This is a genomic window from Plantibacter sp. CFBP 13570 (genome assembly GCF_014841395.1).
GTDB classification, from domain to species: domain Bacteria; phylum Actinomycetota; class Actinomycetes; order Actinomycetales; family Microbacteriaceae; genus Plantibacter; species Plantibacter auratus.
In genome coordinates this window covers 55,323-101,829 of record NZ_JACYTW010000008.1, presented here as the reverse complement: position 1 = coordinate 101,829, position 46,507 = coordinate 55,323, and the positions used below count along the sequence as shown (strand labels likewise).

The window sequence follows — 46,507 nt, the reverse complement described above, 5'->3', positions numbered from 1 at the left end:
CCGCACTCGGCGCGAGCGTGCGCCTCCCGGCCCGGGCGCACCCCACCCGCGCGAGCGCCCCCCTCCGGAGACCCGCGCTCACGTCACAGCACCGCGCTGGCACCCACCACCACACACCGGGCCGGAGCGACCGGTGACGCGGACGGCCCCGGGAGCGGTGTGCTCCCGGGGCCGTCGGACCTTCAGTCGGTCAGGCCGCGCGGCGACGCGCACGCATCGCGACGAGGACACCACCGAGGAGGACTAGCAGGACCCCCGCGCCGATCGTGCCGAACGGCAGCTCGGTACCCGTCGTCGCGAGCGAGCCGCCCGACGCCGCGCCGTCGACGCTTGTCCCGTCGGCCGCGACGATCCGCACCTCGGTCCAGCCGATGAGCGAGCCGTCCGCCGCGTAAACCGCGACCCGGTGGTCGCCCAGCGTCGCGTCGGCCGGGATCGTCGCCAGCAGGTCACCGGCGGCGTTCGTCGTGCCGGCGGCGATCCGCGCCGGCGTCGAGTACAGCCACACCTCGACGGCCGTCGCGGCGAAGCGGTCCTCGAGGCCGACCGTCACGGTCTCGCCCCGCCGCACGGTGTCCGCCAGCGTGATCGCACCGCGGTTGGCATCGGTCAGGCTCGTCCCGGGAAGCGGCGTGACTCCGCCGGTCGGGGGCGTCACGGGCGGCGTGGTCGTGCCGGGCAGCGAGCCGAGACGCAGGGCCTCGGAAGCGTAGCCGTCGGCGAACCAGTACACCGGACGCTTGCCGTCGACCGACAGCGAGGCCGGCGCGGTCGCGAAGCCTTCGTTGTTGAGGTTGGGCAGGCCGGCCGGACGCTCGACCTGAGCAATCCCCGGCTGTTCGGTCCCGTTCAACGTGATCTGAGCACCGGTACCCGCGCAGCCGTCGTCGCACACGGCCCACAGCACGCCGAGCGTCGTGTCGTAGTCGAGCGCCATGACCGCCGGGAGGCCCGGGTCGATCGTCGAGATCAGCGTGGCCGAGCCGTCGGCGTTCAGTGCGAACGCGTACACGTCGCCGGTGTCCTCGACGCCGACGAAGAACAGTCCGTCGCCGTGGCCCGCGTAGTTCGCCGGGTCGTACGTCGCCTTCGTGTTGTCGTCGAAGAGCTTGCCGGTGAGGTCGCCGTCGGCCACCCACTCGACGGCCTCGACACCGAGGTTCGCACCGACCGTCGGCAGCAGGGCCGTGAGGTCCCACTCCTCAGAGGCGACGACGTCGGGGCCGGGCGCGTTCGGGTCGACCTTGAGCACGGCGTTGAGCGTGGTGCCCTTCACGCTGTTGTCGCGCTCGACACCGACATAGACGGAACCAGCGCCGTCGACCGTGATGCCCTCGGTATCAGGACCCGCAGCAGACGGGTTCGACGCGTCCTTCTGGAAGCGGGCGCGCTTGCCCTTCTCCCAACCGTCGACGAACGAGACCGAACCGTCTGCGGCGATCGCGAGCTTCCAGAACGAGCCGGTGCCGTTGTCGACGGCCCAGAGGAACGCGCCGTCAGCGGTGACCTGGGTGTCGAGGCCGGAGCTGTCCTCGAGGAACATCGGCGTGGTGTCGAGCACCGTCACGTCGGGCGAACCGGGCCACGGGCCGACCGGGATCTCACCGGCGCAGACGTTGGCCGCACCCTTGGTGGCCTCGGCCGTCGCTGCGAAGGCGCCGGTCGCATCGGGGCAGCGTCCCCAGGTGTTCGCCGGGTGGCCCTCGCCCCAGGTGGTCGAGTCGAGCAGTGCGTCACCCTCGAAGAGACGGACCGTGTCGCCGCCGCCGAGACCGAAGCCGAGGGCTGCGCGCTCGATGACGAGGTAGCCGCCGGCCGCGATGCTCGTGCCGGTGGGGATGGCGTAGGCGTGAGTGTCGTCGTCGTCCTTCACGACGATGCCGGAGACGTCGAGCGCGGCGGTCGTCGGGTTGACGAGCTCGATCCAGTCGTCAGGCGAACCGCCGTCGGACTCGACCTCGTTGATGCGCACCGGGTTGCCGCAGGCGTTGCGCAGTCCCTTGGTGGAGACGGCGGTGTCGACGAACTCGCCCGTGCCGTCGGGGCAGCGCGCGAAGACGCCATCCGCGTGGGCCGCGTAGGTGTACTCGGCGACCGTCGCGCCGGCGGCGTTCCGCACCGTGGTGGTGTCGCCGTTGCCGAGCCCGAACGCGAAGTTCACGTTCTGGTCGAAGACGAAGTAGGCGCCGGGCTGGAGGATCGTGCCCGCGGGCAGCGGGGTCGTGTCGGCGGCGTGGCCCACCGGGTCGCTGTCCATGAGCGTCCAGCCGGAGATGTCCAGCGCGGTCGCCTCGAGGTTGACGATCTCGACCCAGTCGGTCGCGTCGTTGTTCGACTCGACCTCGTTGATCGCGACGTTCGGGAGGACACAGTCGTTCGCGGCCCCCTTGGTGATGCGTGCAAGCGTGAAGTCGCCTTCACCGTCGGGGCAGCGGGCGAGCGTCGCGGCGATGAAGTCACCATCGATGGCCGCGTGGCCACTCCACGTTCCCGAGCGGTCGATGAGCGTGCCGGTCGCGTCTAACAGGCGGATCTCGTCGGCGCTGCCGATGCCGATCGGGTCGCGGAACGCGCCCTGCGTCTCGGTGCCGCCGACGAGCCCGATCGTCGCTTCGTCGACCACGAGGAACTCGCCGGGAGCGATCGACGTGCCGGGCAGGAACTGCCAGCGGTGGTCGTCGGAGTTGTCGCGGATCTCGTAGCGCGAGATGTCGAGCGCCGTCGTGCCGGGGTTGAAGAACTCGACCCAGTCGGATGGCTGGGAGTCGATCTCGTTGATGCGGATCTCACCGTCGGTCTCGGGGACCTCGGGTGCGGTGAAGACGTTCGCGGCGCCCTTCGTCGACTCGGTGGTCTCGGCCCAGCCGGCGCGGTCGGCGGTGACGCCGTAGGTGACCGGCGCGTGGGCGGTCCACGAGTACTCGTCGGCGAGCGCCGCGGTCGGGTCGAACAGGCGGACCGAGTCCTCCTTGCCGAGGCCGAACCCGAGCTGGTCCTCGTCGACGACGAGGAACGCACCGGGCTCGACGACGGTGCCGGCCGGGAACGCGTAGTTGCTGTCGTCCTTGTTGTCCTTCACGACCCAGCCGTCGAGCGTGACCGCGGTCGACGCGGTGTTGGTGAACTCGATCCAGTCGCCGGGGACGCCCCCGGAGGACTCGATCTCGTTGATCTGGAGCCCCGGCGCTGGGGCGGCGACGGCGGCGACGGGCGTCGCGATGAGGGCGGTTGCACCGATGGCGCACGCGGCGGTCATCGTCAACACACGGGTGAGGCGGGGCATGGGTCTCCAGGGCACGAAGGGACGGGGATCTGCACCCATCCCATCGGCGTGGGGTTGCCGGGCGGAGGAGCGGCGGTGACCGAGAGATGAACGGCGGGTGGCTTCCCAGGCGGGACGTGCCACGATCCAGCAGATCGAACGCAGCGACCAGGACTACGCTCACCCCATGACCGACGATGCGACCACCGACACCGCTCCGCGCGCAGACCTCACCGGCTGGGTGCGGACCCCGTTCACCGGCGGCGGCGTCACGCACGACCGCTTCGAGAAGGGGTCCGGGCCGGGCGTCGTCCTCATCCCCGAGCTGCCCGGACTCACGCCCGAGGTCCTCGGGCTGGCGGAGCACCTCGTCGCGGAGGGCTTCACGGTCGCGATCCCCTCCCCGTTCGGGACGCCTGGGCACGAGGGGACCCTCGGCTACACGCTCGCGAGCGTGAGCAAGGTCTGCGTCTCCGCCGAGTTCAAGGCGTTCGCGACCGGTGCCCACCGGCCGATCGCCGACCACGTCCGGGCACTGGCCGCCGACCTCGCGGCCCGCACGCCGGGTCCTGGCGTCGGCGTCATCGGCATGTGCTTCACCGGCGGATTCGCGCTCGCGGCTGCCGTCGACGAGCACGTCCTCGCGTCCGTCATGAGCCAGCCGTCCACGCCGTTCCCCGTCAGCCGGGCCCGCCGCATCGACCCCGGGATGTCCGCCGCCGAGTTCGACACCGTCGCGGCCCGTGCGGCTCAGGGCTCGGTCTGCGCACTCGGTCTCCGCTTCAGCGAGGATCGGGCCGTCCCGCGGGAGCGCTTCGCGACCATCGCGGCCAAGCTCGGCGACGCGTTCGAAGTCATCGAACTCGACTCCTCCCCCGGCAACGCCGCCGGCTTTTCGAAGACCGCCCACTCGGTCCTCACCGGCGAGGTCCGCGAACGCGACGGCCACCCGGCGTTCGAGGCCCGCAAGCGCGTGGTCGCCTTCCTCCGCGAACGACTCGCGACACCGATCACGTCGGCCTGACCTTCCCCGACGACGGTCGCGCTGCGATCATCGACTCCATGACCTCGACACGACACGATCGCGCGACACCGAACCTGCCGTCTCGCAGCTTCGACGCGACGGAGACGTTCTACTCGGCGTTCGGGTTCGAGCGCACGTTCCGAGACGAGGGCTGGTTGATCCTCGTCCGCGGTGGTCTACAGCTCGAGTTCTTCCCCGCACCCGACCTCGACCCGGCATCGAGTAACTTCATGTGCTGCCTGCGTGTGGCCGACGTCGACGAACTCTACGACGCCATCCAACGTTCAGGAGTCCCCGAGGCGACCGTCGGCGCGCCTCGCCTGCACCTGGTCCGGATGCAGGATTGGGGACTCCGGGCCGGATTCCTCATCGACCCGGACGGCACGCAACTCACCCTCATCGAGCAACGCGACTGATCCGCGACGGCGCGGCATCCGCGGGTCGCTGCTCGGGACCGCCTAGAAGAAGGTGATCCCGTGCGGCGCGCGCGGCGTCTGGAGCATCGATCGAAGCAGGAGCGGCGCAGCAGGGTCGGCCGCCTGCAGCACACCGGCTGCGGCGAGCGACACCGGGGAGACCGCGCCGAGCAGGAGCGAACCGAGGTCGGCGACGTCGAGCGCGAGGTCGGCGCCGGCAGCGTCGGTCTCGTCGCTCAGCTTCGTAGCCGTGCCGTGACCACCGGTCACCTCGAGGCGGAACGTGCCCGCCGCGTAGCCGAGCGCGTCGGTCACGGCGATCGTCAACGAGCCGTCGACCGCGAACGGACGCGACGCGAGGACGGCCGGGAGGTCGAGGACGCGCAGCCACACGTGGTCCTCTTCGTGCTCGATGTCGTAGGCGCGATTGTCGCCGAGGGCCGAGACGATCGGGTCGTCGAGGCGGGCGCGGTTGTACTTCACGACGTCGTTGAGGTCGATGGAGAGCAGGAACTCCCACAGCGACAGGTAAGCCGCGTCCGTTGCGTAGACGAGGTCGATGATCTCGATACCGGTCTGACCGCCGGGCTGCTCGACCATGCGCCACGTGACGTAGCCGTCGACCTCCTCGCCGTCGGCGGGACGGTGCACGGCGGCACGGGTGTCCTTCGCCGGTTCACCGTCGCGACCCAGCGTGCCGAGGACCAGCGGCCAGGATCCGGTGTTGCGGACCATGGACCCGATCGAACGCTCGTCGAAGCGGTCGAACACCTGACGTGCGACGCCGTCGACCAGGTACTCGGGCGTGACGACGGACACGATGCCGCTCGTCGGCGCGAGGAACGGCAGTGCCTTCGCGCGCTTCACGACGACGTTGCGCTCACGGATCGCGGAGCCGAATCCGAACCGACGGTAGATCGTGCCCTCGCTGGCGGTGAGGGCCGCGATCGCATAGCCGTCGGCGACGCCGCGCTCGAGAGCCTGCGTCATCATGCGGCGCAGGATCCCGCGGCGACGTTCGGTCGGGCGGACCGTGACGTCGGAGATCGCCTGCGTGTTGATGCTGGTGCCGTCGCCCCAGCTGAGCGCCTTCGGGAACCAGGAGAAGGTGCCCGCGGGCCAGGTCTCGTCGACCGAACCCGGCTGCGGGTTGCGGACGTAGGCGCCGAGTAGCACCGCTTCATCGGCGATCAACTCGTTCACCTTGCGCTTGCGCGCCTCCGGCTTGGGGGTGGACTCGTGGAAGCCGAATCCGATGGCGTCGAGCGCCGCCAGGCTCTCCGGGGTCGGTTCGCCGTCGGCCCCGTTCGCGAACGGGAACTCACGGAGCTCGTACCGGGTGTCGAAATCTTTGCTGTTGGCCACGACTCCAGCCTAACGACCCGGCCTGACACGCCCCCTCACAAGCACCTTTGGCCCGCCGTCGAAGAGAAGCCGCAAGGCACTGCTTGGAGCGCTTATGCATCGCGAGAAAAGGTACGCGAGTCGCGGCGTCCTGGACGCGACGCAAGATCGACAAGACGACTACGACAAGAGACCGGGCGTCAAGACTCATTTCGCACTCATCACCTGCCCAGCTCGAGCCTTTGACGCGGGCACTTGTACCCCGCAAGGGGACTGATGCCCCTCGAAGGCGGGACGACAAGCTAGGGGTTGCAGGTACCGAGACGGGACTTGCTCATTCGCATTTAATTCGGGGGAAATATGAGACTGACTATGTACTTGTTGCGGGACGGTAGCATGCTAGACGCTTCGGCTCTCCGACTTTCGTCTGCGCCACGAGAACTAACCATGAACGCGGTCGACGGTGTGAAGGCGCTGTCGTTCCTCGTCGAAGGCGAGCCCAAAGAGCCCTCGTGGATCAGCAACGTCGAAGTCATCGCAAGGGTCCGTGAGCATGTTTCCGACTCAACGAGCTACGGCGCCGTACTACTCATGGAGCGGAAGGAGAGGGTTTTCGCCCTGACGTTCGGGACAGGGTTCCATGCAGTCGACCCGAAAGCGATTGAGCCGGGATTCGGTTTGCGCGTAGTAGCAAACTTGATCGCGTCCTCGCGAATTCGAGGAGCCCAAACGCGCGGCGTTGCGAGCAACACCCGGGATCAGCGCACGCTGCTGCCCGCGGACGGCAACTTCGCTGATCTAGATATCCAGGTTGACGAGGACTGGCTTCGTCAACTCTCTGGGAAGCCCGAGCAGGTTTCTGTCGCTACAAACCTCGCAGGCTCTGACTCCTTGCGTTTGACCATCGCAGACTTCTCACTGCGCAACATCGCAGCGAAACTAGACGAGGTGCTGGCCGCATATGCGAAAGAGGACTTCCGAGCTAAGTTTCCGTTCCTCGACCAGCTTGCGCCCCTCCCCTCGACGGATCCTCGAATCGAGAAACTTGACGAACTGGTGCAATCAAGGTTCCGTGATCGAGATGATTCACTGACATTTGCAGCGCCAGATCCCTTCGATCGCAACGAAGATCTCTTCGACCACTACGAGATCACACTCGGCTACCAGGGCAGATACGTACTCGGCGATCTAGACTCGGCCTCGGTCTTCGGTGCCCTTCTAGACCTACCCCCAGACAAGGATCCCCTCAACGATGTGCGGGTGGAAGCGCTCAGCGAAGATGGTGGGCACACGGACAAGGTGAGGCCATTGAAGTCGTATGTTCTTGCTGAACAAGACTTTGAAGACGAGAGCTTCCTGCTGACCGCTGGCCAATGGTTCCTGGTGCGCCATGACTTTGTCGCCCTTGTCAACGAACAAGTGGCACGAATCCCCGACCTGTCTGAAGACCTCGATCTTCCCACCTGGGACGTGGCAGCGCTCCGAAGTCGGCTCCAAGGCACGAAGGAGACTGCCGAGGGACTGTACAACAGGGATCTCGCGGCAAACCGCGGCTACGCACTGCTGGACAAAGAGCTCGCCTACCTTGGACCCCACGAGAAGCTCGAGGTGAGCGACCTGGTCACACCGTCGGGCGAACTACTCTGCGTGAAGGCCGCATCGAAGTCCGCAGCTCTGTCTCACCTCGTCGCGCAAGCAGTGAATAGTGCGGCAACCTGGGGCAGCAAGGCGCACCAGACGGTGCTGCAGACAGCTTGGAAAGAGACAACGGGCGACGCGAGTGCGGAGCTGAAACGGGACGACGCGATCTTCGTTCTCGCCATCGCTACACCGAAGCCTGGACCGCTCCATGAGTCACTTTTCTTCTTCACAAAAGTCCTTCTGGCAAACGCGCTCAGGTCAATCACCAGCGCGCAGATCAGAGTTGCGCTCGCTCGCATTCCGATGGATGTTCCCCCGGCCGAGAAGAAGCCTCGGAAGAAGCGCGGCTCAGCTGGGCCCTCCTTCAAATAGCGACCTCACGGCAGGGTGATCGACACCTCGACCGTGTACTCGTCGGCGGTCTGGCCGAGCACCCGCTGCCGCAGCTCCGTGGTCGGCATCGTGATGCCGCGCTCCGCGATCGCGTCGAACAGGGCGACCACCGCGGGGTGGGTCGATCCCTCGGGGAGCTCGACGCCCGGTTCGGATCGCCAGACCGCGGCGAGCTCGGTCCGCTCGGGCAGCACGTCGACCGTGGTCTCGTCACCACCCCACGTCGGTTCGAGCTGCGACGAGGTCGGCCAGCAGCAGACGATCTCGACCGCCCCCTGCTCGCCCGGACGGAGCGCGGTCCAGAACGTGCCCGTCGGGCCGACCCCGGCCTCCTGCAGGGCGACGTAGAGCTGCGAGAACTGCTCGTTCGCGTCCTCGTCCGTCACGGCGTCCTCGTCGCCGCGCGGCACGGTGAGCACCCGGCCGACGTAGGGCTGGGGCGGGAGCGCGCGTTCGACGATCTCGACCGGTGCCGCGAGCGACGCGACGACCGAGCGGGCCTGCGCGAACGCGTGGTCCTCCTGCTCCCGCTGCTCCAGGACCAGGCGGTGGTGCACGTCGATCGCGGTCGACGGGTCGGCGCCGGCGACGGAGACGCCCACCGCGGCGAGGGGCACGCCGGCATCGCGGAGGGCCTTCACGATCACGCCCGAGCGCACCTGCTCCTCGCCGTAGCGGCGGTAGCCGGAGTCGGGATCGACGTCGGCCGGAACCAGGACGCCCTTCTCGTCGTAGTGGCGGAGCGCCTTCACGCTCAACCCGGTCATGCCTGCGAACTCTCCGATGTGCAACATGTTCCAAGCATCACGCCTCCCCCTACGGGAGAGTCAAACCGCTGACATCGGCGTCCAAACCGCACCCCGAAGGTTCCTTAGTGAAGGATAAGCGCCTAAACTTCACTAACGGCTGTCATAACTGCAACTTCGGCCGGGAACAGGAGGGGACGATGACGACCGCTGTCACGTATGAACAGCGGCCCTGGCGGTCGCGTATCGCTCCCGACGCGTTGCCGAAGCGCGAGCGGCTGCTCCTCGCACAGCCATACGACGCCGCGGTCCCGACGCCGATCGCGGACCTCGACATCCGCTTGTCGGATGGTCTCGTGGAGCTGCTGGGCGAAGCGCAGGAGCGGATCATCCGTTTCGACAGCGAGGTCGGTCACGTCACCGCGCCCTTCTCGTCGATCCTGCTGCGGAGCGAATCGGCGTCGAGCTCGCAGATCGAGAACCTGACGAGCAGCGCGAAGGCGATCGCCGAGGCCGAGTTGGACGAGCGTGATACCGGGAACGCACCACTCATCGTCGCCAATGTCCGAGCTCTCGAGGCAGCACTCGCGGCATCGGACGAGCTCTCCAACACGACGATCATCGCCATGCAGGAGCAGCTCCTCGGCACATCGGCACCGGAGATCACCGGCCGATATCGCGACGAGCAGGTCTGGATCGGGGGCGGCAACTTCGGTCCGCATGAAGCAGACTTCGTTCCGCCGCACCATGACCGTGTCGCAGCGGCGATGGACGACTTCATCGCCTACTCCCTCCGACCGGCACCCCTCCCGCTCGCTGCGATCGCCGTCGCTCACGCGCAATTCGAGACCATCCACCCGTTCCCTGACGGCAACGGGCGCACCGGTCGAGCGCTGGTGCAGGCCGCCCTCCGGCGAGTCGGACTGACCAGCGGGGTCACTGTGCCCATCTCAGCCGGCATCCTGCAACAGCGCGACGACTACTTCGCTGCACTCACCAGCTATCGGCAGGGCGACGTCGAGCCGATCGTCCACGTCTTCGCCGACGGTGCGTTCCTCGCGATCGCCAACGGACGGACATTGGTGGAGGAGATCGAGACCATCCGAGCCGCATGGCAGCAGGCCTTGCGCGACATCCGCGCCGATTCGGCCGCGCACCTCATCACTGCGCTGGCACTGGAGCATCCGGTGATGAACAGTCGACTCGTGCGCGAACATCTCGACGCCTCAGATCGCACGGTCTTCAACACCCTCGACACCCTCGTCGACCGTGGCATCCTCACGGTCGGCTCGTCGCGACAGCGGAACCGTCTCTGGACTGCGCCTCCCGTTCTGGCAGCGCTCGACGGGTTCGCTGCGCGCAGCATGCGGCGCGGCTGATGGCGCTCCCCCACGACACGGAGCACCTGCGGTTCCGGCGCATGACGCCGGCGGACCTCGACGAGATGGCGAAGCTCCTCGGCGACCCTGCGGTCATGCAGTTCTACCCGTCACCGAAGACCCGCGAGCAGGCCGCGGCGTGGATCGCCTGGAACGAGGACAACTACGCTCAGTACGGCCTCGGCCTGTGGATCCTCTAGACCCACGACGGCGACTTCGTCGGTGACTGTGGCTTGACGTGGCAACGGGTCAACGGCGAGCTGAAGCTCGAGGTCGGGTACCACGTGAGCCCCGCCTGGCAGGGTCGAGGGTTCGCGACCGAGGCCGCCTCCGCCAGTCGGGACTTCGCCCGGGAGCACACGGACTCGTCAGAGCTCGTCGCGATCGTCCACCCCGACAACCGGGCGTCGTCGCGCGTGGCGGAGAAGATCGGCATGCGACGGGTGGACGACGACCTCGGAGCAAACGGGTCGGTGCGGCACGTGCTGAGCATGCGACTTCGATCGACGGCCGGCCTCAGCGACGCCGATCACCTCACTGAGTAGCCGCCGCACCTACCCCCGCGCCGCCACGAACGCCGCGACGCAGTCCTCGATGTCCTGCTCACTGTGGGCGGCACTGATCTGCACGCGGATGCGGGCCTCGCCGCGGGGCACCACCGGGAAGCTGAACGGGATCACGTAGATGCCTTGCTCGAGCATCCGCGCCGCGACCTGGACCGCCTGCTGCTCGTCGTCGAACATCACCGGGATGATCGGGTGCGAGCCTTCCAGCAGACGGAAGCCCTCCTGGGTCATGCGGGCACGGAACAGGTCCGCCTTGCGGAACAGTCCCTCGCGCAGCTCGTCACCCTCCGCCGCAAGCTCGACTGCCCGACGCGCCCCGGCGACGAGCGACGGCGCCAGGCTGTTCGAGAACAGGTACGGCCGGCCCGACTGCCGCAGCACATCGACGATCTCCTGCTTCGCGCTCACATACCCGCCCGACGCACCGCCGAGCGCCTTGCCGAGGGTGCCGGTGAGGATGTCGACGCGGTCCTGCACGCCGAACAGCTCGGGCGTCCCGCGACCACCCGGGCCGACGAAGCCGACGGCGTGCGAGTCGTCGACGAGGACCAGCGCGCCGTAGCGGTCGGCGAGGTCGCAGATCTCGTCCAAGGGTGCGTAGAAGCCGTCCATCGAGAACACGCCGTCGGTGACGATCACGGTGCGACGTGCGTCGGCCGCGTTCATGAGCTGCTGCTCGAGGTCGGCCATGTTGCGGTTGCGATAGCGCAGGCGGCGGGCCTTGCTCAGACGGATGCCGTCGATGATCGACGCATGGTTGAGCGCATCGGAGATGATCGCGTCGTGCTCACCGAACAGCGCACCGAAGACCGCCCCGTTCGCGTCGAAGCAGGAGGAGAACAGGATGGTGTCCTCCGTGCCGAGGAAGGCGCTCAGCTCCTGCTCGAGGTCGCGGTGGATCTGCTGCGTGCCGCAGATGAAGCGGACACTCGCGAGCCCGTAGCCCCACTCGTCAAGCGCCAGCTTCGCCGCATCGACGATCGACGGCTCGTTGGCGAGGCCGAGGTAGTTGTTGGCGCAGAAGTTCCGCACCTCGCGGCCGTTGATCGTCACGTGACTGCCCTGGCGGGACGTGATCGCGAACTCGCGCTTGGTGAGGTCGTCCGCCTCGATGCGGTCGAGCTGGTCGCGCAGCTGCGTCTTGATGGTGCCGTACATGTCGTCTCCTCGGGGTCGAGTGGGCGGTTGAGCTGAGTGTGGCGGTCGCTCAGGCGGCGGTCGCGGCGTGGGCGGCGTGGGCGGCGACCGGTGCCTGTTCGTCGATGACGCCGGTGATGACGACGTCGCGGGTGTCGGTCCAGTCGATGAGCACCTTGCCCGCCGCTCCCCCGCGCGCGGTGTCGAACGCGTCCTGCCAGGAGGCGAGCGGGAAGCGGGCGGCCACGAGCGATTCGAGGGCGTTGCGGAGCTCGGGGCTGTGATCGACCATGGCGCTCGCGTGGTGCCAGGTGTCGAACATCTCGCGGCCGTAGATGCCCTTGATGGTGATCATGCGGGTGATGACCTTGGTCCAGTCGATCTCGATGTTGGTCGACGGGAGACCGAGCAGCGCGACCTTGCCGCCGGTGTTGAGGTTCTCGATGAGCTCACTCGCCGCGGCGGCCTGTCCGGACATCTCGAGGCCGATGTCGAAACCCTCGAGCATGCCGAGCTCGGCCTGGGCGTCGGCGACCCGCTCCTTCGAGACGTCGACCACGCGGTCCGCCCCGACGGCGAGGGCCTTCTCGAGGCGGTCGGCGACGACATCGGTCGCGACGATGTTGCGCGCACCGGCCACTCGGCAGACGGCGATGGCCATGAGGCCGATGGGTCCGCAGCCGGTGATGAGGACGTCTTCGCCGAGGATCGGGAAGCTGAGCGCGGTGTGGACGGCGTTGCCGAGGGGGTCGAACAGGGCGCCGAGGTCGGGGGTGACCTGGTCGCCGTGGACCCAGACGTTGGTGGCCGGCAGGACGACGTACTCGGCGAAGGCACCGTCGAGGTTGACGCCGAGGCCGCGCGTGTGGCGGCAGAGGTGGCGGCGGCCGGAACGGCAGTTGCGGCACGTGCCGCAGACGAGGTGCCCCTCGCCGGAGACCGCTGCTCCGACGGGGATCCCCTCGACGCGGCTGCCGACCTCGACGACCTCGCCGGAGAACTCGTGGCCGGGGACGAGCGGGGCGTCGACAGCGCCGGCCGCCCACGGGTCCCACGACTCGATGTGGAGGTCGGTGCCACAGATGCCGGTGCGGTGGACGCGGATGAGGACGTCGTCGGAACCCATGGCCGGCATCGCGCGCTCGACGAGTTCGAAACCGGCGGTGTCGGGTCGTTTCCAGAGGGCGAGCAACGGCGTTCCTTCCTGCGGGAGCGGCGGCGGCCGGTGGTACCGACTGTCGCGGACGGGCGTCCTTGCGCTGTCCTGGTGACCAACGTAGTCAGATCGATCCGTCATGAATATTGAGGGTTTCCACGTGACCAGTTAGCTTGAGCTGATGAATCTCTCTCAGATGCGGATCATGCGCGAACTGGCCGAACGCGGCACGATCGCGGCGGTTGCGCGGCACCTGCATGTGACGGCGCCGGCGATCTCGCAGCAGCTGGCCGCGTTGCACCGCGAGCTCGGCGTCGCGCTGACGTATCGGGTGGGTCGCGAGATCCGGCTGACCGAGGCGGGTATGGCATTGGCCGAGATGGCGGGGACGGTGCACACGCTGATCGACCGTGCAGCCGAGACGGTGCGCGAGTACGGCGGCGACACGAGTGCGCGGGTGCGGGTGGCGGCGTTCCAGAGTGCCGGGCAGGCGTTGCTGCCGGGGTTGCTGGAGGACGCTGAGGGTGGCCCGTCGCTGGTGTTCGGCGAGCACGATGTCGCGCAGCCGGAGTTCGCCGAGCTCGTCGATCAGTACGACCTCGTCATCGCGCACCGGATGGACCACGACGAGCCCTGGCCGTCGGAGCAGCTGTCGGTGATGACGCTGTTGAGCGAGCCGTTCGATGTGGCGATGTCGGTGGACCACCCACTCGCTGGGCGATCGTCGGTGTCGGCGGCCGAGCTCGCGGACGAGTCGTGGATCGCAGCACACGCGGGCTTCGCGCCGGATGTCGCGCTCGGGGTGGTCGAGGCGACGGCGGGGGAGCGGTTCCATCGCGCGCATCGGGTGAACGACTACCACCTGGCCGCGTCGCTCATCGTGGGCGGGGAGCTGCTGGCGTTGTTCCCCCGGTACACGGCGCCGCGGGCCGACCCGCGGTTGGTGCTCGTGCCGCTCGAGGACGTGCGGATCGCCCGCAACATCGACGTGCTCGCGCGTCCGCACGCGCTCGCGCGGGTCGCGGTGGCGGGGACGCTGGAGCGACTGCAGGACGGAGCTGATGCGCTGCAGCGGGAGCGTCCGTCGGCGCCGGCCGGTCCCGGGCTGCATCACGTCGAGGTGTGGCTCGCGGACGTGGAAGCGGAGCGTGCGAGCTGGGCCTGGCTGCTGTCTGGTGTCGGGTTCTCCCAGGAGAGCGAATGGCCGGGCGGCGAGTCTTGGGAGGCCGGCGACACCTACGTCACGCTCACGGAGTCGCCGAACCTCAGCGCGGAGTCGCACGATCGGCGACGACCGGGCGTGAACCATCTCGCGTTCCGCGGAGGCACGCGGGAGGCTGTCGACGCGATCATGGCGGCGGGCCCCGAGCACGATTGGCGGCCGCTGTACCAGGATCGCTATCCGCACGCCGGTGGCGAGCAGCACTACGCGGGCTGGCTCGAGAACGAGGCGGGGTTCAAGGTCGAGGTGGTCGCGGGTCCCGCAGTCGACGCTCTGCACAGCCTCAACGCCGCCGTCCCACCATCAGCGCCTGAATGCTAGGCTTCACTCACCACATCCCCCACGCCTCTCGTTGAAGCGCACTTGGGGGATTTTTTTGTTCACTCGGGAGGACCATGGTTGCCTCGACCACCTCGACCCCGCGGCACCCTTCGCTATGAGAAGGAGGCGCTCAGCCTTGACGCGCTCGTGAGTCGACTCGAAGAGCGCGGTCTGACGATCGCTGACCGAGACCGAACTCGTCGGTACCTCAGACACATCGGCTATTTCCGGCTATCTCCATACACGATTCCATTCCGGAGTCCAGGGACAGACCATCTGTTCCGCGACGGAACCTCGTTCGACGACGTGCTCGACCTCTATGTGTTCGACCGGGCTCTTCGCTTGCTCGTGATGGATGCGTTGGAGCGTGTCGAAGTCGCCGTGCGGGCTGCGGTCACCGACCACATGTCGACGGCATACGGAGATGCCCATTGGTACATGAATGCCGAGCACTTCCGCGACGTCCGAATGCACGCCGGGCTGCTGCAGATCGTTCGAAAGTCATGCGACGAACGGCTACGAGGCGCGCCCGATGCGGGCGAAGACGCGTTGGTCCACCGGTCCGCTCTGGAGCACTATCTGACCACGTACGACGAACCGGAACTTCCGCCATCCTGGCTGATGCTTGAAGCACTGACAATCGGCCAGCTGGACAGTCTTGTCGGCAACTTGAAGCGTCGCTCGGACAGAAGCGCCATCGCTGCGAGCATTGGACTCAATGAACGAGTGTTGACATCGTGGCTGCGAAGCTACGTCCGCGTACGGAACATCTGTGCGCACCATGGACGCCTCTGGAACGTCGGTCTGGGCGTGTACCCGGCAATTCCAACATCACAGACAGTGTCCTGGCTGGAGGCTCCCGGCGCTCTTCCTCGTCGGTCCGAGAAGCGTCTCTATCCCGTGCTCATCTCGCTGCAGTCCGTTCTGAACACCATCTCGCCTCACAGCGGATGGTCGCGTCGTTTGCACAACCTCCTCGTCACCAGGCCGCTGATGAACCTCACAGGGATGGGGGTACCCGCGAGTTGGGCCGATGATGGATTCTGGGCCAGACATCTCGAGTGACAACGCCAAGGTGAGAGGTGAGAGCGTCCCCCAGGCCGGCTCGACAACACGACGGGGCCCAGGCTTTGTCGGGCGCGGTCGACCGCCGCTGATCCGAGTCTCAGCGGGTCGCGGGCCGTCTCCGTCTGAGCAGCGCCGCCCGCGTCTCGACGCTGATCATTGCGATGATGACCAGGCCGACGCAGCCGAGCCCGGCGATGGTGTTGCCGCTGAGCAGGAAGATTCCGCCGAGCCCGAGGCAGACGAGCAGGAGATTATTGAAGCTCCCGGCCCGGGCGGTGACCGATAGGTCACGCTCAAGACCAGCCGACTCGTCGAGCCGACCCTTCGCGAGGAGACGTTCCCGGAGCACCTTGGACCCCAGGCCCGACGACATGACGATCACCGCGTAGGCAGCGCTCACCATCGGCAGCGGGATCTCCGGCCAGAGAGCCGCCTGGACGAGCCATACGAGCGCGAGCGCACCTGTCACGGCCGCCGAGAAGGTGTACCAAGGCTTCCTCAACAAGATCTCCCCCTCATCCCTCCGACGCTACGTGCGGCAGGAAGTGACGTCAATGCACTGGTGACATAAGCCACACGCGTTGTCCGTGAGACCAGCTACTTCGCCGCTGAGCGCACTCCTCAGGACGGTTCGACGCAGGGTCAGCTCGCGAGGACGCCAACGCCAGCGGGTCGGCCGCACCGTCACCGCTTGCCGAGATAGATCTCACTGGCACAGAGCGCAGCGACCTCTGGAAAGGTGAGGCCCGATTCGGAGGAAGCGAGCTCTGGCACGCACAACATGACCTCCATCGGCTCGATACCGAGCTTGTCGGTGACAGCGAGGACAGAACTCCAGGCTCTGGAGAAGTTGTCGGTCGTGACCGGCGTACCGGTCGCGACCAGTGCCGCGGCAGTCGCCTGCTGCACTCGTTCGTAGGAGTACGAGCCGCCAACCACCTCGCGTGCTTGTTCTATCGGATCATCCGCAGTCTGCAGCGAAGGAGCGTCAGCTGGCGGCGACTGCACCGACGATTGCCTGTCCGACTGGACGGCTGCTGGACGCGATCCGCCGACGACAACGCTGACGACGACGATCGCGCCGATCGCCGCGATGATCGAGCACGCGATCAGCAACTGTCCCGCCGTCGTTCGTGTGAACTTCAGCGGCGCGGGTGAGTCTCCCCCGGGATCGGCTGCGGGTGACGGTTCAGCCATGCGAAGGTCACTCTCCATCGGGTCAAGTCGGAGTGGTCGATGCTGGCCGGGAGATGCCGGGCTCGTCGATCCACCTTCCGCCACCCTCCCACAACTCGGGCGCGTGACCCATTCTGGGACTGATGACCCCCGCCCCTCCCCCGCCAGACTGTGCTTGGCCCGGTTCGCGGGTCCGTCACCTGCTGTCGATGATCCGATGCTGCTGCGGGTCGCGTTGACCCGATGCAAGGACCGTCCCCATGAGCTCGACCACCCCGCCCTCTGCCACGCCCGCCGGCTGGTACCCCGACTACGCGGACCCGACGCAGCAGCGCTACTGGGACGGTGCCGCATGGACCACCCACACTGCGCCCGCTACAGTCATGCCTCCGCAGGAGGCGGCGACCGCTCCGCTCGTCAGCCAGCCGCTCCAGCTGCAGAAGTCCGCGCCGCCCGCGTTCGCCGCAGTGCCGGTTCCGTCGCCGTACGCCACACAGCCAGGCACCACATCGGGCATGAGCGGCAAAGCGAAGGGTTGGATCATCGCCGGCGCTGTCGTCGGTTCACTCCTACTCGTCGGTGGTGTCTCGAATGCGATCAACGGCGGACGAACCGAGCCGGTTGCCATCGCTCAGACCGCAACCCAGACGCCTTCGGCAACGCCGACACCAGTTCCGACCGCGACGGTCGAGCCCATTGCCGAACCCGCTGCGCCCGCCGTGGTCGATGTCGCCGCGTTCCAGGCGGGCGCGAGCAAGCACACCGCCGACATCGACAAGGACCTCGACGACATGGTCACCACGCTGGCCGAAGGTGGCACCTGGCGGTTGATCTCGAACACGGCTGAGATCAGCTTCAACCTCGGTCAGCTGGAATCGCTGGACGCGCCGGCGTCGATCGCCGCCGAGTGGGCGCCCGCCCTCGTCGGACTGCAGACCAACCTCGACACGCTGACGACCGCGGTATCGGGCGGCGACCCAGCCACTATCCAGGGCGCGATGGACGGCGTCCGCGCGTCGGCCGCCGTGCTTCGCGACATCGGTACTCGGGCGGCCTGATCATGTGCCTCGCCTTACGAGGACGATTGCACGGCGAAGCAACGGTCGACAGGACCGACTCCCGGTGTCCAGCGAACGGCTGCCCTGTACATCCAGAAAGAGGACGAATATGAACATCGATAACGAAGACGCGCTCAAGAAGAAGATGGGGATCGACTCCTGGAGGAACCTGTCGAAGGACAAGTTCATGATGTTCGTCTCGGAGCTTCCAAACATGAGCAAAGAAGTCGCCCTCAAGGTCGTCGAGCAGTTTCCCGACTTCAAATCGCTCGTGATGGAGTCCCTGACGGAGGTGCAGAGCCAAGCAACCAGCGGGCTCAAGGCCAATTGGAAGAGCCAGAAGAAGGTCCACAAGGCCTTTGCCGATTACCGGAAGACCCTCAATCGCGAACTCGATCGCGAAGGACTGACATCAGACGATCGGTTGGCCATCCTCGCCCTGCTCACGGAAGCGATTGATCGCGAAGCGGCGAAGGATTCGGAGCACAAGATGTTCGTGTTCAAGATTGTTGGCGCTGTCGGCACGGTCGCGATGTTCAGCCTGGCAGCGGCCGTCGCGGTACTCGGCGTGAAAACGGAGATCGGCGGCGATAACACCTAGAGCTCGCCGGGTCCGTCTGCTCCTTCCGGACTCACGATCGGGCCCGAGCAGCACTGCCCACCGATCAGTCCCCGGCGTCGTTCGGAGGCTGGACGACGAACGTAGACACGTCTCAAAGAGGCTGGGCCGTGATGGTGTGTTCCCCACTTCGGACCAGACGCCCCGAGGCCAATCCGAACTCGAGGGCCTCGTCCAGGCGCGACCCGATCGCAGCGGTGACTCGCTTGCCGCCGAAGATGGCGAGGGTCTCGCGGCGGAGTTCGTCGGGCGAGAGGCCGGCGGACTCCTCCGCGGCGATCGCCATCGCGTTCGCGATCTCCACCAGGGAGATGTGCTCGATCGCTCGGGCCACATCCGCCGAGGACTGACGGGCACCGCGCCACGTGAGAGGGTCGATCGAGGTCGGCCAGGCGAACGGCTCGTCTGAGCGACCCAGCAACTCGGCCGGGACCTTGTCGAGGATCGACTTCGCCCGCGAACCCACCACCCGGTCGAGACCGAACGCACCCGCGACCAGCTTCGCCAGACGCGTCACGTGGATCGGCCCCTCGGCCTCCACCGCCGCACGGATCGCGCCCTGCACCGCGACGACCGACTGACGACCCGGCAACCGGTCGAGCACTTCGATCCCGCCCAGCGTGGGGGCGTCCCAGGGCTGGTAGTCCGAGAGCTCCGAGTGCCGCGCGGACGTGTCCGCCACCGGCACCGCCTCGACGGGCTGCGCCGAACCGACCTTGCGGTCACGGAACTCCGACAGGGTCTCCAGCGAAGCCAGCCGCTCCGACCACTCGCGCACGCGGGCGCTGCGAACGGGTGCGGGCGCATCCGAGGCATCGGGAGCGACATCGGCATCATCGGCAACCGACGCATCAGCCGGATCCGACTCCGCAACACCCGACACCTCCGCCACCGCACTCCCCGCAGCAGCCCGCTCAGCCGCAGCCTCGACCGCCGCGACCAACCGGTCCAGCACCTCCTCACGGTGGTGCAACCACTCCGGCAGCCACACGCGCTCGACGCCCGGCCACCGCATCAGGCCACTCAGCACCTCGACCGGAAGTCCGTCACGGTCCGCGACCGTCCGACGCTCACGCCACGACGCCCCGTCGAGCAGCACCGCGACCAGCGGCCGGTCGGGCTCCGCCTCGGTCGCGATGCTGATGTCGACGCGGAAGTCCGACAAGCCCACATCCGTCCGCACGGCGTTCCCGGCGTAGCGCAGCTCGTCGGCGATCTCGTCGCGGTGGCGGTCGATGATCGCCTGCCGACGACCGTCCTCGCCCGCGGCCTCGCTCCCCCGCTGTGCCAGCTCCAGATACGCCTTCAGGTGCTTGATGCCGATCGACGAGGTCTGCTCCGCCCGCAGCTCCGACGGGTCGAAGCTCGCGAACAACACCACCTGTCGCCGCGCCCGCGTCACCGCCACGTTCAACCGCCGCTCGCCACCCGCCCGCGTGAGCGGCCCGAAGTTCAGCGGGATCACGCCCTTCTCGTTCGCACTGAACGCGATCGAGAACAGGATCGTGTCGCGCTCGTCGCCCTGCACGTTCTCCAAGTTCTTGACGAAGAGTCCGTCCTGCTCGTCGAGCGCCAGCGCGATCCGCGGGTCGGCACTGTCGCGCAGCAGATCCTCGATCAGCGTCCGCTGCTGCGCGTTGAAGGTGATGACCCCGAGCGACGGCGTCTCGTCCGGCGAGGCCTCGAAGCGACGCGAGATCTCCTCGACGATCGCCTGCGCCTCCACCGGGTTCGTCCGCATCGACTTGCCACGACCGCCCCGCTCGAATTGCCCGTCGAGCCGCACGAAAGCCAGCCCGTGACCCGCGACCCCACCGTCGCCCGCACCCGCGAACGGCGCCGGGAACGACGACAACTGGCTGTCGTAGTAGTGGTGGTTCGAGAACGCGATGAGCGACTCGTCCTGGCTGCGGTAGTGCCACGACAGCCACTTGCTCGGCACCCGCGCCTGCACGCACTCGGAGAGGATCGACTCCTCGTCCTGCAGCACCTCGCTCGTGAAGTCGGCGTCGTCGTCGATCGTCGCACCAGCCTCGGCGAACGTCGTCGGCGGCATCTGCTTGCTGTCGCCCACGACCACGACCGAGCGCGAACGCCCCATCGCCCCGATCGCGTCGGCGACCCGGATCTGCGACGCCTCGTCGAACACGACGATGTCGAACAGCTCGGCGGCGGCCGGGAAGAACCGCGCGACCGACTCCGGGCTCGCGAGCGTGCACGGCATGATCTGCGTGATGAGCTCGCCGAAGTTCTCGAGCAGCGCACGGACGCTCATCCCGCCGCGCTGGCGGTCGATCTGGCGACGCAGACCACCGACCTGACCGCTCTCCGACTGCGAACTGAACGTCCTTAGCCCGAGCACGGACGCCGGGATCGCCCGAGGCAGTTCCTCGCGCACGGCCTTCACGCTCGTGGTGAAGCGGGTGACGCTGCGGTTGTGGGCGGTGGCATCGAAGGCGTCGAGCGTGGTGGTGCGCTCGCGCTCGTCGATCGACGCCTGTGCGAGGCCCTTCTCGAAGGCGAGCGTCGCGTCCTCGGTCTCGATGCGACCGGCGAGGATCGCAGCGCGGACGTCGTCGAGTCCGTGGGTGCGGAGCGGTTCGACGACCCGCACGAGGTCGAGCCAGCGTTCGAGGACGACGGGCTCGGCGGCGTCGAGACGGCGGGCGTCGCGCGTCGACCACCAGGCCTGCAGGAAGCCCTCGCCACCCGACCACGCCGACAGGCGCTCGGTGCTGACGGACGCGGTGCGCAGGACGTCGCTCCAGGTGCTCGCGAGCGTCGTCAGCGCCTGGGCCGCCTGCTGCGACGGCTGGGTCGTGGCGTAGTGGTCGCGGACGGCGGTGATGAACGCGTCGTCGGGAGTGCCCGGCAGGCGGAAGCCCTCCGACAGCCAGCGGTACCAGCCGAGGAGTTCGCGCACGGGCTGGGTCGGCTCGACGAGCGGGTTCCAGCGGTCGCCGACGAGCGGCAGTGCGGTGGACCGGAGCGTGCCGCGCAGCTGGACGAGGCGGTCCTGCGCCGCCTTCGCCTCGGTGAGCTGCGGCACGAGCTGCTTGACCTTGAACGACGCTGCGTCGACGGCGAGCACATCGCTCAGCTGGGCGAGCGCGTCCCGGAGCCGCTTCTTCCGACCGAAGAAGCTCGACGCAGCAGCCTGCTCGGCGGCGTGGAGCGGGCCGGCGATGTCGCGGTCGAGGATGGCCGGCGTGAACGTCGAGCGCCACTCGGCCTGGGCGTCGCGGAGCTGTTCGGCGCCGGCGAGGGCGTCGTCGAGCCGAGTGAAGTCCTCGGGCCTGGTCCCCGCCATGAGCGCGCCGATCGGCAGACGCGGTGCGGCGACGGCGGTCGACCAGAGGCCGAGGAGGTCGGGGCGCGTTGCGAGACGCAGGGCGTCCATCGGGAGGCCGGCGTCGAGCGTCACGGCCAGAGCTGCGTCCAGTGCGCGTGCGGCCTGCTGCACGGTCGCGGCGTCCAGCCCGGGAGCCGAGGGGCCGTCGAGGAATGCCCACGGGTGGGTCGTGCTCGGGCGTGCGAGGTCGGAGCGCTCGGGGAGGTCGCGGAACACCTGCCGCAGTTCCTCGAACGCCTCGGGCGTGCCGGCGGCGACGAGCTGCTCGGGGATCGCCATCGGGACGAGGTCGTGGTCCATCGCGAGCAGGCGACTCCGCGCGGAGTAGAGGGAGAAGCCGGCGGCGTTGACCTCGTGGAGGCGGTCGGCGTATCGGGTGAGGGTGCGGAGGCCGGACTCGGACAGCTCGCGGTTGGTGCTCAGCGCGTCGATGTCGGCCTTGGTGCGGAGGTCGAGGCCGGTCTTGATCTGCGCGCGGACGACGTTGGGCCTGGCGCCCTTGTCGTGGAGGTCGAGCGAGAACGCGCCGAGTCCGACGTCTTCGAGCCGCTGCTTGACGACGTTGAGCGCCGCACGCTTCTCGGCGACGAACAGGACCCTCTTGCCCTCGGCGAGCGAGCGGGCGAGGAGGTTGGTGATGGTCTGCGACTTGCCGGTGCCGGGAGGGCCTTCGAGCACGAAGGTGCGGCCGGCGACCGCTTCGGCGACGGCGTCGAGCTGCGAGGAGTCGGCGGAGACCGGGCAGTCGAGGCCGAGGCGGTCGAGGTCGGTGTCGGTCTGCGCGGGCGTGGGGTCGGCGTAGGCCTCGAGCGGCGAGTTGATGAGGTGGTCGACGAGGCTGTTGGAGGCGAGCGTCTCCCAGTTCTCGTCGAGGTCCTTCCACAGCCGGTACTTCGCGAACTGGAGGATCGACAGCGACGCCGTCTCCTCCACGCGGAACGGGAGGCCGGCGTCGAGGATCGCCTGACGCACGGCGGTGAACGCGGCCGGGAGGTCGATGCCGGAGCCGTCCTCGACGGGGTTCGCGAGTCCGGGGATCTCCAGGCCGAGGCTCAGGCGCAGCTTCTCGAGCAGGCAGTAGTTGGGTGTGGAGGAGCCCGACTCGTCAAGGGTGAGGCGGTAGGAGGAGCCACGGCTCGTGGTCGTGAGCGTGACGGGCACGAGCACGAGGGGTGAGCGGAGGTCGCGGTCGCCGAAGCGCCAGCTCAGCATGCCGAACGCGAGGTAGAGGTTGTTGGCGCCCGTCTCCTCGACGATCGTCTTGGCCTTGTAGGCGAGGGCGCGGAGCTTCGTCGGGTACGCGGCCTCGGTGACGTCGATGAAGGCGCTCTTCTTGTCCTCGAGGAAGGTGATGCGGTCGCTCTCGTCGAGGTCGCGGCCGAAGCGGATGCCGCGCTGCTGGTCGATCGTCGCGACGCTGTCGGAGGCGACGAGGGTGAGCGGGGTGCCGTGGTTGATGCTGTCCTCGAGGCGGCCGAGCGCGGGGCCGGGGACGGCGAGCTCGAAGCCGGAGCGATCGGTGTAGTTGATGAGCTTGTTGCGGAGGCTGAGGTCGAGAAGGGCGTTCTTCCACGTGGAGACGCGCTTGGGGACGTCGGGGCCGTGGCCAGCGGCGGTCGATTCGGCGGTGGCCGGGGCATCCTGCGTGAGGGCGCGGGCTTCGGGTGCCTGGTAGAGGGTGACGACGGGTTCGCCCTCGGCGTTGATGCGGCGGCTGGGCAGCGGGTAGATCTTGCGGAGGCGGGCCTGGACGACGTCGGTGACGCCGATGAAGTCGTCGAGCGAGCCGGCGAGGTGGTCGGTGTGGGGCCGGCGGGAGGCCTCGGCGAAGGTGGCGGAGGTGCCGGTGAGCATGGTGGTCTCGACGACGCCGATGCGGCCGAGTTCGAGGGAGTTGACGGCTTCGGAGACGTCGGTGCTGGCGACGACGTCGAGGGTGGTCTGGACGCGCCAGTAGCCGAGGAAGATGTGGTCCTTGAGGAGCCAGAGGAGGGGGTGGATGCCGATGGCTTCGAGGACGGATGCGAGCAGGATGGTGGTGTCGAGGCAGGTGCCGAGGTGGCTGGTGAGGACTTCCTCGGGGGTGCGGACCTTCTGGCCGCTCTGGCCCCAGCTGGCGGGCGGTTCGGCGTAGCGGATGTCGCGGGCGCGGGCGGCGTCCCAGACGGCGGCGACGATGGCGTCGATGCGGGCGGGGTCGTCGAGTTGGTAGGTGGCGAGGGAGCTGTTGCCGGTCTGCCGCTCGAGGAGGTCGGAGACTTCGAGCATGAGCTCGCTGACGACGAGGGCGTTGGGCTGTACGTGGGCGGCGAGGAGCTCGAGACCGAGCTGCACGGGGGCGGCTATCCACTGGTTGGACGCGAGCACGGTGACGGGACTCTCGACGGTGCCGAGCTGCGTGCCGGCGGCGTCGCGCACGGTGACGCGGATGACGCCGGGACGCTGCTCTTCGACGAGGAGCATGCGGCGTGGGTCGAGGAGGACCTCGGGGCTGCGGAGCAGGGTGGTGCGGTCTTCGCCGAGGTCGGCGAGGAGCACCTTGGTGTCGGCGAGGGCGCCGTCGGCGGTGACGACGTCAATCTCGACGGACGCCGCCCGGCGTTCCCCGCCATGGTTCTCGAGGACGATCTCGTCGATCACCGCGATGCTGCAGTGCGCCATCGCGTAGCTGAGCGTCGGCGTCGCGCTGACGCGGATGGAGACGGAGGCGGGGGCCGCGCCCTCGGCGCCTTCGGCGGGCAAGGAGCCTGCGGCGCTCTGCTCACTGGCTCCGTCGGTCCCTGAGCCTGTCGAAGGGCCCATCTCCCCACCGTCAGCCATCCCGCCCAACGCATCCACCTCGGTCCCTGAGCCTGTCGAAGGGCCCATCTCGCCACCGCTCCCCGCCTCGCCCAACGCAACCCCCTCGGTCCCTGAGCTTGTCGAAGGGCTCAACACCCGCCCCTTCAACTCCCTCACAACCACAGCCTGCTCCGCAGCCCCAACGCTCTCCAACAGCAACTGCATCGAATCCAACGCCCGGTACGCCGACTGCTCCGTGAACCCCGCGTTGTCAGCCCAGGCGTTCCGAACCTCCCGAAGCTCACTCGCGTACCCTCGAGCACTCCGAGACAGCACACGGTCGAACGGGTATCCCAGCTCCCCGATCCGTTCGGTCATCGCCCGAAGCATCAGCGATACGTCGGTCGCCGAGTACCGCCCGTGCCCGCCCCCGGCTGCGCGGTCCTTCTCCTCGAGGATGCGCCTCCACTCGATCCCAGTGACCACCTCGGCGAACGCGCCTTCCACGACTGGCCGCAGCCCCAGCCCAAGCTGCTCGAGTCCCTGGCCGACGGCGGAGTTGAGTTCAGAAGCGTCCACGTGTGAGGCCTTTCATCGGGGTGGTGCGTTTGAGTCGAGCGCAGAGCTCATGCATCAAAGACCGCGACAGAACTTCGCCGGTCGTGTCTATCGCGACAGCGTGGCGTCGACGATGCGACACCAAGAAGTCTGCCGGGCGCGCCTGTACGAACTCTAACGACAGCTTGCGACACCAAGGTCAGAGGGGAACTTCCGTGGACGAGGGCGACTACGACGACTCAACTCGCCGAGAAAGTGCTGGTGCCCACAACGTCTCAATGGTCGCACCCCCTCAGTTCGACGTCAGTGCAACACAGAGATGAGGCCAGGGGCTGGGGGATCTATCCACAGGGCCGACACGATACCCGCTGACGGGGCGGGCTGAGGACGCGGAGTTCAGGCGCAGGGTACGCCCTAGGCGGACGTCCACTATTCGACGACGTTCCCGGTCCTTGGCACGAAGATTCGACCAGATAAGTTGCATCGGCCGTCCCGATAACCAGATGCGCAAGGTAGAGCTCGGCGAACACGATAGTTGCTTCTCGAGCCCTGCGCGTGAGCGACCTTGAACCGGCGTCATCGTTGGCAACTGGACACCCCGTTCCATATCTTGCCCCTCCCCAGAGCGATCATGTCAAGCAGGCAACTAGTTCGTCGTCTCGTGGAATGCCAATCTAGATGGCGGCCGAACTCCCGAGTCTCCGACCAAATGCACAGCGAATGCAGAAAGACGCCTCGACCTGAATTGCGCATTAGCGAGAATTCTTGCAAGGTTGGGCTAAGAACCGTGGTGGTGCGCACAGCGTTTCCATTAAATATCACGTTTCAATTACACTTATTTCATATATCTACACTAGGGCGGCAGGACATTGGAACATCAGGACCAAATAGACTGGGCGAGCAAGGCGTGAGGGCAGGTGACGCGCTGGGCGAAGCGATGACCGTTCGTGACCAAGTGGCTTGGAACGCAATACATCTATATGCTCAATCCGCGACCGCGGACTCCCGCTTTTTCTTCGCACCGCATCATCTCGAAGTGCTTCTCAAAACGGAGTTGGTCGGCAATACAGACCTAGCCGGGCTGCCGGTTCGGACCAGGGCGAAGGTCGCGAAGACCCTCGTCTGTGAGGCGCTCGGTTACGAAGCCCCACCAGCCTTCGTGAAGGTGAGAGGAGGCCCACGCCTTCCCCACCCAGCAATTGACGTCTACGCGCAGCAGGCAAGTAACCTGCAAATCTGGAACGACGAAGTCGATGCCGAGCGGCGGTACGTCATTCTGATTCTCGACGACTTCGAGATTCGCGACGTCAAGGTCATCGCCGGAGCAGACCTTGCGCAGTTTGACAAAACGGGCAAGCTAACCACGAAGTTCCAGGCCGCGCGAATCGGCGCGTCAGCTGGATCAAAACTCGTGTCAGCCATCGACACTAGCAACTTCATCAGTCGATTGAAGCCGGGCGACCACTCGTCCGTCGGCTCACCTGTCGCTCAGCCCAAGCCCGGTGAAGTCCTCCGGATTGCGGACGTGTACGAGCGACTCAAACCTATGGTTGGGCGGACATACGACGATCCGGGTGTCGTTCAGGAACGCAACCGTGGCACCGTCATCCACCGCGAGGCCTGCGAGCGCCTTGGGGCAAGCAGGTTCGCCGACAACGGGCAGTTTCCCGACATTCTCTCTCAGCTGGTCGAAGTGAAGCTGCAGCTCGCGCGCACTGTCGACTTGGGTCTAGAACTCCCGGACTCAGACACACCGCTCGCCTCCGCCAACGGACTACTCGACGTCCGCGACGTCCGCTACGCGATCTTCTACGCTACCCGAACGGGCGCTATCTTCACCGTAGATAGCCTTGTCTTATCGACGGGTGCGGACTTCTTCAAAGAGTATCGCCAGTTTGGGGGACTCACCTCGAATAAAAAGCTTCAGCTGAAACTCCCAACCGCCTGGTTCGGACTTAGAAGAGAGTAGCAGCGCGCTCCTCAGCACCCGGTGCCACAACCGCACGCGCAGATGCAACGAACGCGGCCTCCACTTCGATCTCGAGCCTTTCTGCGGACGCTTCGTCGAATTGCCCGGATGCGGCGAGAGCACGGGCGTGAAGAATAACCTTTTTCGCCTCCGGGGTCGTAGGCACAGGCAGCGGCAGGCGATTCACATACTGAGTAATCCAGCGACGCTTGCCCGAATATAGCTTATTGCCGCAAACCTCGTCGTAGAAGCGTACGCCGACGCCTGAATTGGCGACCGCAAGCATAAGAAAGGCGATGTCCTCATCTCCAATATCACTCAGGGAGATCCAGTAACAATTGCCATTCACTACAGATCCGGTCGTATCGAGCGCAAATCTGGGCTGCTCGCTAATATCGGGGAAGACAATCTTTGGGATGGCCCATAGAGACGGGCGCTGCGGGACCCAGATCTCCCACCACTCGCGGCCTCCTTCGATGACATATCTCCGCCCACGTAGCTGCTCCTCGTGGCGCAGTAGATACTGCTTCGCACCCGGCCACACATCAATGTCTAAGGTCCGGCGCTTTTCCGAGCTTAGGTCGTAGGGGTAGAGCACCTTCATCTCAAGCTCGGGTGCGATGCTCCACGGCGTCACGTTGCTCTGCGTAATAAGCGGCAGTAGCAGTTCATCCTCGACCTCAGGCGCGGCGCGATCCCAATCATCACTTAGGAACACCTTGTCTGCGGTCGTTTTAATGCCCACGCGGATCTTGGCAACATCTCCGAAAGTCTTCCAGGTTCCCGCTTTCACGTCGTCGAGCCACTTGTCGGACGCAGTTTCGGAGAGGCGCCATGGCGTCCTCACATCGCTAGTTGCGGTGAACGTTCCAACCTTGACTTGGTAATGCTTGCCCCCGTGCAACGCTGTGCTGGACGCCGGGTCACTAAGAGCATCGAAGAGCGGCTGTGACTCCGCCTTGCTGCCACTAGCTAACTGGTATGCGCTGACGAATCTAACCGGCTCACCCGTTGGCTCATTTCGGCTCGCGATTACTATCGCTGGGAGTACGGCCGCTCTGAACAGTTTAGTATCGCCCAAGTCGTACAGAGCGCTCACATGAAGACCGTCGTGGACAAGCGCACGCCGCACGTTCTCTCCGGCCAGAGTGGTGAGCACACGGTTGGAACAAAGCAAGCCAAGCACTCCGCCCGGTCTAAGCAACCTCGAAGCCGTAGTTACGAACGCATGTGTCAGGTCCACGCGTCCCGATAACCCGAATTCTGCCGCGAGGAGCTGCGCGGAAGCTTGACCGAGATGTTGCGTCCGCACATACGGAGGATTTGTAATGATTAGGTCAATAGACTGCGCCTGCATGGTTCTCTGCGCGATAAGGAAGTCTTCGTGAATTATCTCGGCTTGCAACCCCGCCAATGCCAGGCGCTCCCGCGCAACACTGATTGCTTCCTCGTCTATGTCATATCCAATAAGTCTTATGGACTTAAATCTTCCGCCAGAGCTACCCACCTCAGCAGCAGCAGCGAGTAGCAGCTCGCCATCGCCACAGGCGGGGTCCACAACGACTATCTCCCCCTCGCGGTCTGCGAGATACTTCATTGATTGCGAGGCAAGAAACTCGGCAAGCTCCGTCGGCGTGTAGTGCTGACCATGACGTTTGGTGTCTGAAATCACGGTGGGCTTGGTCAAGATCTTTGGTTCCTTGCGTTCGTTTTCGTGGCCGTGCGGACGTTCAATCGAAGTCTGTAGCTTGAACTCTACGGCTCCTCGCCGGCTGTCACACATCGAGCAACCCCAGGAGCGAGTCAAGGCTGTCTCAAGCGTGGGCATTGCTATCTGAAGATCACGGCGAGCCGGTTGGCGTACGGCTGCGGTCCTTCGCGAAGCCGGCACATGCGTTCGAGAGGCGCTCATCCTGCCGGATCTGGATCGTTCAGGCAGGCTCGCCACCGGATCGCGCTCTGAACCGGGCCGAACTATCGTAGGCAGGGTTCAGCCTTGCGCAGTGGCCTCGGACCCCCGGAATATCGGCTGGTCTAGGCGGGATACGGAAGAACAAGCAGAACTAGGGCTCAGACTCTGTCGCCCCGCTCCACATCCAACAACGCATCCACCGACCCCACCTCGGCAACGAGCGCATCCCACCCACGCTCCCCCGCGACCGCGGCCTCGCCGTCCGTGAGTAGCCGCAGCGTCCGCACATGTCCGACCACTTGGCCGGCCTCGTTCCGGATCTCGTCGAACGACGCTCCCCAGCGCGATGGCGTCACCAGCAGCGCGGAGATCGCCGTCCCGTTGAGGAACGGCGTCCCGTTACGCCACGGCGCGAGCACCGGTGGCACCCGGCGGTTGGTCGCGATCTCGTTGATCACGATGCGCAGCGCGACCATCGCGGCACCTTGCTGACCATCGACGACCTCCACTGCGAGCTCGATCCGCTCGCCGGAGTCGGTCACGAGCCGTGACACCCCTGAGGTGAGGATGGTCACCGGCCCATCCTCGGGTCGCTTCTCGATCACCATCACGGACCCGCCGATGCGGTCCTTGAACACGACCGGGTCCAAGCCGAGGGCGTCGAAGATGTGGAGCGGGAAGGCGTTTTCGCCTGGGACGAGAGGGACATCGCTGCTCATGCGGCGAGCCTAGCCAAACGGATGCTCGGCAAGCCAGAGGGCAGGCACCGAAGCCGACGGGTCGAACACGAGCCGACGCGCCCTAAGGCATCACCGGCAGCGCCCCCGAGGCGTGCTTGCTCAACGTCTTGACCGACTCCTCGAAAGCCGCGCGGTTCTCAGGCGGCAGGACGGACAGCATCAGGCGCTCGATGTTCCGAGCATGCAGACCCGCAGCCTCGACGACCGCCCGCTCGCCCTCCGCCGTCAGCTCGATGAGCTGCACCCGGCCATCCTCGGCAGAGGCCCGGCGACTCACCAGCCCCTGCTCGACCGCGCGATGCACGAGCCGCGTCGCCCCGCCGGACGTCACGACCTTCGCCTGTGCGATATCCCGCACCGACAGCCCGCTGGCACCGGCCCGACCGACGATCAGCAACAGCTCGAACAGCGAGTGGCTGAGGCCGGTCTGCTCCTCGAGCTCCTTGCCCAGCAGATACTCGAGCCCGTTCGCGGCACCCAACAGACGACCGAACACCAGGATGCGCGCATCACTCGCAGCATCCTTCGCCGAAGCGAACTCGTTCTCAGTCGTCACGTCTCCACAGTAGACGCCGGGGCCAGGCCGCCGATCGGTCGGGAGATCTTCATCCGGGGATCGGGAATAGCTGACGAGTCAGCTTTTGTTGTACCGTCATGTACGCCGCACCGCGGCATCGACTCGGGCGCACCGAGCCTCGTCCAACCGAAGGATCCACCACCATGACGCTCAACTTCGACGTCTTCGACCTCGACTTCCCCGCAGGTTCGAAGAACAAGTCCGCCGTCCTCGTGACCGGCGAGACCGAGGCGCTCCTCGTCGACGCCGGTTTCACCCGTGCCGACGGCCACCGCCTCGTCGCGGCCATCCTCGACTCCGGCAAGACGCTCACCACGGTGTTCGTCAGCCACGCCGACCCCGACTTCACCTTCGGCCTCGAGGTCATCGCGGACGCTTTCCCCGACGCAGCACTCGTCGCCACCCCCATCGTCATCGAGCACATCAACGCGTCGTTCGGCGGCAAGCTGACCGCCTGGGCCTCCCTCGGCCCGAACCTGCCGACCCGGCTCGTCCCCCTCACCCCGCTCAGCGGCGACGCACTCGTCGTCGACGGCCAACGCCTCGAGCTCAAGGGCGCCTCAGCCGCCCTCCCGGACCGCCAGTACCTCTGGAATGCGGAGCACCGCGCCATCCTCGGTGGTGTCCTTCTCTTCCAGCAGGAGCACGTGTGGACCGCCGACACGGCGACGCCGGAACTCCGCGCGGCCTGGATCGAGCTCCTCGACGAGATGCAGGCCCTCGACCCGCAGCTCGTGATCGCCGGCCACCGCCTCCCCGACACCGCGAACGACGCGACCGCCATCGACTACACGCGCTCGTACCTGCAGGCGTTCGAGACGATCGTCGCGACGTCCGCCGATGGTGCGGCTGCGACGCAGGCCCTCGTCGAGCAGTACCCGTCCTCGGGCATGCTGATCGCCGCCCAGATCGGGCCGAAGGTCGCGAAGGGTGAGATGACATGGGGCTGAACGAGACCACCACGACCGAGCCGTCCTCGGCACCACGGGACGTCGTGCGGAGGCAGTACCTCGCCTCCGCCGCCGGCGACCTCGACGCACTACGCGCGACCCTCGCCCCGGATGTCGAGTGGACAGAGATGGCCGGCTTCCCGCTCGCCGGCACGTACCGGAAACCAGAGGGCGTCACGAGCAACGTGATGGAACGTCTCGGCGCGGACTGGGCCGACTGGACCGCGCACGACGACACCTACGTGGTCGACGGCGATAACGTCGTGGTGCTCGCGCGGTACACGGCGACGCACCGCGGCACGGGCAAGGAGCTGAACGCCCGGGTGGCCCACCACTTCGTCGTCCGCGGTGGGCTCATCGTGCGCTTCGAGCAGTTCGTCGACACGTCCCTCGTCCGCGACGCGAGCCGGTAGCGACGAGCGCTGGCAAGTGAAGGGGCGGGGCTGACATGCTCTGCCCCTTCGCTATTGGCTTGGGCCACGAACCGAAGACGACAGTGATCCAGAGCGTCGACCTCGGTACGGTGGAACCAACGCAGCAGAGAGGCACCACGCGCATGTCCACTTCGAACCAGCCGCCCGCCCAGAACCAGCCCTACCCGCTGCCGGTGCCCGGCCCGGCTCCGGTGAAGACCGGCAAGCGCGGCAACGGCCTCGGCATCGCCGCCCTCATCGTCGGCGGGTTCGCGCTCATCGGGGCGTTCATCCCGATCCTGAACTATGTCGCCGGGTTCGTCGGACTCGTCGGCCTTGTGCTCGGCATCATCGCGCTGTGCCTGAAGAACCGGAAGAAGGGCTTCGCTGTCACCGGCACGATCGTCTCGGCCATCGCGATCGTCCTGAGCATCATCCTCGCGATCACCTACACGGCAGGGTTCGCCGGGCTCATCGGCGACGCCGTGAAGACCGCCGAAGCGAAGTCCTCCGAGGCCGCCAACAAGGAGATCTCCGTCGTCTACGAGGTCAACGGCACCGCGACCGACGCGTCCATCGTCTACTCCACGTACTCGGCCGGCAGCAGCAGCACCGAGCAGTCCTCCGGTCAGGCGCTCCCCTTCATCAAAGAGCTGACCGTCAAGGCCGGCCAGCAGTACGACTTCGCCTCCTACTCCCTCCAGGCGCAGAACGGCGCGGAGGACACCGGGTCCGTGAGCTGCAAGATCACCGTCGACGGCGACGTGGTCGCCGAGCAGACGTCGACGGGCGCGTACGCGACGGTGTCGTGCTCCGCGTCGGGTGCCGGCGGGGTGACGGAGAACAAGTAGGAAGAGGTGTCTGCGATGACGAAATGCGCGGCATGCACTCGGAGAGCGTACGACTCATAATCGTGAGGTCTGCGGCGCACTTTGGTGGGATCGCGGGCTCCCCACACGCCTCGGCTCGAGACACTTTCTTGAGCTCATCATCGATCGGTCTCAACGTACCCCGGGCCAGAACTTCGCATCACCCCTCACCTGGCTAGCATCAGTTCAGTAGCGAGTGATGAACTTTCGCTCTCGTTTGTCCCAGTCTGAGTCGGTCCAAAAGAAGAGGGCCCCAGCTACGGAGGCGGTGTGCGATCGCGTCACGGGATAGGCGCTCAGCACGTGGTCTGCGGACAGATGGCATCGAACACCGGGATAGCGCTTCCGTCGGTGGAACGCATCGGCGACGGCTTCGCATCTTGATGATTCTGTCATTCAGCCATCCTCGCGCCACCGGCCGACACTTCCATCACGGCTCCGACTCAACCGCAACTGCGTGCCCGTCTCGTACAGTCGAGAACCCAGGCTTCTCGCGGCCTCAGGCAGTCGACCGCACTCCCAACAGCGACACAGACGATCCGATGCCAGACCAGGGGATACCCCCTCCACGAAGTTGGTCGCGTGCCCTACATTGGGAGCGATGTCCCCCACAGTGCGGACATCCGACTGAACGCACAGGGGGCCTCACGGCGTGAACCTGACTTCGCCGCCTGCCCGCTGCACCTTCCGCCGGTGCATGCCCTCTCCGAAAGCACCACGATGTCACTTGTCCCACAGCAGCCCGGGCACATTCCCGCCGGCTGGTACCCGAACCCGCAGCGACCCGGTCAGCAGCAGTACTGGGACGGCACCGCCTGGACCTCGGCCGTTGCACCGCTCGCTCCGACCGGGCCAATGCCGATGCTTCCCGCACCACAGCAGTACGGAGCGCCCCCTGCTCCAGCCGCGTATGCGCCCATGCCCTACGCACACCAGCCCTACCCGGCACAGGTCCCGTATGCCCGTCCGCTCAAGGAGAGCGGAACCGGCTACCTGCTGGCGATTCTCCTCGGCGGCTTCGGTGCGCACCAGTTCTATCTGGGCAACGTCGGCGCCGGCATCGGCTTCATCGCGCTCTGGTGGGGCGGCTGGGCACTGAGCGTCTTCGGCATCGGCTTCGTCGCGATCCTCGCCGCCTTCGTGTGGTGGATCATCGACCTCTGCACCATGCAGTCCCAGGTCGACACCGCCAACCGACGCCTCATCGCGTACCCCTACTGACCCGCCGGGCATCCGGGTCGCGCACGCAGCACTGACCAGGCACTCTCCCACTCCCTTCCCCGCACCACCGACCGACGCCAGCACGCCGGCCGACCACACCGCAGAAAGGCACCACCACCATGTCCTACCCCGAGCAGCCTCCGTCGCCGCAGGAGCCCTACGGTCAGCAGCCGTACGGCCAGGCACCCCAGGGCCAGCAGCCCTACGGCCAGGCCTCCTACGGCGAGCCCGGTTTCGGCCAGCCGACGCCGCCGCCCGCGAAGACCGGCAACGGTCTCGGACTCGCCGCCCTCATCATCGGTGTCGTCGCGCTCATCGGCGCGTTCATCCCGTTCGTGAATTTCGTCTCCGGCTTCCTCGCCTTCGTCGGCCTGGTGCTCGGCATCATCGCCCTCTTCCTCAAGAACAAGTCGAAGGGCTTCGCCATCGCGGGCACGGTCCTGTCGCTCATCGCGATGATCCTCAGCATCATCCTCGCGATCACCTACACCGCCGGGTTCGCCGGCGCCGTGAGCGAAGGCATCAAGACCGCGCAGGCCGAGTCGTCCGCTGAAGCCGACCGCGACGTCACCGTCGTCTACGAGGTCACCGGCACGTCCGCCGCATCGTCGATCACGTACATGACGTTCACCGACGGCAACAGCGGCACCGAGCAGGCCAACGACCAGGCGCTCCCCTTCACCAAGGAGTTCACCATCAAGGCCGGTGGCACCTTCGACTACAGCTCCTTCTACGTCATGGCGATGAACGGTGCCGACGACGCGGGTGACATCTCCTGCAAGATCACCGTCGACGGCAAGGTGCTCGCCGAGAACACGTCGACCGGCGCGTACGCCTCGGCGTCGTGCTCCGCCTCGAGCATGGACCTCAACGAGTAGGTTCCTCTGAGCACCGAGCTCGGGCTGCTCTTGCCGAGAGCGACCAGAAGGGCGCTTGCAATCTTGGAAACTAACGCTTGAAGCGTTAGAATCCAAGTATGCATTCCCGAGAGTCGCTCCGCACACTCGCGGAGGTGACCGAGTCCCAGTGGGGCATGGTCACCTCCGCGCAGGCCGGCGCGCGCGGCATCAGCCACATGAACCTCACCAGGCTGACCGAGTCAGGAAGCCTGGTCCGACTGGCGCAGGGCGTGTACCGGGATGCTGGCGCTCCAAGCGTCGAACACGAGGAGCTCCGCGCAGCCTGGCTCGCGATCGAACCCAAGAAGCTCGCGTACGAGCGACTCGAGGACGTGCCGAACACCGCAGTCGTGTCCGGCGAGTCGGCCAGCAGACTCCATGCCATCGGCGATCTGCGCGCCTCCAGAAGCGAGTTCACGACGCCCACGCGCAAGCAGACGCAACGCCCGGACGTGCGGTACCGCACCCGGTCGCTTCCTGGGCAGGATGTGACGGTCCGCGACGGCCTCCCCGTCACGACACGAGAACGGACGATCGCGGACCTGGTCGAGGACCGACAGGATCTCAGCCTCGTCGCTGGCGTTCTCCGCGATGCCGCGCAGCAGTCTCGCCTAGACCTCGACCGCCTGAGCGGGCTCCTCGGCCCGCTCGCCGAACGGAACGGCCACCGCAAGGGTGATGGGGATGCGCTCCTCGAAGAGCTGCTGCAGATCGCAGGCATCGACGCCGCATCGGTTGCGAAACACCTGGCGGCCATCCCCGACCTCGGGGCACTCATCACGGCGAACTACCTCAGCCAGCTGCCCGAGTTCGATTTCAAACGGATGTTCCCGGATATCGATGGCATCAACGCAATTTTCGGGAAAGCAGTGCGATCACAGGCCGAACAGATGAGCGATCTCGTCGCAGCGATGTCCACGCGCGCCATGGCCGACATGCAAGCGAACACAGCGAAAGCCCTCAAGGGCTATGACTGGGCTTCCATCGCGACGGCGACATCACGGACTCAGCGGAGCGCCGAGGAGTGAGCGGACAGGAACGCTATGCAACGCCCGCAGCAGTGGAGTCCGCAATCGCCGCCGCCGCACGCAACACGTCTCGCTCGAATCCATCGCTGACGACGAGCGAGCGTATTCGCCTCGAGTACTTCAACCGATTCCTCAGCCGGGTCTTCTCCGAAGGCCACGTGTCCGGCTGGATCCTCAAGGGCGGCACCGGCATGCTCGCGCGGGTGGCATCGGCACGGGCGACCATCGACGTCGACCTCACTCGGAGCGGTCATTCCCTCGATGCTGCTCTCAGCGAGCTTCGCCGTCTCGCCGAGACCGACCTCGGAGACTTCTTCCGCTTCGACTACACCGGGTACGTGCCGTCGATCGGTGGGGACCAGCAGGCCTACGTCGACGGATACCGGGTGAGCTTCGACGTCTCGATCGGGGCAAGTCGCAAGGGCCAGCTCCACGTGGACCTCGTGTCGAACGTCATCACCACGGACGACCCGGAATCCGCCTCGCCAGCCAATGCGCTCGATCTGCCGAAGCTGGCCAACCACCCCTATCGGCTGTATTCGGTCGTCGATCAGATCGCGGACAAGGTGTGCGCCACGCTCTCGCTCTACAACGGCCGCCCGTCGAGCCGTGAGAAGGATCTGGTCGACCTCGTCGTGCTCGCCGTGACCCAGGACATCGATGGCGCGAAGCTCACAACCGCTCTCCAGGTTGAGGCACGCATGCGCTCGCTCGACCTGCCCCACACGCTCCACGTGCCGCCGCACTGGGGCGCCAATTATGCAAAGCTCTCGAAGAGTGTGCCCGCCTGCGAGCAGTTCCGAACCATCGGTGACGCACAGTCGCTGGCTCGATCGCTCATCGAGCCGGCACTCGATGGCAGCGCCGCAGGACGAGTCTGGAACCGTGCCACATTGAAATGGAGCTAGGGCCGATCAGCCTTTCGAGACGCTGATCTCCACCGGCGTCGGGTTCTGAAACAGGTCGAGCACCGGGCAGTGCGCATCGACCGCGGCGCGTAGCTCCTGGTAGCGGTCCTCGGTCTCGGGGCCGGTGATGCTGATGCTCAGCCGGATCTTCGAGAAGCCCGCCCGCACCTCGTCCGTGATGCCGAAGAGGTTGCGCACGTCGAGGTCGCCCTCCGCATCGACACTGATGTCGTCGACCTGGATGCCCAGCACGCTCGCGTACAGCCGGTAGACCACGATCTGGCAGGAGATGAGCGCACCGAGCGCGAACTCCACCGGGCTCGCCGCGACATCGTCCCCGGCCAGCGCGGCCGGCTCGTCGACGAGGAAGCGGTGCTTGCCCGCGGTGATCGCACTCGCGACCGACCCCTCGCCAGAGCCGGAGACGCGGTAGGTGAGCGCCGCACTCGATGGCGCGGAGGCGATCCGCTCGGACCAGGAGGCGCCCGCGGCAGCGAGGCGGTCCGCGCGCTCGATTGCAGAGACGTTGGGGACGGTGGCGAGGTCGTTCGTGAGGAGAGTCATGCGGACAGTGTCGGCGGTGAGCGCGATATCTGGCCAGCGGCCGGTGTCACAACTCGTCACGAAGTCGACGGCACCGGCCTCAGGGTGGCAGGAACGTCACGACTGACCGGGCGACTCCCAGTCAGTACCGCCACTCCCAAGCGGGATTCGTCGACAGTCCGAAACCCAGGACCATGATGGCGACGACACCGGCTCCGAGCGCAGCGAGCAGCGCTCCTCTCGCGACCGATCGTGGACGCGCGGCGCAGATGCCCGCGGCGACAGCGACGACCGCGAGGAGAAGCACCGTGGTGAGCAAGCCAGGCAGGTCGACTTCCAGGAACTGGCAGCTCATCGGATAGGACTCGCGGCAGCCGCCGTCGAAGTTCGTGACGAACAGCAGGATGATCGCGATGTAGAGGGCGGTCAGGCCGAGGACCGCCCAGAGGACGGGTTGTCGAACGACGCGTGTCACCGTGCCCATGTCTGCCCTTCGACAAGCTCAGGGACCGGGGATGTGCAGGTCACGGACACCCCTCTGACACGCTCACGGATCGGAGGAGACACGGGCCCAGCGACCGACGCCGCGCTCACATCGAGAGACGCCGCACGAGCTCCTCGACGGTCGAGAACTTGATCGACTCGACACCCTCTTCGTCGTCCTCGTCGGGCTCGACCTCGACGGCCTCGAACGCGAGGTCGGCGTCGAGCTGCACCAGCACCGAGCTGTCGGGGAACTGCTTCGGCGCGTCGAACGAGAGCAGCACCGCGTCGATGAAGACGATCACCGAGCGCAGCACGAGGTCGTCACGCAGGTCGGCGGTCTCGATGACCTCGTCCGACTCGACGGCTTCCTCGATCTCCGACGCCACCCGGTCGAGCAGCACCTTCCACTCCGCCGTCGGCGTCGACAGCACCCGCTGCGCCAAGTCGGCGAGCGCCGCCGGCTCCGGCTCGCCCTCCTGCTCCTCGGGTTCGGGGTCGACGTTGAGCATGACCTCGGCGTCGATCGCGTCGAAGCGGGCGAGCCCGTAGACGAAGGTGTCCTCGATCTCCGGTGAGGCGACGAGGCCCCGACGCGTGAGTTCTTCGGCCAGGGCAGTCAGCGATGCAGTCATGCGCGCCAGGCTATCGCGACCGGGTGAACGGAGGCGGAACGCCGGTCGGCCGCTATTCCTTGGTGGCGTAGATCCGGAACCGGCGCTGCGTCACGGTGATGGGGGCTGCTGCGTTCAGCTCGGAGAGTCGCTGAGCATGCGCCTGCACGGTGAAGTCGGGAGCATCCCACGGGACGAGGCCGATGTACGTGACGAGGGCGACAGCATCCTTGAACTGCATCGATCCCTCCCATGAGTCGACCTGGTCGATCCGCATCCCCGCTTCCCGCAGAGCCTCCGCGTGGGCTTCCACGGTGACATCGGGGTGGGTGTACTCACTCCCGAACCATTCATGGATCTGGGGTGCGTCGAAGCCGTCAACCTGTTGGGTCAGGAACCTGCCGCCGGGGGCCAAGACGCGGGCGACCTCGGCCGCGTCGTAGGACTCGTGCCGAGACATCACGAGATCCTGGCTCTGATCGGGGAGGCCGAGGACGTCGCCGGCATCGGAGTCGTACTGCAGGACCGCTACACGCTGGGGCTCGAGTCGCGCTCGCGCGACCGGGACGTTGGGCTGCCATCCTTCAGTAGCGACGACCAGGGGCGGGCGTGCTGACTCCCGGGAGAGCGACTCCAGGAGCGCGGACAACCGCTCTCCGCCGCCCGTTCCCAGATCCAGGGCTCCGATGCGTGAGTCTCGCAGCGCGTGCAGGCAGTCGGCTTCGAAGTCCCACCATGGACTGTCGGAGATCAGCGCGTCGTCCAACCGTGAGAAGTCCCATCCGACCATCTGGGCTTCGGCATGTGCCGCGTTGAGGCGTTCGAGGAGGTTGTGATCAGCTCCGTGGAGCCCGCCGCTGAGCTGCTGGGAGTGCTGTTGTCGGTCGCCGATCGTCACGTTCCGAGTCTGACACTGGGCCGGTTGGGTGTCGAACCGACCTCGTTGATGGCGTCGGAAGTGCCGAGTGCAACAACGCCCAACCGCCCTGAGTTGCCCGGATGTGTTGCGAATTGCGCGAGTTTGGAACAGTTTCGGGCGACTCAGCACAGGCGGCGACGCCCGAGCACCTTGAGTCGCCTGGATCTGTCGCAGATTGCGCGGATTGAGAACACTTCCGGGCAACTCAACCCAGGCCCAGCACAGCTGTCAGCGGCACACGCCATGATCGCCGTATGCCCTTCGCAGACGAGCTCCTCGGCACCGCCGTCGCCCGCACCCTCACCCGTTCGCTCCAGGAGGCCGCGCCGGGCAACCCGTTCGACGCCACGGCCCACGCTGCCGAGCACCTCGACGGCCTCGCCCTCCGCGAGCGGGCCGACCTCCTGCGCGACGCCCTGCTCGAGGACGTCTCGGGCGACTACGCGACGCTCGCCGGCATCATCCGCACCGCCCAGGCGACGAACCCCGCGTTCACCGGCTGGCTCATCTGGCCGGTGACGAGCGCCGTCGCAGCCCGTGCTGTCGTCGAGGGCACCCCGGATGCCTTCGACGACGCCATGCGACTCCTCGCCGAACTCACCGAGCGCCTCAGCGCCGAGTTCGCCATCCGCACCCTGCTCCGCCACGATCTCGATCGCGCGCTCGCCATCGTCCTCGACTGGACCATCTCCGACAACGAGCACATCCGCCGCCTCGCCAGCGAGGGCACGCGCCCCTACCTGCCGTGGGCCGTGCGCGTGCGGGAGATCGTCGCGAACCCGGGCGTCACCGCCCCGATCCTCGATGCCCTCTACCGCGACCCGAGCGAATACGTTCGCCGGTCCGTCGCCAACCACCTCAACGACCTCAGCCGCGACGACCCCGACTTCGTCGTCGCAACTGCCGACCGCTGGCTGGCCGACCCCGACGCCAACACCCCGGCACTCGTCCGCCACGCGCTCCGAACGCTCGTGAAGCGCGGCGACCCGGGCGCCCTCGCGGCCCTCGGTTTCGGCGCGGCGACGACGGAGGTCGAGGGCTTCGCGGTCGACAGCGCCCACATTCCGTTCGGTGGAACGGTCCGATTCGTCGCGACCGTCCGCAACGCCGGTGCCGAGACCGCCCGCTTGGCGATCGACTACGTCGTGCACCACCTGAAGGCGAACGGCTCGCAGACGACGAAGACGTTCAAGCTGACGACGACCGAGCTGGCCCCCGGCGAGCACATCCTCCTCACCCGGGAGCACTCGTTCCGCGCGATCACCACCCGTCGCTACCACCCGGGTGCACACGGGATCGCGCTGCAGGTGAACGGGGTCGCGACCGAGCCGCTGGCGTTCGAGCTGCTGCCGCCTGTGGAGTGAGGCGAACGTCGCCACGGCCGAGCCCCGGTCCGTGAGCTTGTCGAAGGGCGTTTCGCGTCCGGCGCCCGCGCTTGTCCAGGAGCGCTCCTATCCCCGGTCCCTGAGCTTGTCGAAGGGCGCACTTCGACAGGCTCAGTGACCGGCGGGGGCTCAGTGAGCGGAGGGCGCACTTCGACAAGCTCAGTGACCGAGGAACGCGCTCAGTGACCGAGGAGGGTGCTCAGTGACCGGAGGGAGCTCGGTGAGGGCCTCGGTGGGCCGCTCCGCACCCGACCGCATCCGGCAATCACGCCAAACGGAATACACATGTATTCTGTCCGCGTGTCCTCTCTCTCATCGCCCACTTCAACGCCCGATCTGCTCAGCAACCACCCCGCCGCGAGCTGGCGCGTGCGCGCGCCGTGGCTCGCTGCCATCGCCTTCGCACTGGTCCCCGTGGTGTTCACGGCCGGCGCGTCAGCAGCAGCGCAACTCTTCGGGGCGAGCGAGGCCGGAGCCGCCCTCGTCCTCGCCGCCGGAGCAGCCGTCTCCGCGATTCTCGGCCTGGTCGTCATGCGCCTGTCGCCGCCTCGAGTCCGCGACTTCGGCTACCGGCGTCCGCGGCGAGCACGCGCCGCACTGTGGTTCATCCCGGCCGTCGCCACCGTCCTGATCATCCTCGGCACCCAGGGCGTCCGGGTCGACGCACCGACCGTCGCGGCGTACGGAGTCCTCGTCGTCGCCGTCGCGCTGAACGAGGAGACCTGGTTCCGCGGCATCGTGTTCGCGATCCTCCGCGCACGCAGTACCCGCACGGCCGTCGTCGGCAGTTCCGTCCTCTTCGGCGTCCTGCACCTGGCGAACCTCGCGGGCGGTGCGGACGTCGGTTCCTCCATCCTGCAGGTGGCGTTCGCAGCCCTGTTCGGCCTCGTCGCCGCCCAACTCTTCGTGCTCACCGGCAGCCTCTGGCCGGCGATCGCCTGGCACGCCGCCTGGAACTTCGTCAGCTTCATCGGCGGCGACGCGACCGACAGCCGGTCACTCGTCGGACTCGGTGCCGCCTGCGTCGTCATGCTCGGCTACGTGGTGCTCCTCGGGCGACGAACGTCCTCGCGGTCGGACGGATCAGCGACGACCGACGCCCCAGCCCTACCCTGAGAACGTGGACCTGACCGACCGCCAGACCGAACTTGCCGACGCGGCGCTGCGGATCGTCGCACGATCCGGCCTGGGTGCCCTGTCGTTCCGCGCCGTCGCGAGTGAGGACGACTGCTCGCTCGGTTCCGTGCAGAAGGCGTTCCCGAGCAAGCAGCGGATGGTGGCGGCGGCGTTCACCCGACTCCGCGACACCTCCGCGCCCCTGCCACCCGGCGAACCGGGCCGCCCGAACCTGCGACAGTGGCTCGTCGACCTGTTCATCGGCGTCCTCCCGCTCGATGAACCACGCCGAGCCGCACACCGCCAGGGCGAGGTGTTCGCGCAGGTCGCGCTCGTCGATCCGGACATCGCCGCCGCCATCGCCGAGAGCGACGCCCGACTCCGCGGGCTCATCGCCTCGCTCGTGGCACGCGGGCGTGCTGAGGGCGAGATCCCCGCGTGGGTCGATCCCGACACCGCCGCCTGGGCCGTCTGGGCGCTCGCGGGCGGCGTCGCCTCCCAGCTCACCTACGACCCCGAGCTGGAGGACGAGGTCCGCAGCCGACTCGACGCGGCGATCGGCGCCCTCCTCGGCGTCGCGGCTCCGGACTGACCAGACGCACGGCACGGCACTGGGACGAAGCTCGGGAATCGCGGTTGAACGTCCGCTGAGAATCGCCGGGAGCAGGAATGCCCAACCCCACACCCGCCGTTCCCCTGAACATGACAACCATCGGAATCATCGGTTCAGGAAACATCGGCTCTCAGCTCGCACGCCTCACGGTGGCGCAGGGTCACGACGTCATCGTGTCCAACTCGCGCGGACCGGAGACGCTCACCGACCTCGTCTCGGAACTCGGTGAGCACGCCGCCGCCGGCACCGCCCTCGACGCGGCCGAGCGTGGCGACATCGTGATCGTCACCATCCCGCTGCACGCGATCGACACCGTCCCCGTCGCACCGCTCGCGGGCAAGGTCGTCATCGACACGAACAACTACTACCCCGAGCGCGACGGCCACATCGCCGAGCTCGACGAGGAGACCACCACCACGGCCGAGATGCTGCAGGCGCACCTCCCGGAGTCGAAGGTCGTGAAGGCGTTCAACCACATCTACGCCGCCGACCTCACCACCAAGGGCAAGCCGTCCGGCACCCCGAACCGCCGCGCCCTCGTCATCGCCGGTGACGACGCCGACGCGAAGGCCACGGTCGCCGCGCTCATCGACTCCTTCGGGTTCGAGCCCCTCGACATCGGCGCGCTCTCCGAGGGATGGCGCATCCAGCGCGACACCCCCGGCTACGGTCCGGACGTCGACGCCGACAAGCTGCGCGAACTCGTCGCCGAGGCCAAGCGCTACCGCGACATGTAAGTCACGCCGCATCGCGAATCGCCTCGAGTGGTCGTCCAGGAGGTCCTGGAGCGACCATTCGGGGCGATTCGTCATTCAAGACCAGTCCTGCGACAGCAGGGCGTCGCCGACCGCCCACCCGGCGCCGAAGAGCACGGCGGTCCAGCCGGAGAGCGAGAGCGCGTCGCGCGCGCCATCACTGAGCTTGTCGGCATCGCTACTCGCGTGGACGATCTGCAGCAGGGCGCCGACGAACAACAGCATCGGCGCGATCGCGAGCAGGACCTTCCAGCCGTACAGCACTGAGAGACTGCCGATCACCAGAATGACCAACGTCGGCACACTTGTGAGCACGAGCATCAGGAAGGCCCGACCCTGCCAGCTCGGCCGACGGACGTAATTCATGCTCCCGATGAGCACGACGACCACAGCGAGGGCGAGTAGGACGAACCAGATGAGTTCTTGAAGAGCCACCGTTGGAGGCTAGCCGGATCAGTTCCGGTCGGCCCGCCACTCGAGGAGCAGCGGCGCTTCCTCGAACCCGGCGCGGCGGTAGACCGGCGCTCCCGCGTCGTTCGAGCTGACGGAGACCCGGCCGATGTCGCGAGCTCGTGCGGCGTCGAGGAGTCCGTCGACGAGACGGCCGGCGATGCCGCGACCACGGAACTCCGGGCGGACGAAGACACTCTGCACATCGCCCGTCAGTCGGCGGAGTGCGCCGATATTGGGGGCGCGGGAGAACACGACGAGCCATGCCATGCCGACGAGCTGATCGTCGACCTCGGCGACCAGGCACACCCGGGAGTCGGGGTCGACCGCGATCCACGAGACGAGGTCATGTGCGAACAGCGCCCGTTCCCAGTCGGCGAGCGGGGCGGCCGGAGGTGACATCATCAGCTTCAGCTCGGCGAGCCCGGTGGCATCGGCCGGCGTTGCGACGCGGATCACGACCTCGGGTTCCATGGGTCGAGTGTCGCATGGGCTGGCGGGTCCTGCGTAGGCTGCCCGCATGTACCCGCGAAGCTCGCCCACCCCTGCGGTTCGACGCGCGCTTCGGGTCGCCATCACTGTCGCGGCGATCGCGGCGCTCAGCTCGTGTGCGCAGACCAACGCCCCGGTCGACGTCGGTGGACCGGCCACCCGCGCCATCTGGAAGCACAAGGATCCGCTGATGAGAGCCCTGGCCGACGCGCATGCGATCGATCATGACGTGTTCCTCGCCGAGCTCCGCAGCACCGACGGCAGCTTCCCCAGCGTCTACTGGAATGGCGACGATGACCCGGCGTCGCTCGGGCTGGAGGACGGAAGAGCGGTCATCTACAACCTGGTCGACGCCGGAGACGAGGCCAGTTTCCAGGGGATCATCGTCACCGGCACCGAAGTCGACCCGGCCGTGTACACCTGCTTCCAGGCGACAGTGCGGTTCGAGCGAGGAGTGGTCGTCGGCTGGAGTTCCGACCACGAGGCGGGGCAACCCGACGAACACTGCGCGGCGGAGATCGTCGATGTCCTCAGCGAGGATGCGCAGGTGGCGCCGTTCTCGGCCTTTGACGGCTGATTGTCGGCCGCACGATGGGGCGGCCGTTCGACAGGCTCAGGGACCCAGCGCCGCGAAGCGGTCCAGGGCCGCACGGAGCACGGCGCTCTCCTCGGTGCCGCCGTGGCCCTCGGTCTCGACGATCGTCAGCTCACTCGCCAGCCAGAGCTGGTGGAGCCGCCAGGCGGTCACGGCCGGTCCGCTGATGTCTCGGCGGCCGTGCACCAGCGCGCCGGGGAGGTGCGCGATACGGTCCATCCGCGACAGCACCGCCCGGTCGCCAGTGAGGAAACCGTCGTGACTCCAGTAGTGGGTGACGAGCGTCGCGAACGCCTCGCGCACGATCGCGTCGGTGAACAGCTGACCGACGCGCTCCGGGTGGTCGAGCGACACGTGCGCGCTCTCCCAGCGGTCCCAGGCGGTCGCGGCGTGTGTGCGGTCCGCCGCGTCGCCCTCTCGGAGGCGGCGCGCGTAGGCCTCGACGACCCGCTCGCCGTCCCGCCGACCACTGTCACCCTCGAACCGCGCCCATTCCTCGGGGAAGACGCAGCCGACGCCCTCGGTGATCCAGTCGACCTCGTCGCGGCTCGTGGTCGTCACCGCGACGAGCGCCAGCGCGATCACCCGATCGGGATGTTCTTGCGCGTAGGCGAGCGCGAGGGTCGTTCCCCACGAGACCCCGGCCACGACCCAGCGCTCCACACCCGAGGCGACTCGCACCGCCTCGATGTCGGCGATCAGACGCTGGGTCGTGTGCTCGTCGAGCTGCTCGCGCGCGTCCACGATGTTCGGGATGCTGCGGCCGCTCCCGCGCTGGTCGATGCCGATGAGGCGGTACCGCGACAGATCGAAGTGCGAGCGATACCAGCCGGAGCCGAGCGACCCGCCGGGGCCGCCGTGCAGCCAGAGCGCTGGGACGCCGTCGGGGGTGCCGGACTCTTCGACGAAGATCGACGCACCGCCGTCCACGTCGACGAAACCGGTGGTGTGCGGGTCGGCTTGCTCCTCGGTCATCCGTGCCACGCTACACAGCTCGGGTCCTGCGTGCAGGCCCTTCGACAGGCTCAGGGACCGCGAGGGGGCCGCCGCCCTTCGACACGCTCAGGGACCGGGGACAGTTGCGCGCCCTCCGACGGGCTCAGAGACCTGGGATCCACGAAGCGGAAAAAGGGCCGTCCGTAGACTGGGCGCCCATGGGGGAAACGAACGCAGTCACGTCAGGGTCCAAGCAGGTGTGGATCATCGCCGGAGCGCTCCTGGTCGGGTCGGTCCTCCTCGGCCCACTCGTCCAGATCGGGTCGTTCCTCGGGCCGACCGGTGGCATCCTCGCGACGTTCCTGTCCGTCTTCTCGATCGCCCTGTTCGCGATCGGCTCGGACCGTTCCAGCAGCGTGACCGCGAGGCGCCCGCTCGGCACCGGCGCCCTCATCGCGCTCGGCATCTGGATGACGATCAGCTCGTTCGTCCGCGGTCTGGCGACAATCCCGGCCGCCGTCGAGACCTTCCTCAGCTTCGGCTACATCGACCTGCTCATCCAGTTCTTGCTCGCGGCCATCGCGACAACGCAGATCGCGCGCGCCGGAACCGTGCCCCGCCCCTGGCACCTCGCGCCGCTCTGGGTCGTGGCGGTGACAGCAGCATCGTGGGTCGTCCAGCAGATCATCGTCGTGGCGGCGGGTTCGAACGTGTCCCTCTTCGTCCCGATCATCGTCATCCTCGACGGGTGGGTCCGTGTCGTCGGCCCCGTCTTCCTCGGGATCGTCGCCATCGCCCTCGCCAGCCGCGAGTCGGCCGTCGCGGCTGCCGTCCCGGAGCAGGAGACGTAGGCTGTCGGGAATCGACATCGGGGGACGTCATATGCATCGACGCATCGCAG

General features: G+C 67.2%; 41 protein-coding genes and 3 pseudogenes (1 of these 44 running past the window's edge). 25 read left to right on the top strand and 19 right to left on the bottom strand.

What is annotated here, in order from left to right; genetic code table 11:
- Positions 1-190 precede the first annotated feature (190 nt).
- Complete coding sequence (locus IFT89_RS04980) at positions 191-3,283, bottom strand: lamin tail domain-containing protein (RefSeq protein ID WP_202938413.1); 3,093 nt, start codon at positions 3,281-3,283, stop codon at positions 191-193.
- A gap of 166 nt (positions 3,284-3,449) precedes the next feature.
- Between IFT89_RS04980 and IFT89_RS04975 the strand changes: the two genes are divergently transcribed.
- Positions 3,450-4,286, top strand: coding sequence for a dienelactone hydrolase family protein (locus IFT89_RS04975; RefSeq protein ID WP_202938412.1), 837 nt, complete (start codon positions 3,450-3,452; stop codon positions 4,284-4,286).
- Positions 4,287-4,324: 38 nt separating this feature from the next.
- A complete protein-coding gene (locus IFT89_RS04970; RefSeq protein WP_202938411.1) occupies positions 4,325-4,702 on the top strand; it encodes a bleomycin resistance protein in 378 nt (125 codons plus the stop codon).
- Between the two features lie 42 nt (positions 4,703-4,744).
- Here IFT89_RS04970 and IFT89_RS04965 read toward each other — a convergent pair whose 3' ends face one another.
- Entirely contained in the window at positions 4,745-6,067 is a 1,323-nt protein-coding gene (locus IFT89_RS04965; RefSeq protein ID WP_202938410.1) for a GNAT family N-acetyltransferase, read from the bottom strand.
- A gap of 339 nt (positions 6,068-6,406) precedes the next feature.
- On the opposite strand from IFT89_RS04965, the gene IFT89_RS04960 reads away from it, so the two are divergent.
- A complete protein-coding gene (locus IFT89_RS04960; RefSeq protein ID WP_213014173.1) occupies positions 6,407-8,059 on the top strand; it encodes a DUF6119 family protein in 1,653 nt (550 codons plus the stop codon).
- A gap of 5 nt (positions 8,060-8,064) precedes the next feature.
- On the opposite strand, the gene IFT89_RS04955 is transcribed toward IFT89_RS04960, so the two are convergent.
- The gene (locus IFT89_RS04955; RefSeq protein ID WP_202938408.1) at positions 8,065-8,874 is read right to left on the bottom strand and encodes a MerR family DNA-binding transcriptional regulator; all 810 of its coding nucleotides are present in this window, start codon (positions 8,872-8,874) and stop codon (positions 8,065-8,067) included.
- A 152-nt stretch (positions 8,875-9,026) separates the two neighbouring features.
- Between IFT89_RS04955 and IFT89_RS04950 the strand changes: the two genes are divergently transcribed.
- Both IFT89_RS04950 and IFT89_RS04945 read left to right on the top strand, forming a co-directional pair.
- Positions 9,027-10,205, top strand: coding sequence for a Fic family protein (locus IFT89_RS04950; RefSeq protein WP_202938407.1), 1,179 nt, complete (start codon positions 9,027-9,029; stop codon positions 10,203-10,205).
- A pseudogene (locus tag IFT89_RS04945) lies at positions 10,205-10,750 on the top strand (GNAT family N-acetyltransferase). Before IFT89_RS04950 ends, IFT89_RS04945 begins: the two are co-directional and overlap by 1 nt.
- A 9-nt stretch (positions 10,751-10,759) precedes the next feature.
- Here the strand turns inward: IFT89_RS04945 and IFT89_RS04940 are convergent.
- Entirely contained in the window at positions 10,760-11,929 is a 1,170-nt protein-coding gene (locus IFT89_RS04940) for a glycine C-acetyltransferase (protein WP_202938406.1), read from the bottom strand.
- 49 nt (positions 11,930-11,978) lie between these two features.
- Entirely contained in the window at positions 11,979-13,100 is a 1,122-nt protein-coding gene (gene tdh / locus IFT89_RS04935) for an L-threonine 3-dehydrogenase (protein ID WP_202938416.1), read from the bottom strand.
- 145 nt (positions 13,101-13,245) lie between these two features.
- On the opposite strand from tdh, the pseudogene IFT89_RS20145 reads away from it, so the two are divergent.
- From IFT89_RS20145 to IFT89_RS04925, 3 genes and pseudogenes are all read left to right on the top strand, one after another.
- Positions 13,246-14,106 (top strand): annotated as a pseudogene (locus IFT89_RS20145) (LysR family transcriptional regulator); the annotation flags it as partial.
- A 24-nt stretch (positions 14,107-14,130) separates the two neighbouring features.
- Entirely contained in the window at positions 14,131-14,607 is a 477-nt protein-coding gene (locus IFT89_RS20140) for a VOC family protein (protein WP_244650601.1), read from the top strand.
- A 147-nt stretch (positions 14,608-14,754) separates the two neighbouring features.
- On the top strand, positions 14,755-15,672 hold the full coding sequence (locus tag IFT89_RS04925; RefSeq protein ID WP_307783435.1) for an Abi family protein: 918 nt from the start codon (positions 14,755-14,757) through the stop codon (positions 15,670-15,672).
- 100 nt (positions 15,673-15,772) lie between these two features.
- On the opposite strand, the gene IFT89_RS04920 is transcribed toward IFT89_RS04925, so the two are convergent.
- Both IFT89_RS04920 and IFT89_RS04915 read right to left on the bottom strand, forming a co-directional pair.
- Positions 15,773-16,180, bottom strand: coding sequence for a hypothetical protein (locus tag IFT89_RS04920; RefSeq protein ID WP_202938403.1), 408 nt, complete (start codon positions 16,178-16,180; stop codon positions 15,773-15,775).
- Between the two features lie 179 nt (positions 16,181-16,359).
- Positions 16,360-16,872 carry a hypothetical protein gene (locus tag IFT89_RS04915; protein WP_202938402.1) on the bottom strand — a complete coding sequence of 171 codons (513 nt, stop codon included), beginning with the start codon at positions 16,870-16,872 and terminating at the stop codon, positions 16,360-16,362.
- A 239-nt stretch (positions 16,873-17,111) separates the two neighbouring features.
- Here IFT89_RS04915 and IFT89_RS04910 point away from each other — a divergent pair, with 239 nt between their 5' ends.
- Together IFT89_RS04910 and IFT89_RS04905 are read left to right on the top strand one after the other, a co-directional pair.
- Positions 17,112-17,909, top strand: coding sequence for a DUF2510 domain-containing protein (locus IFT89_RS04910; RefSeq protein ID WP_202938401.1), 798 nt, complete (start codon positions 17,112-17,114; stop codon positions 17,907-17,909).
- A 109-nt stretch (positions 17,910-18,018) separates the two neighbouring features.
- Entirely contained in the window at positions 18,019-18,510 is a 492-nt protein-coding gene (locus tag IFT89_RS04905) for a hypothetical protein (RefSeq protein ID WP_202938400.1), read from the top strand.
- A gap of 112 nt (positions 18,511-18,622) precedes the next feature.
- On the opposite strand, the gene IFT89_RS04900 is transcribed toward IFT89_RS04905, so the two are convergent.
- Positions 18,623-24,682 (bottom strand): DUF4011 domain-containing protein, encoded by a 6,060-nt coding sequence (locus IFT89_RS04900; RefSeq protein WP_244650593.1) that lies wholly within the window; start codon positions 24,680-24,682, stop codon positions 18,623-18,625.
- A gap of 189 nt (positions 24,683-24,871) precedes the next feature.
- A pseudogene (locus IFT89_RS20900) lies at positions 24,872-25,240 on the bottom strand (Swt1 family HEPN domain-containing protein); the annotation flags it as partial.
- Between the two features lie 886 nt (positions 25,241-26,126).
- Here IFT89_RS20900 and IFT89_RS04895 point away from each other — a divergent pair.
- Complete coding sequence (locus tag IFT89_RS04895) at positions 26,127-27,188, top strand: restriction endonuclease (protein WP_202938398.1); 1,062 nt, start codon at positions 26,127-26,129, stop codon at positions 27,186-27,188.
- Here IFT89_RS04895 and IFT89_RS04890 read toward each other — a convergent pair.
- The 3 genes from IFT89_RS04890 to IFT89_RS04880 form a co-directional block, all read right to left on the bottom strand.
- The gene (locus IFT89_RS04890) at positions 27,175-28,875 is read right to left on the bottom strand and encodes an N-6 DNA methylase (protein ID WP_202938397.1); all 1,701 of its coding nucleotides are present in this window, start codon (positions 28,873-28,875) and stop codon (positions 27,175-27,177) included. The two genes, IFT89_RS04895 and IFT89_RS04890, sit on opposite strands and share 14 nt — an antisense overlap.
- Positions 28,876-29,258: 383 nt before the next feature.
- Positions 29,259-29,708 carry a suppressor of fused domain protein gene (locus tag IFT89_RS04885; protein ID WP_244650600.1) on the bottom strand — a complete coding sequence of 150 codons (450 nt, stop codon included), beginning with the start codon at positions 29,706-29,708 and terminating at the stop codon, positions 29,259-29,261.
- A gap of 193 nt (positions 29,709-29,901) precedes the next feature.
- Entirely contained in the window at positions 29,902-30,396 is a 495-nt protein-coding gene (locus IFT89_RS04880; RefSeq protein ID WP_202938395.1) for a MarR family winged helix-turn-helix transcriptional regulator, read from the bottom strand.
- Between the two features lie 164 nt (positions 30,397-30,560).
- Between IFT89_RS04880 and IFT89_RS04875 the strand changes: the two genes are divergently transcribed.
- The 7 genes from IFT89_RS04875 to IFT89_RS04845 all read left to right on the top strand — a co-directional run bounded on the left by IFT89_RS04875 (position 30,561) and on the right by IFT89_RS04845 (position 36,705).
- Positions 30,561-31,367: an MBL fold metallo-hydrolase gene (locus IFT89_RS04875; RefSeq protein ID WP_202938394.1), complete on the top strand. Its 807-nt coding sequence runs from the start codon at positions 30,561-30,563 to the stop codon at positions 31,365-31,367.
- On the top strand, positions 31,358-31,780 hold the full coding sequence (locus IFT89_RS04870; RefSeq protein WP_202938393.1) for a nuclear transport factor 2 family protein: 423 nt from the start codon (positions 31,358-31,360) through the stop codon (positions 31,778-31,780). Before IFT89_RS04875 ends, IFT89_RS04870 begins: the two co-directional genes overlap by 10 nt.
- A 143-nt stretch (positions 31,781-31,923) precedes the next feature.
- Entirely contained in the window at positions 31,924-32,631 is a 708-nt protein-coding gene (locus IFT89_RS04865; protein ID WP_202938392.1) for an MmpS family transport accessory protein, read from the top strand.
- A 738-nt stretch (positions 32,632-33,369) separates the two neighbouring features.
- Positions 33,370-33,870 (top strand): DUF2510 domain-containing protein, encoded by a 501-nt coding sequence (locus tag IFT89_RS04860; protein WP_202938391.1) that lies wholly within the window; start codon positions 33,370-33,372, stop codon positions 33,868-33,870.
- A gap of 119 nt (positions 33,871-33,989) precedes the next feature.
- Complete coding sequence (locus IFT89_RS04855) at positions 33,990-34,748, top strand: MmpS family transport accessory protein (protein WP_202938390.1); 759 nt, start codon at positions 33,990-33,992, stop codon at positions 34,746-34,748.
- A 98-nt stretch (positions 34,749-34,846) separates the two neighbouring features.
- On the top strand, positions 34,847-35,797 hold the full coding sequence (locus tag IFT89_RS04850) for a type IV toxin-antitoxin system AbiEi family antitoxin domain-containing protein (protein ID WP_202938389.1): 951 nt from the start codon (positions 34,847-34,849) through the stop codon (positions 35,795-35,797).
- Entirely contained in the window at positions 35,794-36,705 is a 912-nt protein-coding gene (locus IFT89_RS04845) for a nucleotidyl transferase AbiEii/AbiGii toxin family protein (RefSeq protein WP_202938388.1), read from the top strand. Before IFT89_RS04850 ends, IFT89_RS04845 begins: the two co-directional genes overlap by 4 nt.
- A 6-nt stretch (positions 36,706-36,711) precedes the next feature.
- On the opposite strand, the gene IFT89_RS04840 is transcribed toward IFT89_RS04845, so the two are convergent.
- The 4 genes from IFT89_RS04840 to IFT89_RS04825 form a co-directional block, all read right to left on the bottom strand.
- Positions 36,712-37,269 (bottom strand): OsmC family protein, encoded by a 558-nt coding sequence (locus tag IFT89_RS04840; RefSeq protein WP_202938387.1) that lies wholly within the window; start codon positions 37,267-37,269, stop codon positions 36,712-36,714.
- Positions 37,270-37,390: 121 nt separating this feature from the next.
- Positions 37,391-37,732: a hypothetical protein gene (locus IFT89_RS04835; protein WP_202938386.1), complete on the bottom strand. Its 342-nt coding sequence runs from the start codon at positions 37,730-37,732 to the stop codon at positions 37,391-37,393.
- Positions 37,733-37,838: 106 nt separating this feature from the next.
- The gene (locus tag IFT89_RS04830; protein WP_079003398.1) at positions 37,839-38,366 is read right to left on the bottom strand and encodes a hypothetical protein; all 528 of its coding nucleotides are present in this window, start codon (positions 38,364-38,366) and stop codon (positions 37,839-37,841) included.
- A gap of 52 nt (positions 38,367-38,418) precedes the next feature.
- Positions 38,419-39,243 carry a class I SAM-dependent methyltransferase gene (locus IFT89_RS04825; RefSeq protein WP_307783434.1) on the bottom strand — a complete coding sequence of 275 codons (825 nt, stop codon included), beginning with the start codon at positions 39,241-39,243 and terminating at the stop codon, positions 38,419-38,421.
- Between the two features lie 275 nt (positions 39,244-39,518).
- On the opposite strand from IFT89_RS04825, the gene IFT89_RS04820 reads away from it, so the two are divergent.
- From IFT89_RS04820 to IFT89_RS04805, 4 genes are all read left to right on the top strand, one after another.
- Positions 39,519-40,628 carry a DNA alkylation repair protein gene (locus IFT89_RS04820; protein ID WP_202938385.1) on the top strand — a complete coding sequence of 370 codons (1,110 nt, stop codon included), beginning with the start codon at positions 39,519-39,521 and terminating at the stop codon, positions 40,626-40,628.
- Positions 40,629-40,949: 321 nt separating this feature from the next.
- Positions 40,950-41,765 (top strand): CPBP family intramembrane glutamic endopeptidase, encoded by an 816-nt coding sequence (locus tag IFT89_RS04815; protein WP_202938384.1) that lies wholly within the window; start codon positions 40,950-40,952, stop codon positions 41,763-41,765.
- Between the two features lie 4 nt (positions 41,766-41,769).
- Positions 41,770-42,357 (top strand): TetR/AcrR family transcriptional regulator, encoded by a 588-nt coding sequence (locus IFT89_RS04810; protein WP_202938383.1) that lies wholly within the window; start codon positions 41,770-41,772, stop codon positions 42,355-42,357.
- 77 nt (positions 42,358-42,434) lie between these two features.
- On the top strand, positions 42,435-43,115 hold the full coding sequence (locus IFT89_RS04805; RefSeq protein ID WP_374190791.1) for an NADPH-dependent F420 reductase: 681 nt from the start codon (positions 42,435-42,437) through the stop codon (positions 43,113-43,115).
- 75 nt (positions 43,116-43,190) lie between these two features.
- Here IFT89_RS04805 and IFT89_RS04800 read toward each other — a convergent pair whose 3' ends face one another.
- Together IFT89_RS04800 and IFT89_RS04795 are read right to left on the bottom strand one after the other, a co-directional pair.
- Entirely contained in the window at positions 43,191-43,568 is a 378-nt protein-coding gene (locus IFT89_RS04800; protein ID WP_202938382.1) for a hypothetical protein, read from the bottom strand.
- An 18-nt stretch (positions 43,569-43,586) separates the two neighbouring features.
- The gene (locus tag IFT89_RS04795; protein WP_202938381.1) at positions 43,587-44,057 is read right to left on the bottom strand and encodes a GNAT family N-acetyltransferase; all 471 of its coding nucleotides are present in this window, start codon (positions 44,055-44,057) and stop codon (positions 43,587-43,589) included.
- Between the two features lie 46 nt (positions 44,058-44,103).
- On the opposite strand from IFT89_RS04795, the gene IFT89_RS04790 reads away from it, so the two are divergent.
- Positions 44,104-44,652: a hypothetical protein gene (locus tag IFT89_RS04790; protein WP_202938380.1), complete on the top strand. Its 549-nt coding sequence runs from the start codon at positions 44,104-44,106 to the stop codon at positions 44,650-44,652.
- 36 nt (positions 44,653-44,688) lie between these two features.
- On the opposite strand, the gene IFT89_RS04785 is transcribed toward IFT89_RS04790, so the two are convergent.
- Complete coding sequence (locus IFT89_RS04785) at positions 44,689-45,645, bottom strand: alpha/beta fold hydrolase (protein ID WP_202938379.1); 957 nt, start codon at positions 45,643-45,645, stop codon at positions 44,689-44,691.
- Between the two features lie 179 nt (positions 45,646-45,824).
- On the opposite strand from IFT89_RS04785, the gene IFT89_RS04780 reads away from it, so the two are divergent.
- Together IFT89_RS04780 and IFT89_RS04775 are read left to right on the top strand one after the other, a co-directional pair.
- Positions 45,825-46,457, top strand: a complete 633-nt coding sequence (locus IFT89_RS04780) for a hypothetical protein (protein ID WP_202938378.1) — start codon at positions 45,825-45,827, stop codon at positions 46,455-46,457.
- Positions 46,458-46,488: 31 nt separating this feature from the next.
- A protein-coding gene (locus IFT89_RS04775; protein ID WP_192020048.1) for a hypothetical protein crosses the window boundary here: on the top strand, positions 46,489-46,507 show its beginning. Its footprint extends 440 nt past the window's final position; the window shows 19 of its 459 coding nt (coding positions 1-19); the start codon lies at positions 46,489-46,491; the stop codon falls past the right edge of the window.

Bases quoted from the DNA above. Each gene is read 5' to 3' on its own strand.
- IFT89_RS04980 (WP_202938413.1), bottom strand. From the start codon at position 3,283: ATGCCCCGCCTCACCCGTGTGTTGACGATGACCGCCGCGTGCGCCATC.
- IFT89_RS04975 (WP_202938412.1), top strand. From the start codon at position 3,450: ATGACCGACGATGCGACCACCGACACCGCTCCGCGCGCAGACCTCACC.
- IFT89_RS04970 (WP_202938411.1), top strand. From the start codon at position 4,325: ATGACCTCGACACGACACGATCGCGCGACACCGAACCTGCCGTCTCGC.
- IFT89_RS04960 (WP_213014173.1), top strand. From the start codon at position 6,407: ATGAGACTGACTATGTACTTGTTGCGGGACGGTAGCATGCTAGACGCT.
- IFT89_RS04955 (WP_202938408.1), bottom strand. From the start codon at position 8,874: ATGTTGCACATCGGAGAGTTCGCAGGCATGACCGGGTTGAGCGTGAAG.
- IFT89_RS04950 (WP_202938407.1), top strand. From the start codon at position 9,027: ATGACGACCGCTGTCACGTATGAACAGCGGCCCTGGCGGTCGCGTATC.
- IFT89_RS04940 (WP_202938406.1), bottom strand. From the start codon at position 11,929: ATGTACGGCACCATCAAGACGCAGCTGCGCGACCAGCTCGACCGCATC.
- IFT89_RS04915 (WP_202938402.1), bottom strand. From the start codon at position 16,872: ATGGCTGAACCGTCACCCGCAGCCGATCCCGGGGGAGACTCACCCGCG.
- IFT89_RS04910 (WP_202938401.1), top strand. From the start codon at position 17,112: ATGAGCTCGACCACCCCGCCCTCTGCCACGCCCGCCGGCTGGTACCCC.
- IFT89_RS04905 (WP_202938400.1), top strand. From the start codon at position 18,019: ATGAACATCGATAACGAAGACGCGCTCAAGAAGAAGATGGGGATCGAC.
- IFT89_RS04900 (WP_244650593.1), bottom strand. From the start codon at position 24,682: ATGGGCCCTTCGACAGGCTCAGGGACCGACGGAGCCAGTGAGCAGAGC.
- IFT89_RS04885 (WP_244650600.1), bottom strand. From the start codon at position 29,708: ATGGTGATCGAGAAGCGACCCGAGGATGGGCCGGTGACCATCCTCACC.
- IFT89_RS04875 (WP_202938394.1), top strand. From the start codon at position 30,561: ATGACGCTCAACTTCGACGTCTTCGACCTCGACTTCCCCGCAGGTTCG.
- IFT89_RS04870 (WP_202938393.1), top strand. From the start codon at position 31,358: ATGGGGCTGAACGAGACCACCACGACCGAGCCGTCCTCGGCACCACGG.
- IFT89_RS04865 (WP_202938392.1), top strand. From the start codon at position 31,924: ATGTCCACTTCGAACCAGCCGCCCGCCCAGAACCAGCCCTACCCGCTG.
- IFT89_RS04860 (WP_202938391.1), top strand. From the start codon at position 33,370: ATGTCACTTGTCCCACAGCAGCCCGGGCACATTCCCGCCGGCTGGTAC.
- IFT89_RS04855 (WP_202938390.1), top strand. From the start codon at position 33,990: ATGTCCTACCCCGAGCAGCCTCCGTCGCCGCAGGAGCCCTACGGTCAG.
- IFT89_RS04850 (WP_202938389.1), top strand. From the start codon at position 34,847: ATGCATTCCCGAGAGTCGCTCCGCACACTCGCGGAGGTGACCGAGTCC.
- IFT89_RS04840 (WP_202938387.1), bottom strand. From the start codon at position 37,269: ATGACTCTCCTCACGAACGACCTCGCCACCGTCCCCAACGTCTCTGCA.
- IFT89_RS04835 (WP_202938386.1), bottom strand. From the start codon at position 37,732: ATGGGCACGGTGACACGCGTCGTTCGACAACCCGTCCTCTGGGCGGTC.
- IFT89_RS04830 (WP_079003398.1), bottom strand. From the start codon at position 38,366: ATGACTGCATCGCTGACTGCCCTGGCCGAAGAACTCACGCGTCGGGGC.
- IFT89_RS04820 (WP_202938385.1), top strand. From the start codon at position 39,519: ATGCCCTTCGCAGACGAGCTCCTCGGCACCGCCGTCGCCCGCACCCTC.
- IFT89_RS04805 (WP_374190791.1), top strand. From the start codon at position 42,435: ATGCCCAACCCCACACCCGCCGTTCCCCTGAACATGACAACCATCGGA.
- IFT89_RS04795 (WP_202938381.1), bottom strand. From the start codon at position 44,057: ATGGAACCCGAGGTCGTGATCCGCGTCGCAACGCCGGCCGATGCCACC.
- IFT89_RS04790 (WP_202938380.1), top strand. From the start codon at position 44,104: ATGTACCCGCGAAGCTCGCCCACCCCTGCGGTTCGACGCGCGCTTCGG.
- IFT89_RS04785 (WP_202938379.1), bottom strand. From the start codon at position 45,645: ATGACCGAGGAGCAAGCCGACCCGCACACCACCGGTTTCGTCGACGTG.
- IFT89_RS04780 (WP_202938378.1), top strand. From the start codon at position 45,825: ATGGGGGAAACGAACGCAGTCACGTCAGGGTCCAAGCAGGTGTGGATC.